Origin of the sequence: Amycolatopsis sp. NPDC049691 (assembly GCF_040675005.1) — a bacterium.
In the GTDB taxonomy this organism is placed as follows: Bacteria; Actinomycetota; Actinomycetes; order Mycobacteriales; family Pseudonocardiaceae; genus Amycolatopsis.
Genome location: NZ_JBFANX010000014.1, coordinates 113,923 through 166,858 on the forward strand (window position 1 = coordinate 113,923; position 52,936 = coordinate 166,858).

64 protein-coding genes and 1 pseudogene (2 of these 65 running past the window's edge) are annotated in these 52,936 nt (G+C 72.8%); 37 read left to right on the forward strand and 28 right to left on the reverse strand.

Annotation, left to right across the window (positions count from 1 at the left end):
* The 5 genes from AB0J40_RS29165 to AB0J40_RS29185 all read left to right on the forward strand — a co-directional run.
* Positions 1-117, forward strand: the 3' end of a protein-coding gene (locus tag AB0J40_RS29165) for a (2Fe-2S)-binding protein (RefSeq protein WP_364458816.1). Its footprint begins 336 nt before the window's first position; 117 of the gene's 453 nt are visible here — the last part of the coding sequence; the start codon falls outside the window, past its left edge; the stop codon is at positions 115-117.
* The gene (locus tag AB0J40_RS29170; RefSeq protein ID WP_364458819.1) at positions 104-1,066 is read left to right on the forward strand and encodes a xanthine dehydrogenase family protein subunit M; all 963 of its coding nucleotides are present in this window, start codon (positions 104-106) and stop codon (positions 1,064-1,066) included. The genes AB0J40_RS29165 and AB0J40_RS29170 overlap by 14 nt, the downstream gene beginning before the upstream one ends.
* On the forward strand, positions 1,063-3,234 hold the full coding sequence (locus AB0J40_RS29175) for a xanthine dehydrogenase family protein molybdopterin-binding subunit (RefSeq protein ID WP_364458822.1): 2,172 nt from the start codon (positions 1,063-1,065) through the stop codon (positions 3,232-3,234). Before AB0J40_RS29170 ends, AB0J40_RS29175 begins: the two co-directional genes overlap by 4 nt.
* Positions 3,235-3,388: 154 nt before the next feature.
* A complete protein-coding gene (locus AB0J40_RS29180; protein WP_364458825.1) occupies positions 3,389-4,819 on the forward strand; it encodes a carboxylesterase family protein in 1,431 nt (476 codons plus the stop codon).
* A gap of 85 nt (positions 4,820-4,904) precedes the next feature.
* Complete coding sequence (locus tag AB0J40_RS29185) at positions 4,905-6,182, forward strand: ATP-binding protein (protein ID WP_364458827.1); 1,278 nt, start codon at positions 4,905-4,907, stop codon at positions 6,180-6,182.
* Here the strand turns inward: AB0J40_RS29185 and AB0J40_RS29190 are convergent.
* Positions 6,179-6,535, reverse strand: coding sequence for a hypothetical protein (locus AB0J40_RS29190; RefSeq protein ID WP_364458830.1), 357 nt, complete (start codon positions 6,533-6,535; stop codon positions 6,179-6,181). The genes AB0J40_RS29185 and AB0J40_RS29190 overlap by 4 nt on opposite strands.
* A gap of 135 nt (positions 6,536-6,670) precedes the next feature.
* Between AB0J40_RS29190 and AB0J40_RS29195 the strand changes: the two genes are divergently transcribed.
* Entirely contained in the window at positions 6,671-7,096 is a 426-nt protein-coding gene (locus AB0J40_RS29195) for a hypothetical protein (protein WP_364458833.1), read from the forward strand.
* Here the strand turns inward: AB0J40_RS29195 and AB0J40_RS29200 are convergent.
* The 5 genes from AB0J40_RS29200 to AB0J40_RS29220 all read right to left on the reverse strand — a co-directional run bounded on the left by AB0J40_RS29200 (position 7,093) and on the right by AB0J40_RS29220 (position 10,799).
* On the reverse strand, positions 7,093-7,770 hold the full coding sequence (locus tag AB0J40_RS29200; RefSeq protein ID WP_364458836.1) for a GNAT family N-acetyltransferase: 678 nt from the start codon (positions 7,768-7,770) through the stop codon (positions 7,093-7,095). The two genes, AB0J40_RS29195 and AB0J40_RS29200, sit on opposite strands and share 4 nt — an antisense overlap.
* A gap of 61 nt (positions 7,771-7,831) precedes the next feature.
* Positions 7,832-8,473: a hypothetical protein gene (locus AB0J40_RS29205; RefSeq protein WP_364458839.1), complete on the reverse strand. Its 642-nt coding sequence runs from the start codon at positions 8,471-8,473 to the stop codon at positions 7,832-7,834.
* Between the two features lie 78 nt (positions 8,474-8,551).
* Positions 8,552-8,962: a VOC family protein gene (locus AB0J40_RS29210; RefSeq protein WP_364458842.1), complete on the reverse strand. Its 411-nt coding sequence runs from the start codon at positions 8,960-8,962 to the stop codon at positions 8,552-8,554.
* 71 nt (positions 8,963-9,033) lie between these two features.
* Entirely contained in the window at positions 9,034-9,591 is a 558-nt protein-coding gene (locus AB0J40_RS29215; RefSeq protein ID WP_364458845.1) for a hypothetical protein, read from the reverse strand.
* Between the two features lie 218 nt (positions 9,592-9,809).
* A complete protein-coding gene (locus AB0J40_RS29220; protein WP_364458847.1) occupies positions 9,810-10,799 on the reverse strand; it encodes an NAD(P)-dependent alcohol dehydrogenase in 990 nt (329 codons plus the stop codon).
* 86 nt (positions 10,800-10,885) lie between these two features.
* On the opposite strand from AB0J40_RS29220, the gene AB0J40_RS29225 reads away from it, so the two are divergent.
* The 5 genes from AB0J40_RS29225 (at position 10,886) to AB0J40_RS29245 (ending at position 15,449) form a co-directional block, all read left to right on the forward strand.
* A complete protein-coding gene (locus AB0J40_RS29225; RefSeq protein WP_364458850.1) occupies positions 10,886-11,206 on the forward strand; it encodes a helix-turn-helix domain-containing protein in 321 nt (106 codons plus the stop codon).
* 70 nt (positions 11,207-11,276) lie between these two features.
* Positions 11,277-11,717, forward strand: coding sequence for a MarR family transcriptional regulator (locus tag AB0J40_RS29230; RefSeq protein WP_364458853.1), 441 nt, complete (start codon positions 11,277-11,279; stop codon positions 11,715-11,717).
* A complete protein-coding gene (locus tag AB0J40_RS29235; RefSeq protein ID WP_364458856.1) occupies positions 11,714-12,517 on the forward strand; it encodes an ATP-binding cassette domain-containing protein in 804 nt (267 codons plus the stop codon). The genes AB0J40_RS29230 and AB0J40_RS29235 overlap by 4 nt, the downstream gene beginning before the upstream one ends.
* On the forward strand, positions 12,477-13,298 hold the full coding sequence (locus AB0J40_RS29240; protein WP_364458859.1) for an ABC transporter permease: 822 nt from the start codon (positions 12,477-12,479) through the stop codon (positions 13,296-13,298). The genes AB0J40_RS29235 and AB0J40_RS29240 overlap by 41 nt, the downstream gene beginning before the upstream one ends.
* Before the next feature lie 36 nt (positions 13,299-13,334).
* Entirely contained in the window at positions 13,335-15,449 is a 2,115-nt protein-coding gene (locus AB0J40_RS29245) for a transglycosylase domain-containing protein (RefSeq protein WP_364458862.1), read from the forward strand.
* Here the strand turns inward: AB0J40_RS29245 and AB0J40_RS29250 are convergent.
* Positions 15,446-15,871 carry a nitroreductase/quinone reductase family protein gene (locus AB0J40_RS29250; protein ID WP_364458865.1) on the reverse strand — a complete coding sequence of 142 codons (426 nt, stop codon included), beginning with the start codon at positions 15,869-15,871 and terminating at the stop codon, positions 15,446-15,448. The genes AB0J40_RS29245 and AB0J40_RS29250 overlap by 4 nt on opposite strands.
* Positions 15,872-15,972: 101 nt before the next feature.
* Here AB0J40_RS29250 and AB0J40_RS29255 point away from each other — a divergent pair, with 101 nt between their 5' ends.
* Positions 15,973-16,386, forward strand: coding sequence for a zinc-ribbon domain-containing protein (locus AB0J40_RS29255; protein WP_364458868.1), 414 nt, complete (start codon positions 15,973-15,975; stop codon positions 16,384-16,386).
* 235 nt (positions 16,387-16,621) lie between these two features.
* Here AB0J40_RS29255 and AB0J40_RS29260 read toward each other — a convergent pair whose 3' ends face one another.
* Positions 16,622-17,233 carry a PhoU domain-containing protein gene (locus AB0J40_RS29260; RefSeq protein WP_364458871.1) on the reverse strand — a complete coding sequence of 204 codons (612 nt, stop codon included), beginning with the start codon at positions 17,231-17,233 and terminating at the stop codon, positions 16,622-16,624.
* Positions 17,234-17,359: 126 nt separating this feature from the next.
* Here AB0J40_RS29260 and AB0J40_RS29265 point away from each other — a divergent pair, with 126 nt between their 5' ends.
* From AB0J40_RS29265 to AB0J40_RS29275, 3 genes are all read left to right on the forward strand, one after another.
* Entirely contained in the window at positions 17,360-17,803 is a 444-nt protein-coding gene (locus tag AB0J40_RS29265) for a single-stranded DNA-binding protein (protein WP_364458874.1), read from the forward strand.
* A gap of 116 nt (positions 17,804-17,919) precedes the next feature.
* Positions 17,920-18,207 (forward strand): hypothetical protein, encoded by a 288-nt coding sequence (locus tag AB0J40_RS29270; RefSeq protein WP_364458877.1) that lies wholly within the window; start codon positions 17,920-17,922, stop codon positions 18,205-18,207.
* A gap of 402 nt (positions 18,208-18,609) precedes the next feature.
* On the forward strand, positions 18,610-19,614 hold the full coding sequence (locus tag AB0J40_RS29275) for a pirin family protein (RefSeq protein WP_364458880.1): 1,005 nt from the start codon (positions 18,610-18,612) through the stop codon (positions 19,612-19,614).
* On the opposite strand, the gene AB0J40_RS29280 is transcribed toward AB0J40_RS29275, so the two are convergent.
* Both AB0J40_RS29280 and AB0J40_RS29285 read right to left on the reverse strand, forming a co-directional pair.
* On the reverse strand, positions 19,588-20,424 hold the full coding sequence (locus tag AB0J40_RS29280) for an alpha/beta hydrolase (protein ID WP_364458883.1): 837 nt from the start codon (positions 20,422-20,424) through the stop codon (positions 19,588-19,590). The genes AB0J40_RS29275 and AB0J40_RS29280 overlap by 27 nt on opposite strands.
* A gap of 49 nt (positions 20,425-20,473) precedes the next feature.
* Positions 20,474-21,148, reverse strand: coding sequence for a GntR family transcriptional regulator (locus tag AB0J40_RS29285; protein WP_364458886.1), 675 nt, complete (start codon positions 21,146-21,148; stop codon positions 20,474-20,476).
* A gap of 41 nt (positions 21,149-21,189) precedes the next feature.
* Here AB0J40_RS29285 and AB0J40_RS29290 point away from each other — a divergent pair, with 41 nt between their 5' ends.
* Entirely contained in the window at positions 21,190-22,821 is a 1,632-nt protein-coding gene (locus tag AB0J40_RS29290) for a thiamine pyrophosphate-dependent enzyme (RefSeq protein WP_364458888.1), read from the forward strand.
* Here AB0J40_RS29290 and AB0J40_RS29295 read toward each other — a convergent pair.
* From AB0J40_RS29295 to AB0J40_RS29305, 3 genes are all read right to left on the reverse strand, one after another.
* Positions 22,818-22,970, reverse strand: coding sequence for a hypothetical protein (locus tag AB0J40_RS29295; protein ID WP_364458890.1), 153 nt, complete (start codon positions 22,968-22,970; stop codon positions 22,818-22,820). The two genes, AB0J40_RS29290 and AB0J40_RS29295, sit on opposite strands and share 4 nt — an antisense overlap.
* Positions 22,934-24,193 carry a pyridoxal-dependent decarboxylase gene (locus tag AB0J40_RS29300; RefSeq protein WP_364458892.1) on the reverse strand — a complete coding sequence of 420 codons (1,260 nt, stop codon included), beginning with the start codon at positions 24,191-24,193 and terminating at the stop codon, positions 22,934-22,936. Before AB0J40_RS29300 ends, AB0J40_RS29295 begins: the two co-directional genes overlap by 37 nt.
* A 63-nt stretch (positions 24,194-24,256) precedes the next feature.
* A complete protein-coding gene (locus AB0J40_RS29305; RefSeq protein ID WP_364458894.1) occupies positions 24,257-25,153 on the reverse strand; it encodes a phosphatase PAP2 family protein in 897 nt (298 codons plus the stop codon).
* A gap of 110 nt (positions 25,154-25,263) precedes the next feature.
* Between AB0J40_RS29305 and AB0J40_RS29310 the strand changes: the two genes are divergently transcribed.
* The 3 genes from AB0J40_RS29310 to AB0J40_RS29320 are packed head-to-tail and all read left to right on the forward strand — an operon-like array spanning position 25,264 to position 27,856.
* Positions 25,264-25,953 (forward strand): response regulator transcription factor, encoded by a 690-nt coding sequence (locus tag AB0J40_RS29310; RefSeq protein WP_364458896.1) that lies wholly within the window; start codon positions 25,264-25,266, stop codon positions 25,951-25,953.
* Positions 25,950-27,371: a HAMP domain-containing sensor histidine kinase gene (locus tag AB0J40_RS29315; protein ID WP_364458898.1), complete on the forward strand. Its 1,422-nt coding sequence runs from the start codon at positions 25,950-25,952 to the stop codon at positions 27,369-27,371. Before AB0J40_RS29310 ends, AB0J40_RS29315 begins: the two co-directional genes overlap by 4 nt.
* On the forward strand, positions 27,368-27,856 hold the full coding sequence (locus tag AB0J40_RS29320) for a hypothetical protein (protein ID WP_364458900.1): 489 nt from the start codon (positions 27,368-27,370) through the stop codon (positions 27,854-27,856). Before AB0J40_RS29315 ends, AB0J40_RS29320 begins: the two co-directional genes overlap by 4 nt.
* 7 nt (positions 27,857-27,863) lie before the next feature.
* Here AB0J40_RS29320 and AB0J40_RS29325 read toward each other — a convergent pair whose 3' ends face one another.
* The 3 genes and pseudogenes from AB0J40_RS29325 to AB0J40_RS29335 all read right to left on the reverse strand — a co-directional run bounded on the left by AB0J40_RS29325 (position 27,864) and on the right by AB0J40_RS29335 (position 29,393).
* Entirely contained in the window at positions 27,864-28,607 is a 744-nt protein-coding gene (locus AB0J40_RS29325; protein WP_364458903.1) for a methyltransferase domain-containing protein, read from the reverse strand.
* Positions 28,541-28,774, reverse strand: a pseudogene (locus AB0J40_RS29330) (methyltransferase domain-containing protein); the annotation flags it as partial. The gene AB0J40_RS29325 and the pseudogene AB0J40_RS29330, both read right to left, overlap by 67 nt.
* A gap of 25 nt (positions 28,775-28,799) precedes the next feature.
* Complete coding sequence (locus AB0J40_RS29335) at positions 28,800-29,393, reverse strand: NAD(P)H-dependent oxidoreductase (RefSeq protein ID WP_364458906.1); 594 nt, start codon at positions 29,391-29,393, stop codon at positions 28,800-28,802.
* Positions 29,394-29,491: 98 nt separating this feature from the next.
* Here AB0J40_RS29335 and soxR point away from each other — a divergent pair, with 98 nt between their 5' ends.
* A complete protein-coding gene (gene soxR / locus AB0J40_RS29340; RefSeq protein WP_364458909.1) occupies positions 29,492-29,971 on the forward strand; it encodes a redox-sensitive transcriptional activator SoxR in 480 nt (159 codons plus the stop codon).
* Here soxR and AB0J40_RS29345 read toward each other — a convergent pair.
* The 3 genes from AB0J40_RS29345 to AB0J40_RS29355 all read right to left on the reverse strand — a co-directional run bounded on the left by AB0J40_RS29345 (position 29,968) and on the right by AB0J40_RS29355 (position 31,819).
* Positions 29,968-30,477 (reverse strand): DUF664 domain-containing protein, encoded by a 510-nt coding sequence (locus tag AB0J40_RS29345; RefSeq protein ID WP_364458912.1) that lies wholly within the window; start codon positions 30,475-30,477, stop codon positions 29,968-29,970. The genes soxR and AB0J40_RS29345 overlap by 4 nt on opposite strands.
* Before the next feature lie 86 nt (positions 30,478-30,563).
* Positions 30,564-31,136 carry a hypothetical protein gene (locus tag AB0J40_RS29350; RefSeq protein ID WP_364458915.1) on the reverse strand — a complete coding sequence of 191 codons (573 nt, stop codon included), beginning with the start codon at positions 31,134-31,136 and terminating at the stop codon, positions 30,564-30,566.
* A 2-nt stretch (positions 31,137-31,138) separates the two neighbouring features.
* Positions 31,139-31,819, reverse strand: coding sequence for a hypothetical protein (locus tag AB0J40_RS29355; protein WP_364458918.1), 681 nt, complete (start codon positions 31,817-31,819; stop codon positions 31,139-31,141).
* A gap of 239 nt (positions 31,820-32,058) precedes the next feature.
* Here AB0J40_RS29355 and AB0J40_RS29360 point away from each other — a divergent pair, with 239 nt between their 5' ends.
* Entirely contained in the window at positions 32,059-32,799 is a 741-nt protein-coding gene (locus tag AB0J40_RS29360) for an SDR family oxidoreductase (protein WP_364458920.1), read from the forward strand.
* 11 nt (positions 32,800-32,810) lie between these two features.
* Positions 32,811-33,707 carry an SDR family oxidoreductase gene (locus AB0J40_RS29365; RefSeq protein ID WP_364458923.1) on the forward strand — a complete coding sequence of 299 codons (897 nt, stop codon included), beginning with the start codon at positions 32,811-32,813 and terminating at the stop codon, positions 33,705-33,707.
* Here AB0J40_RS29365 and AB0J40_RS29370 read toward each other — a convergent pair.
* Complete coding sequence (locus tag AB0J40_RS29370; protein ID WP_364458926.1) at positions 33,679-34,116, reverse strand: DUF6314 family protein; 438 nt, start codon at positions 34,114-34,116, stop codon at positions 33,679-33,681. The genes AB0J40_RS29365 and AB0J40_RS29370 overlap by 29 nt on opposite strands.
* Before the next feature lie 68 nt (positions 34,117-34,184).
* Here AB0J40_RS29370 and recQ point away from each other — a divergent pair, with 68 nt between their 5' ends.
* Positions 34,185-36,020 carry a DNA helicase RecQ gene (gene recQ, locus AB0J40_RS29375; RefSeq protein ID WP_364458928.1) on the forward strand — a complete coding sequence of 612 codons (1,836 nt, stop codon included), beginning with the start codon at positions 34,185-34,187 and terminating at the stop codon, positions 36,018-36,020.
* A 1-nt stretch (position 36,021) separates the two neighbouring features.
* On the opposite strand, the gene AB0J40_RS29380 is transcribed toward recQ, so the two are convergent.
* Complete coding sequence (locus tag AB0J40_RS29380; protein ID WP_364458931.1) at positions 36,022-36,243, reverse strand: antitoxin; 222 nt, start codon at positions 36,241-36,243, stop codon at positions 36,022-36,024.
* 142 nt (positions 36,244-36,385) lie between these two features.
* On the opposite strand from AB0J40_RS29380, the gene add reads away from it, so the two are divergent.
* Complete coding sequence (gene add, locus AB0J40_RS29385) at positions 36,386-37,363, forward strand: adenosine deaminase (RefSeq protein ID WP_364458932.1); 978 nt, start codon at positions 36,386-36,388, stop codon at positions 37,361-37,363.
* Here the strand turns inward: add and AB0J40_RS29390 are convergent.
* Positions 37,341-38,708, reverse strand: coding sequence for a VWA domain-containing protein (locus AB0J40_RS29390; protein ID WP_364458935.1), 1,368 nt, complete (start codon positions 38,706-38,708; stop codon positions 37,341-37,343). The two genes, add and AB0J40_RS29390, sit on opposite strands and share 23 nt — an antisense overlap.
* Entirely contained in the window at positions 38,705-39,586 is an 882-nt protein-coding gene (locus AB0J40_RS29395) for a MoxR family ATPase (protein ID WP_364458937.1), read from the reverse strand. Before AB0J40_RS29395 ends, AB0J40_RS29390 begins: the two co-directional genes overlap by 4 nt.
* Before the next feature lie 63 nt (positions 39,587-39,649).
* Between AB0J40_RS29395 and mgrA the strand changes: the two genes are divergently transcribed.
* From mgrA to AB0J40_RS29415, 4 genes are all read left to right on the forward strand, one after another.
* On the forward strand, positions 39,650-40,678 hold the full coding sequence (mgrA, locus tag AB0J40_RS29400) for an L-glyceraldehyde 3-phosphate reductase (RefSeq protein WP_364458940.1): 1,029 nt from the start codon (positions 39,650-39,652) through the stop codon (positions 40,676-40,678).
* A gap of 84 nt (positions 40,679-40,762) precedes the next feature.
* Positions 40,763-41,428, forward strand: a complete 666-nt coding sequence (locus tag AB0J40_RS29405) for a helix-turn-helix domain-containing protein (protein WP_364458942.1) — start codon at positions 40,763-40,765, stop codon at positions 41,426-41,428.
* Positions 41,429-41,443: 15 nt separating this feature from the next.
* Positions 41,444-42,304 (forward strand): TIGR03564 family F420-dependent LLM class oxidoreductase, encoded by an 861-nt coding sequence (locus AB0J40_RS29410; protein WP_364458944.1) that lies wholly within the window; start codon positions 41,444-41,446, stop codon positions 42,302-42,304.
* Positions 42,301-42,576 carry a cyclic-phosphate processing receiver domain-containing protein gene (locus tag AB0J40_RS29415; RefSeq protein ID WP_364458947.1) on the forward strand — a complete coding sequence of 92 codons (276 nt, stop codon included), beginning with the start codon at positions 42,301-42,303 and terminating at the stop codon, positions 42,574-42,576. The genes AB0J40_RS29410 and AB0J40_RS29415 overlap by 4 nt, the downstream gene beginning before the upstream one ends.
* On the opposite strand, the gene sigC is transcribed toward AB0J40_RS29415, so the two are convergent.
* Positions 42,573-43,124 carry an RNA polymerase sigma factor SigC gene (sigC, locus tag AB0J40_RS29420; protein ID WP_364458950.1) on the reverse strand — a complete coding sequence of 184 codons (552 nt, stop codon included), beginning with the start codon at positions 43,122-43,124 and terminating at the stop codon, positions 42,573-42,575. The two genes, AB0J40_RS29415 and sigC, sit on opposite strands and share 4 nt — an antisense overlap.
* Between sigC and AB0J40_RS29425 the strand changes: the two genes are divergently transcribed.
* Complete coding sequence (locus AB0J40_RS29425) at positions 43,123-43,878, forward strand: hypothetical protein (protein WP_364458952.1); 756 nt, start codon at positions 43,123-43,125, stop codon at positions 43,876-43,878. The two genes, sigC and AB0J40_RS29425, sit on opposite strands and share 2 nt — an antisense overlap.
* Before the next feature lie 31 nt (positions 43,879-43,909).
* Here AB0J40_RS29425 and AB0J40_RS29430 read toward each other — a convergent pair whose 3' ends face one another.
* A complete protein-coding gene (locus tag AB0J40_RS29430; RefSeq protein ID WP_364458955.1) occupies positions 43,910-44,422 on the reverse strand; it encodes a PadR family transcriptional regulator in 513 nt (170 codons plus the stop codon).
* A 92-nt stretch (positions 44,423-44,514) separates the two neighbouring features.
* Here AB0J40_RS29430 and AB0J40_RS29435 point away from each other — a divergent pair, with 92 nt between their 5' ends.
* Both AB0J40_RS29435 and AB0J40_RS29440 read left to right on the forward strand, forming a co-directional pair.
* Positions 44,515-45,069, forward strand: a complete 555-nt coding sequence (locus tag AB0J40_RS29435) for a hypothetical protein (RefSeq protein WP_364458957.1) — start codon at positions 44,515-44,517, stop codon at positions 45,067-45,069.
* A complete protein-coding gene (locus AB0J40_RS29440; protein WP_364458959.1) occupies positions 45,066-46,346 on the forward strand; it encodes a carotenoid oxygenase family protein in 1,281 nt (426 codons plus the stop codon). The genes AB0J40_RS29435 and AB0J40_RS29440 overlap by 4 nt, the downstream gene beginning before the upstream one ends.
* Here AB0J40_RS29440 and AB0J40_RS29445 read toward each other — a convergent pair.
* Positions 46,343-47,083 (reverse strand): DUF427 domain-containing protein, encoded by a 741-nt coding sequence (locus AB0J40_RS29445; RefSeq protein ID WP_364458962.1) that lies wholly within the window; start codon positions 47,081-47,083, stop codon positions 46,343-46,345. The two genes, AB0J40_RS29440 and AB0J40_RS29445, sit on opposite strands and share 4 nt — an antisense overlap.
* 100 nt (positions 47,084-47,183) lie before the next feature.
* On the opposite strand from AB0J40_RS29445, the gene AB0J40_RS29450 reads away from it, so the two are divergent.
* Entirely contained in the window at positions 47,184-48,383 is a 1,200-nt protein-coding gene (locus tag AB0J40_RS29450; RefSeq protein WP_364458965.1) for an ROK family protein, read from the forward strand.
* Here the strand turns inward: AB0J40_RS29450 and AB0J40_RS29455 are convergent.
* The gene (locus tag AB0J40_RS29455; RefSeq protein ID WP_364458968.1) at positions 48,380-48,841 is read right to left on the reverse strand and encodes a pyridoxamine 5'-phosphate oxidase family protein; all 462 of its coding nucleotides are present in this window, start codon (positions 48,839-48,841) and stop codon (positions 48,380-48,382) included. The genes AB0J40_RS29450 and AB0J40_RS29455 overlap by 4 nt on opposite strands.
* On the opposite strand from AB0J40_RS29455, the gene AB0J40_RS29460 reads away from it, so the two are divergent.
* Together AB0J40_RS29460 and AB0J40_RS29465 are read left to right on the forward strand one after the other, a co-directional pair.
* Positions 48,840-49,316: a MarR family transcriptional regulator gene (locus AB0J40_RS29460; RefSeq protein ID WP_364458971.1), complete on the forward strand. Its 477-nt coding sequence runs from the start codon at positions 48,840-48,842 to the stop codon at positions 49,314-49,316. The genes AB0J40_RS29455 and AB0J40_RS29460 overlap by 2 nt on opposite strands.
* Positions 49,317-49,356: 40 nt before the next feature.
* Positions 49,357-49,680 (forward strand): nuclear transport factor 2 family protein, encoded by a 324-nt coding sequence (locus tag AB0J40_RS29465; protein WP_364458973.1) that lies wholly within the window; start codon positions 49,357-49,359, stop codon positions 49,678-49,680.
* On the opposite strand, the gene AB0J40_RS29470 is transcribed toward AB0J40_RS29465, so the two are convergent.
* Complete coding sequence (locus AB0J40_RS29470; protein ID WP_364458976.1) at positions 49,670-50,170, reverse strand: PaaI family thioesterase; 501 nt, start codon at positions 50,168-50,170, stop codon at positions 49,670-49,672. The two genes, AB0J40_RS29465 and AB0J40_RS29470, sit on opposite strands and share 11 nt — an antisense overlap.
* Before the next feature lie 123 nt (positions 50,171-50,293).
* On the opposite strand from AB0J40_RS29470, the gene AB0J40_RS29475 reads away from it, so the two are divergent.
* The 3 genes in view from AB0J40_RS29475 to AB0J40_RS29485 are tightly spaced (at most 9 nt apart) and all read left to right on the forward strand, a layout consistent with a single transcriptional unit that may run on beyond the window.
* Positions 50,294-50,662 (forward strand): metalloregulator ArsR/SmtB family transcription factor, encoded by a 369-nt coding sequence (locus AB0J40_RS29475; RefSeq protein WP_364458979.1) that lies wholly within the window; start codon positions 50,294-50,296, stop codon positions 50,660-50,662.
* A 9-nt stretch (positions 50,663-50,671) separates the two neighbouring features.
* Positions 50,672-51,400 carry a beta-phosphoglucomutase family hydrolase gene (locus AB0J40_RS29480; protein ID WP_364458981.1) on the forward strand — a complete coding sequence of 243 codons (729 nt, stop codon included), beginning with the start codon at positions 50,672-50,674 and terminating at the stop codon, positions 51,398-51,400.
* A protein-coding gene (locus tag AB0J40_RS29485; RefSeq protein ID WP_364458984.1) for a glycosyl hydrolase family 65 protein crosses the window boundary here: on the forward strand, positions 51,400-52,936 show its 5' portion. Its footprint extends 872 nt past the window's final position; 1,537 of the gene's 2,409 nt are visible here — the first part of the coding sequence; its start codon is at positions 51,400-51,402; its stop codon lies off the right edge, out of view. Before AB0J40_RS29480 ends, AB0J40_RS29485 begins: the two co-directional genes overlap by 1 nt.

A 52,936-nucleotide genomic window follows, 5' to 3' on the forward strand; every position in this document is an offset into this window, starting at 1 on the left:
GAGCAGGACGTCGAGGACGTGCGGGAGTTCATGTCCGGCAACCTCTGCCGGTGCTCGGCCTACCCGAACATCGTCAAGGCGGTCGACCAGGCGAGGCGGGCCGATGCGTCCGTTTGAGCTGACCGCGCCCACCACCGTCGAAGCCGCCCTCGCGACGCCGGGCACGTTCCTGGCCGGCGGCACGACCCTCGTCGACCTGATGAAGCTCGACGTCCTCACGCCGCGGCACGTCCTGGACATCAACCAGGTCCCGCTGCGCGGCATCGACACCGGTGACGGCCTGCGCATCGGCGCGCTGGAGCGGATGAGCGCCATCGCCGCGCACCCGCAGGTGTACCCGGCGATCTCGCGCGCCCTGCTGCTGAGCGCTTCGCAGCAGATCCGGAACATGGCCAGCATCGGCGGGAACCTGCTGCAGCGCACCCGCTGCTCGTACTTCCGCGACGTCGCGATGCCGTGCAACAAGCGCGAGCCCGGCAGCGGCTGCTCCGCGATCGAGGGCGCCAACCGGATGCACGCCATCCTCGGCACCAGCGACTCCTGCGTCGCGACGCACCCCAGTGACGTCGCCGTCGCCCTCGTCGCCCTCGACGCGCGCCTGAAGCTGGCCGACGCCGACGGCACCCGCGAAGTGGCCCTGCGCGAGTTCTACCAGACGCCCGGCGAAACCCCGGCGCTGGAGAACGACCTGCGTCCCGGCGAGCTGATCACCGAGGTGGTCGTGCCGCGGCTGGACTGGGCGGCGAACTCCACCTACGTCAAGGTGCGCGACCGGCAGTCCTACGAGTTCGCGCTGTGCTCCGCCGCCGTCGCGCTCGACGTCCGCGACGGCGTCGTCGCCGACGCGCGGGTCGCGGCCGGCGGCGTCGGCACCGTCCCGTGGCACCTGCCCGCCGTCGAGGACGCCCTGCGCGGTGCCCCGGCGACGCAGGCCTCGTTCGAGGCCGCCGCGGCCGTCGCCGCCGACGGCGCCCGGCCGTTGCGGGACAACGCCTTCAAGGTGCCGCTGCTCAAGCGGACCATCGTCCGCGCGCTGCTCGAACTCACCGAAGGGGGCTCCCGATGATCACCCGGCTGGACGCGCCGCTGAAGGTCACCGGCGAAGCCAAGTACGGCGCCGACCACACCTATCCCGGCATGGTCTACGGCTACCTCGTGCTCAGCACGATCGCCCACGGCGAGATCGAGGCCATGGACTTCTCCGCGGCGCGGGAAGCCCCGGGGGTCGTCGCCGTGTACTCGCCGTTCGAATCGCTGACCCTGCACACGCCGCAATCGATGCTCGGCCGGACCTGGGTCCCGTTGCAGGACAAGGAAGTCACCTACTACGGCCAGCCGATCGGTTTCGTGGTCGCGGAGACGTTCGAGCAGGCGCGCGACGCGGCGGCGCTGGTGACCGTCGCCTACCGCGAGCTGCCGGCCAAGACGTCGCTCACGGACGGCCTGGCCACCGCCGAGGACGCGCCGCCGGCCCGGGACGGCGCCCCGCCGCAGCTGGAGGTCCTCGAGGACGGCGTCGAGTCCATCGACGACGCCTTCGCCGCGAGCCCGGTGGTCGTCGAGGCGACCTACACGACCGCGACCCAGAACCACGCCGCGATGGAACCGCACTCCGCGGTGGCGGTGTGGGACGGCGGCGAGCTGACCGTGCACAGCGGGAACCAGGCTTCCAACATGCAGGCATCGGACCTGGCCCAGGCCCTCGACGTGCCGGTCGAAGCCGTGCACGCCGTGAACCCCTTCGTCGGCGGCGCCTTCGGCGGCAAGGGACAGACGTCGGCGCCGGCGTTCCTGGCCGCCGCCGCGGCCCGCGACCTCGGCCGCCCGGTGAAGTCCACGCTCGCCCGCGAGCAGGTCTTCACCGCCACCGCCGGGCGGGCCGCGACGGTCCAGACCATCAAGCTCGGCGCGGAACGCGACGGCTCGCTGGTCGCGCTGAGCCACGACTCGTGGTGCAGCACGGACACCGCGCGGTCGTTCGTCGAACCGACCTCGCACGGCACCTCGCGCGAGTGGTACACGACGCGGAACCTGGCCATCAGCCAGAAGATCGTGCCGCTGAACATCCCGCCGACGACGTTCATGCGCGCCCCCGGCGAGGCCCCCGGCTCGTTCGCGCTGGAGAGCGCGATGGACGAGCTCGCCGAGGCGCTCGGCATGGACCCGGTCGAGCTGCGGATCAAGAACAACTCGATCGCCCCGCCGGGCAAGGACCTGCAGTGGGCGAGCAAGCACCTCGACGAGTGCTTCCGCGTCGGCGCGGCCCGGTTCGGCTGGCAGCACCGCCGTCCGGGCGGGCGCACCGACGGCGACTGGCTCGTCGGCATGGGCGTGGCCACCGCGATGTTCCCGGCCCTGCGGTTCCCGGCCACCGTCGGCATCACCCTCAACGCCGACGACACCGCCGTGGTCGCGACGAGCGGCGCGGACCCGGGCACCGGCCTGCTGACCGTGCTGTCGCTGATCGGCGCCGAATCGCTGGACATCCCGGCGGACCGGATCACGCCGAAGCTCGGCGACTCGGCGCTCCCGCCGGGCGGCCTCTCGGGCGGCTCGACGGCGACGGCGAGCGCGGGCACGGCGATCATGATCGCCGCGACCAAGGCGATCGACGAGCTCGTCGCCCTGGCGGCCGACCCGGGCGGCCCGTTCGAAGGCGCCGAAGTCACCTACGCCGACGGCCGCGTCTTCGCGAACGGGCGGAACATGACGTTCGGTGAGCTGCTGCGGACGCTGGGCCGCGAAAAGCTCGAGGTGACCGGCTCGTCGGCGCCCGGCGAGGAGCTGACGAAGCACTCGTTCAGCTCGTGGGGCGCCCAGTTCGTCGAGGTCCGGGTGCACAAGTGGACGCGCGAAGCCCGCGTGTCGCGGATGCTCGGCGTCTTCGACGCGGGCCGGATCATCAACGACAAGGCGGCCCGCAGCCAGCTGATGGGCGGCATGATCTGGGGCGTCTCGGCGGCGCTGCACGAGGGCCTGGAGATCGAGGCGAACGGCCGGCTCGCCAACGGCGACTTCGCGAGCTACCTGCTCCCGGTCAACGCCGACATCCCGGAGGTCGACGTCCAGTTCGTCGAGTACCCGGACACGCTGCACAACGCGGTCGGCGCGCGCGGGCTCGGCGAGATCGGCACGGTCGGCATGGCCGCGGCGGTCGCCAACGCCGTGCACAACGCCACCGGCATCCGGGTCCGGCACATCCCGATCACCATCGAAGATCTGCTCGAAGACTGACCGGCGGCGCCGGTGCGTTCGGCCACCTGGCCGAACGCACCGGCGCCGTTACCCATCCGCGACAACTCCCGCGACGGTCGCCCATGACGGCGGCCCGTCCCCGGTCCTAGGCTGACGGGCGCTCGTCCGATCATCCTCGAAGGGACCACCCGGCATGACCGACCCCGTCGTCCCCACCACGTCCGGCGCGGTCCGCGGTCAGGTCACCGCCGCCGGCTTCGCGCTGTTCCGCGGCATCCCGTACGCCGCCGCGCCGGAGGGCGACCTGCGCTTCGCCGAACCCGTCCCGGCCCCGCCGTGGGAGGACGTGCGCGACGCGAGAAGACCCGGGCCGACCGCGCCGCAGCGACGGCACGACGTGCCGGGGCTCGACCTGACGCCGCTCACCGGCACCGGCTGGCGGCCCGGCCCCGAATACCTGACGGTCGACGTCTGGACGCCGCGGCTCGGCGCGGCCGGCCTGCCCGTGCTGGTGTTCGTGCACGGCGGCGCGTTCCTCGGCGGCACCGGTTCGGCGCCGGTCTACGACGGCACGTCGTTCAACCACGCCGGCGCGGTGCTCGTGACCGTCCAGTACCGGCTCGGCGTCGACGGCTTCCTCCCGCTGGAGGGCGGCACGACGAACCTCGGGCTGCGCGACCAGCTCGCGGCCCTGCGGTGGGTCCGGGAGAACATCGCCGGGTTCGGCGGCGACCCCGGCAACGTCACCTTCTTCGGCGCGGCGTCGGGTGCGGTGAGCGTCGCCTGCCTGCTCGCTTCCCCGCTCTCGCAAGGGCTCTTCCACCGCGCGATCGTCCAAAGCGGACATCCGGACATGGTGCGCGACGGCGTCCAGGCCCGCCGGCTGGCCCGGGTGATCGCCGACGAGCTCAAGTCCGAACCGACCGCCGAGGCGTTCCGGAAGGTGTCGACCGAGCAGCTGCTCGACGCCCAGGACGCCGTCCTGCGCCCGGGAGGCGCCCCCGACCTTCGCGACGCGCTCGGCTACGACCGCGGGTACGGGCTCAGCCCGTTCCTCCCGGTGGTCGGCGACGACGTCCTGCCGCAGCACCCGGCCAAGGCGATCAAGGCGGGCGCCGGCCGCGACGTCGACCTCGTCGTGGGCAGCTGCAGCGAGGAGATGCGGCTCTACCTGGTGCCCACCGGCGCGCTCGAAGCCGTGACCGACGACCAGGCCGTGGCGTCGCTGGCGGTGTCGCACCCGGACCCGGCCGGCGTGCTCGCGCGGTACGGCCTCGGCTCGGACCGGCCGGCGGGCGAGGTCCTCGTGGCGGCGCTGACCGACCTCGTCTTCCGCGACGGCGTGCGCGATCTCGCGGAGCACCACGGCGGCCGGACCTTCCGGTACGAGTTCGAGTGGGGCTCACCGTTGCACGACGGCGCGCTGGGCGCGTGCCACGGGCTCGAACTGCCCTTCGTGTTCGACGCGCTCGGGCCGCTGTCCGGGCCGCGGGGACTGCTGGGCGAGCACGCACCGCGGGAACTGGCGCACGACCTCAACGGGGCGTGGTACCGCTTCGCCGCCACCGGTTCGCCCGGCTGGCCGGAGTACACGGGCGAAGACACGCTTTTCCACACGTACTGACCCCACCCCGCAAGCGGTTGACGACTCCCCCGCCGCGCTGCCAGGCTCAGATCGCCCGGACGGCCGGACGAAATGGGGACCACCGATGCCCGAGGCGGGCTCCGCCGCACCGCCGCGCGCGCTCGTTCGCACGCTGTTGCGCAGCGGCACACCTCCGGAGCCCGCGGAGCCCCCGGACGAGAACAGCGACCTCGCCGCCGTCGGCGACGCGACGCTCGCCCGTGCCGCGCGCTACTGGGTCGTCGTGCCGCTGGCCTACCGGATCGCGGCGTTCGTCAAGGTGTTCATCGGGTTCGCCGCGGCCAACGGCGAGCTCGGGCTCGGCCCCGTGCTGGCCGCCACCGTGTTCGCCGTCGCGGCCAACACCGCCGCGGTGGCCTGGGTGCTGCGCGCGGGCGGGCTGCGGGCCCGCGTCACCGGCCGCGCACTGGGCCTGGACCTGGCGGTGGGAGTGGCGCTCAACTTCGCCGTCGCCGCGACGGCCCCGGCGCCGGTGCAGCCGTTCGCGGTCGACGTGTCGTGGACGTGGCTGGTCGGCGCCGTCGCCATGTGGGCGGGCACGTCCGGCCTGCCCTCGGCGTTGTGGCTGCTGGTGGCGGCCGCCCCGCTCCGGGCGCTCCTCACGCTGGCCGGTGGCCTGCCGCTGGGCAACCAGCTCGCGGTGACGCGCTCGATCGGCTGCATGGTCGCGCTGGCGGTGGCGATCGTCATCGCCGCGGGCATCCTCATCCTGCTCGGCGCCGGCACCCGGTTCGCCGTCGACATCGGGATCCGGCGCGGGCGCGAGGCCGAGCGCCGCCGCACCCGGCGGCTCATGCACGACAGCGTGCTGCAGACGCTGGAAGCGCTCGCCATCTCGGCTCCCGGGGACGACACACACGCCGTGTCCCGGCTGTCCGAGGTGCGGTCGGTCGCCAAGGCCGAGGCCGCCGAGCTGCGCCGGCAGATCACCGAGCCGGTCCCGACCGGGACGACGCGCGGTTTCGCGGTCGAGCTCGCCGACGTCGCGACCGAGATGGCGCGCGACGGCCTGCGCACCCAGCTCGTCGCCGCGGACTTCGCCGACGACCACAAGCTGTCCCAGGACCGCCGAACCGCGATGTGCGAGGCGGTGCGGGAAGCGTTGCGCAACACGGTCAAGCACTCCGGGACGAAGCAGGTCGTGCTGCGCGTGGAGGAGCGAGACGGCGGGATCGCGGTGGTGGCCCGCGACCAGGGCCAGGGTTTCGACGTCCGCGAGCGGCCGCCGGGCTTCGGCATCACCCAGTCGATCGTGGCCCGCCTGGCCGAGGTCGGCGGGCACGGCACAGTGGACTCCCAGCCCGGCCGCGGCACCCGCGTGACGATGTGGGTGCCGGGCTAGGCCGCGCGCCGGGCCTCGCGCTCGGCGGCCAGGCTCGCGCGGCAGGCCGCGGTCAGCCGGGTGGTGGCGGCGCTGCCGCCGTGGCCGCAGCGCGGGCAGGTCATCGCGACCCGCTGCGTCAGCTCGTCGACGGCGACGCACAGCTCGGTGCGGCAGCCGCGGCACCAGCGGTGCCGGGTGACCGGGCTGACGTGCGCGGGCGAGGCGACGCACTGGTGGATCCACCGGCCGTGCACGTGGCAGGTCAGGCGGTCGTCCGGCGCCAGCAGGCCCATGTCCTCGGCGTCGTCTTCGGTGGCGAGCAGGACCGGCAGGCTGCGGACCCGGGTGGTGGTGCACGTCGTGGCGGTCATCTCGGTCCCCTTTCTCCACCTGTTCGTCGAACCGGAGCCGGCGGATTCGACATCCGGACGCGATTGGCCGGATCCCGGCGGTTTGTGGCATTCCAGCCACTCCCGGGGCCCGCGGGGAGCCAGTAGCTTCGGCGCGTGTCGAAATTCCTGCTCTCGGTCCACGTCCTGGCGGCGGTCCTCGCCGTCGGCCCGGTCGCCGTCGCGGCCAGCATGTTCCCCGCCGCCGTCCGGAAGGGCGACGTCAAGGTCGCGACCATGCTGCACCGGATTTGCCGCGTGTACGCCTACGCCGCCATCGCGGTGCCCGTCTTCGGCTTCGGCGTCGCGGGCACGATGCACGTCATGGGCGACCCGTGGCTGCTGACGTCGATCGGGCTGACCGCCGTCGCCGCCGCGGTCCTGGCGCTGCTGGTACTGCCGAGGCAGAAGCGGTTCCTGGCCGCGGAGTCCACTTCGGACAAGCTCGGCAGGCTCGCGATGGTCACCGGGGTGTTCAACCTGCTCTGGGCGGCGGTGACGGTGCTGATGATCGTGCGGCCGGGCTCCTCGACCGGCGCCTAGCCCGGTACGCGCACCGCGACGAAGTCCGGCCGGCGCCGCAGGGCGAACCCGAGGGAGAGGTAGAGCCGGATCGCCGGGGTGTTGCTCGCGGCGGCGTGCATCATCGGCGTCTCGCCGCGCTCGCGGATGCCCGCCGCCACGGCGAGCACGAGCCGCGTCGCGAGGCCCTGCCCGCGGTACGCCGGGTCGGTGCAGACCGCGCTGATCTCGGTGTGGCCGGGCGGGTGCAGCCGCTCCCCCGCCATCGCCACCAGCGCGCCCCCGCGCCGGATCCCCAGGTAGGTGCCGAGCTCGATGGTCCGCTTCCGGAACGGGCCCGGCTTCGTGCGCTCGACGAGGTCGAGCATCTCCGGCACGTCCGCGAGGCCCAGCCGCACGGCCTCCGGGTCCGGCGCGGCCGCCACGCCCTCGTCGACCAGCTGGACGCCGGGCAGCGCGTCGAGCACTTCCCAGCCCGCCGGCGGCCGCGCCGCGGCGGCGGCGAGCACGACGACCGCGCCCGGCCCGCCGAGCTCGGCGACGTCCCGCCAGTCCTGCTCGTCCGGGTCGTCGGGCAGGCCGAGGAAGGGAGCGACGTCCTCGGGGTAGCGCAGCACACGCCCGCGCCGTTCGGCGAAGCGGGCGTGCGGGCCGTTCAGTGACGTCCACGTCGGGTTGTCCAGCGGAGAAGCCATGGCTCCAGCATGCGCAGAACCGCCGGCCGTCCGGCGGTGCTCCCACATCCTGAGCAAGCGCTCAGCCGACCGTCGTCAGCTCCTCGTCCGAGAGCACGCCGGACCCGGCCGACACGACCAGCCTGCCGCCACCCACCTGGTAGGTGTAGTCGCCGTTCTTCGCGACGAAACCGTCGCCCGAAGCCTGCGCCGGCAGCGTGATGTGCGTGTCGTCCGAGGCCGCCTGCCCGCGCGCCTGGCCGTCGTAGAAGATCCGGCCGTCGGGCACCCGGCAGATCGTGATCAGCGACTTCGGCGTCTGCGCGACCAGCAGCGCGGTGCCCTGCCCACCCGGCAGGTAGCGGGCCGCGTCGCCCGGGCACGGCTTCTCGGCCGGTGTCGCGGAGCTCGTTGTCGCGGAGGTCGTCGTCGCCGGCGGCGGGGTCAGGGCGTTCGCGGTCGTGACCACGGTCTTGGTCGTCGGCACGACGGGCGTGGTGTACGACGGGAACGGCCCGGACGCGTCCGGCGCCGGCTTGGCGCGCCCGGTGAACAGCAGGACCCCGGCCACCGCGACGCCGGCGACGAGCATCAGGGTCAGCAGCACCCACAGCGCCCGCGCGCGGGCCCGGCCCGGTGCCAGGCTCGCGCACGTGCCGCACCGGCCGGCGGCGGGGTCGTTGACCGCGCCGCACTGCGCGCACGTCCAGGGGGAACCCGCCATCGGGCCTCCTTCGCCCCGGCGCGGAAGCACGCCGGCACCCTCATCGTCACCGACGCGGGCGCGGGCTGCAACGCCCTGTCACGCCTGGTGGACGACGTTCACCAGCCACGGGATGCCGAACCGGTCGACGCAGGAACCGAATTCGTCGCCCCACATCTGCTTTTCGAACGGAACCGTCACGGTCCCGCCTTCGCTCAGCTTGTTCCAGTAGCCGCGCAGGATGTCGGCGTCGTCGCCGCTGAGGCTGACGGTGATGTTGGTGCCCGGGTTGTACTCCATGCCCGCCGGGGTGTCGGCCGCCATGAGCGTGTAGCCCTGGTCGGTCTCCAGCTGGGCGTGCATGATCTTGTCCGCGTCCGCTCCTTCGGGTGACCCGAATTCCCCGAACGTGTTCACCTTCAGGGTGCCACCGAAGACGCTTTTGTAGAACTCCATGGCCTGCCGCGCTTCGGCGCGGAAGCTCAGGTAGGGGTTGAGCACGGAAGCCACTGCGATCTCCTTCTGCTCGAACGAGAGCAGCATCCTCGCAGAAGCCGGTGACCTCGACAAACGCGGGAATTTCAGACGACGAACCGGCGGTGGGCGTGCGGTTCCAACGGCAGTGCGCCGTGCAGCGCGGCGCGGGCGCGCAGCTCCAGCGCGCGATCCAGCGGCGCGGCCCCGGCCGCCGCCGCGGCGTGGAACGTGCCGCGGTCGAACAGGTACACGAGCGCGAGCTTGCGGTCGCGGCGGCCGGTCTGCTCGGCGAACTCGACCGTCGCCGAGCGCAGGCAGCCGCCGTAGCCCGCCCGGGCCAGCCGGTCGGCGACGTCGACGAGGTCGGCGGTCAGCACGCGCAGGTCGCGGTTGCGGCGCCAGCACCGGACCGTCGAGCGGCCGTGGAGATCCTGCGTCACCAGCGGGTGCACGGGCAGGCGGGCCGACGTCGCGGCGATCAGCTCCGCCTCGGTGCGGGCCAGTGCGTCCCCGTCCACCTTGAAGCCGACGGTGCCGCCGCCGGTGGGCGCCAGCCCGAGCGCGGCGCGCATCCGCGGGGCGGCCGCGGCGAGGGTGTAGAGGGACTGCAGGTGCGGGCGGGAGGTCCAGCACCGGACGAGCTTGCTGCCCAGCAGAGTCATGTGTCCTGTCTCCGGTTGCGGAAGACCGCCGGGCCGGGCGCACTGGCAATGTCCACTGTGGACGTCAGGCGCGGGGACGCGGGGTCGGAAAGGACAGCATGCGCTCGTGCCCCCCGGTTCCCGGGGAGAACCACGCGATCACGCGGCGAACGGCAGCACTTCGCCGCCGAACGGTCACTCCGGGTCAGGTTCAGCCGATCAGCGGTATCCCTTTCACCTCACGCGGTGGTGATCACGACCTTGCCGAAGTTCTCGCGGCTGCGGAACCGCTCGACGGCCGCCGGGGCGTCGTCGAACGCGAACACGCTGTCGACCACCGGCTCGATCGGGCGAGCCGCGAGCTGCCGCACGAGGTCCTCCGTGTCCTCCCGGCTGCCGACCCAGATCTTCCGCACGGTCGCGCCGCTGCGGAACAGGTCCATGAACTCGACCGGCGGCCCCTCGGCGCCGACGAACCCGACGAGCGCGATCTCGGCGTGGTGCGTCCCGGCGGCGACGAGCGACTGCGCGAACGTGCCGGGCCCGCCGACCTCGACGATCCGGTCCGCGCCCCGGCCGCCGGTGGCGTCGAGGACGGCCTTGCCCCACTCGGGGGTCGCCCGGTAGTCGAGCACGGTGTCCGCGCCGAGCGCCGACAGCTTCGCCGCCTTCTCCGGGCTCGACGTCGTCGCGACCACCCGCGCGCCCAGCGCCTTGGCCAGCTGCAGGGCGAACAGCGACACCCCGCCCGTGCCGAGGGTGAGGACGACGTCTCCCGGGCGCACCCCGGCGAGCGATGTCCACGCCGTGACGGCGGCGCACGGCAGCGTCGCGCCCTGCTCGTAGGTGAGCGAATCCGGCAGCGCGACGAGCGCGTGCTCGGAGACGGCGCGGTACTCGGTGAGCCAGCCGTCCTGGGCGTTCCCGTAGCCGGCCAGCGTCGCCGGCAGCCTGCCGGCGATCCAGTTCGAGTGGAAGGCGTTGACCACCCGGTCGCCGGCCGCGAAGCGCGTGACACCTTCGCCGACCGCGGCGACCTCGCCGGCGGCGTCGGAGAGCGGGATGAGGCCGCCGGGCCCGTTGGTGAAGTGGGCGCCGTCGAGGATGAGCAGGTCGCGGTAGTTGAGCGACGTCGCCCGGACGCGGACGAGCACCTCGCCGCGCTGCGGTTCGGGGACGGGCTCTTCGCGCCGGACGAGCTCGCCGGAGCCGGGACGGTAGACGTGCACCGCTGACCTCCCTCATGTTAACCAAATGGCTAACATCGACCATGGCACAGCTGCCCGCGCTGGGGCAACCGAGGGATACTCGGACCATGGCCAGCCGCACCGCGACCCCCCTGGAGCACCCGGCCCTCGATGACGTCTCGTTCGCCACGGCGCTGGAAGCCCTGCGCGACCCGCACCGGCTGGCCATGGTCGCCGCCCTCGCCGGGGAACCCGGCCAGTCGTGCGGCGCGATCATGCCGCCGGTCAGCAAGCCGGCGGCGTCACGGCACTTCAAGATCCTGCGCGCGGCCGGATTGCTGAAGCAGTGGGACAGCGGCACGCAGCGGCTCAACGCGTTGCGCCGCGAGGAGTTCGACGCCCGCTTCCCCGGCCTGCTCGACCTGGCACTGGCCGAAGCCGCCCGCTGATCCGGGATCTTCCGCACCAACCGGACATTTAGCATTGCTAATAGTTCTGAGTCAGAGCTACCTTGGCGGCATGACCGAACTCGCCGACCGGCTCCTGGGCGCCGTCCAGGGGATCCGCCGCGTGGTGCGCCGCCGGGTGCGCGCGGACGTCCCGGGTTTCCCGCTGCCCGGCGCGCAGGTCGAAGTCCTGCGCGTGGTGGCCGACCAGCCCGGCATCGGCGTCGCCGCGGCCGCGCGCGAGCTGCACCTGGCCGCCAACTCCGTCAGCACGCTGGTCAACCAGCTCGTCGAGGCCGGCCTGCTGCGGCGCGAACCCGACCCCGCCGACCGGCGCGCCACCCGGCTCGAGATCACCGGTGCGGCGCGCGAGCGGATGGCCACCTGGCGGCGCGCCCGCACCGGGCTCGTCGCCGACGCGCTCGCCGGGCTGTCCGAAGAGGACACCGCGGCGATCGAACAGGCGTTGCCGGCACTGGAAAAACTCATGGGCATCCTGAAGGAGCAGCCATGACCGAACCCGCGGTGCGGTGCACCGGCCTGAGCCACTCGTTCGGCACGACCCGCGCGGTGGACGGCGTCGACCTGGAGATAGTGCCCGGCGAGGTGTTCGGGTTGCTCGGCCCGAACGGCGCCGGCAAGACCACGACGCTCCGGATGATCACCACGCTGCTGCCCACCGCGCCGGACCACATCACCGTCTTCGGCATCGACGTGGCACGCCGCCGGATGGCCGTCCGGCGGCTGATCGGCTACGTCCCGCAGCAGCTGTCCGCCGACGGCGCGCTGACCGGACGCGAGAACGTCGCGCTGTTCGCGCGGCTCTTCGACGTGCCCCGCGCGCGGCGCGACGGCGAGGTGCGGCGCGCCCTGGACCTCGTCGGGCTGGCCGACGACGCCGACCGCGTCGCCAAGGGCTACTCCGGCGGCATGATCCGCCGGCTCGAACTCGCCCAGGCCCTGGTCAGCTCGCCGAAGCTGCTGATTCTCGACGAGCCGACGATCGGGCTCGACCCCGTCGCCCGCTCCGCGGTGTGGGAGCGGATCACGCAGATCCGCACCGACACCGGCATGACCGTGCTCGTCACCACGCACTACATGGACGAGGCCGAGCAGTACTGCGACCGCGTCGCGCTCATGCACGCCGGCCGGATCCGGGCGCTGGGCACCCCCGCCGACCTCGAAACCGACCTCGGCCCCGGGTCCACATTGGACGACGTGTTCCGCGCGGTCACCGGCGACCGCCTCGAAACCGACGAAGGAGGGATCCGCAGTGTCCGTTCCGCTCGCCGCACCGCCCGCCGTCTCGGCTGACCCCGGCCCGCTGCGCCAGGCGCGCATCCTCGCCGCCCGCGTCGGCGCGATGTGCCTGGTGGAGCTGCAGAAGCTGCGCCGCGACCAGACCGAGCTGCTCACCCGGGCGATCCAGCCCGCGCTGTGGCTGCTGATCTTCGGCGAGACGTTCACGCGGCTGCGCGCGATCCCGACCGGCTCGACGCCCTACCTCGACTACCTCGCGCCGGGCATCCTCGCCCAGTCCGCGCTGTTCATCTCGATCTTCTACGGCATCCAGATCATCTGGGAACGCGACGCGGGCGTGCTCGCCAAGCTCCTGGTGACGCCGACCCCGCGGGCCGCGCTCGTCGCCGGGAAGGCGTTCGCCGCCGGGGTCCGCGCGCTCGTGCAGGCGCTGATGGTGCTGGTGCTGGCCGCGATCCTCGGCGTCGGGCTGACCGTGAACCCGTTGAAGCTGCTCGCCATGGCGGTCGTGCTCGTGCTCGGGTCGGCGTTCTTCTGCTGCCTGTCCATCGTGATCGCCGGGATCGTGCTGTCGCGCGAACGGCTGATGGGTATCGGGCAGGCGATCACGATGCCGCTGTTCTTCGGCTCGAACGCGCTGTACCCGGTGGACCTGATGCCGTCGTGGCTCAAGGTGCTCAGCCACGTCAACCCGCTGAGCTACCAGGTCGACGCGCTGCGCGGGCTGCTGATCGGCACGCCCGCCCACCTCGGGCTCGACTTCGGCGTGCTGGCCGCGGCGACGGCCGCCGGGGTGGCGGTCGCTTCGGCCCTGCTCGGCCGGTTGGCCCGGTGAGGCACATGTCTCACCGAACGGAAGCTTCATTCCCCGATGGCTAATCTCGGTTCCGTGAATGGTCGTCCTGGCGTGTTCTCTTTGGTCGGATTGTGCGTTCTCGCCGGAATTCTCGTGGCGGGCACGATGGCGCCCGTCGCGCTCGGCGCCGGCTTGCTGTCGAATCAGGTCAGCGATTCCGTGGACGCCATTTCGGCGCAGCTCGCCGCGGCCGACCCGCCGCTGACCACGACGGTGACCGACCGCGACGGCACCCCGATCGCGACGCTCTACGCCCAGTACCGGCTGCCGGTCACCGCGGCCGGGATCGCGACGACGATGAAGGCCGCGATCATCGCGGTCGAGGACCGCCGGTTCTACACCGAAGGCGGCGTCGACCTGCAGGGGATGCTCCGCGCGGCGGTCAACGACAGCACCGGCGGCGCGCTGCAGGGCGCGTCGACGATCACGCAGCAGTACGTCAAGAACTACCTCGTGAACGTCGTCGACCGCACCGACCCGGTGGCCCAGGCGGCCGACCGCGAAGATTCGGTCGCACGCAAGCTGCGGGAAGCCAAAATGGCCGTCCAGCTCAACGACACCATGAGCAAGGACGACATTCTCGCCGATTACCTGAACGTCGTGGAATTCAGCGGAACCGTGTACGGGGTCGGTTCCGCGGCGAAAGCCTACTTCGGGACGACAGCGGACAAACTGACCGTTCCGCAGGCGGCGCTGCTCGCCGGAATGGTGAACAACCCGAGCATCTACAACCCGTACACACACGCGGACAAGGCGCTGCAGCGGCGCAACCTCGTCATCGACGACATGGTCACCAACGGGTCGATCCCCGCCTCCTACGCCGCGACGGCCAAAGCGGCGCCGCTCGGCGTGCTGCCGAACGGGCCGGTGACACCGCCTTCGACGTGCATGGGCGCGGCCCCGGACGCGGGGTTCTTCTGCGCCTACGCAGAAAGCTACCTCGTGCACGCCGGGTTCACCGCGGACCAGCTGGCCACCGGCGGCTACACGATCAAGACGACGCTCGACCCCCGCGTCTCGCAGGTGACGAAGGACGCCGTCGACGCGAACGTGCCGACCACCCAGGACGGCGTCGCGAACACCTTCGCCGTCGTGCAGCCGGGTTCGGCGGGCCACCAGGTGCTCGCCATGGTCGCCAACCGGAACTACGGCACCGATCCCGCGCGGGGCGAGACGTCGACGGACATCGTCGCGGACGCGAGCAACGAGTTCGGCGCCGGCTCGTCGTTCAAGATCTTCACCTCGGCCGCGGCGCTCGTCACCGGCAAGGCGGGCCTGGAGACGCCGCTGCCGAACCCGGACAGCCAGTGCTTCCCGGTGCCGGACTCGCATTCGGCGTGCTACACGGTGCACAACGATGGCCACTACGCGGACCCGATCAGCCTCGCCGACGGCCTGGCGACGTCGCCGAACGTCGCGTTCGTCGGGCTGGAGAGCCAGGTCGGGATGCCCGCAGTGCTCGACATGGCCTACAAGCTGGGGCTGCGGAACACCCTCGCGACCAACGACGCCGGGGCCGCGCCGAACCCGGCGTCGGGCAACCCGCAGTACAGCGAGCCGCAGTCGCAGTACTTCCGGAACCTCCTGTCGTTCACCCTGGGCAACAGCCCGGTGAGCCCGCTGGAGATGGCGAACGTGTCGGCGACGCTGATGAGCGGCGGCGTCTGGTGCCCGCCGAACCCGATCCTGTCGGTGACCGACCGGAACGGCAACGCCGTGCCGGTCGCGCAGCAGGCGTGTGAGCAGGTCATCCCGACCGGCGTCGCGAACACCCTCGAAGCGGGCCTGAGCAAGGACACGACGAGCGGCACGTCGGCCGAAGCGGCCCGCGCGGCCGGCTGGACCCGGCCCGACATCGGCAAGACGGGCACGACGCAGCAGAGCGAGTCGGTGGCGTTCGTCGGCGGCGTCGACGGCTACGCGGTGTCGTCCATGGTCTTCGCCGACGGGCCGCACCCCCGCGAGATCTGCCCGGGCACCCCGGTGCACCTGGGCAACTGCGGCCACGGCGCGTTCGGCGGCACGGTCGCCGCGCCGCCGTACTTCCACGCGATGAGCCAGCTGCTGGCGGGGGTGCCGGACCAGCCGATCCCGGGGCCGGACCCGGCGTACCTGACCGCGCGGAACTAGCGCGGTTCGAGGAAGACGAGCGGGATCTCGCGCTCGGTCTTGGTCTGGTACTGCGCGTAGTTCTTGAACCGCCCGGCGATCTCCGGCCACAGCCGCGCACGCTCGTCGGCGTCGGCGACCCGGGCCTTCATCGGCCGCTTCGGCGCGCCCTTGAGCGACACTTCGACGTCGGGGTTGTCGCGCAGGTTGAGGAACCACGCGGGGTGGGTGTCGTCCCCGCCGCGCGAAGCGACGACGACCAGCGTGTCGCCGTCCTGGTGCGGCGAGGTCAGCAGCACCGACCGCGGCTGCCCGCTCTTGCGGCCGATCGTGGTCAGCTCCAGCACCGGCATGCCGGCCTGCCAGCCGGCCCGGCCGCCGGTGAGCTTGATCAGGCCGCGGTGCACGGCGTTCATGGTCTTCAGGGCGAAGTCGCTCGGCATGATCACAATCTAGTCCCCGAGTTCGCCGAAACCGCCACGCGGCGGCGTACCGGTGTGCGAGGCTGCCCCGCGAACGGAAGACCTGGGAGAAAGAAGTACCGATGCTGATCTGGGGCTGGCGAACGCGGATCTACGTGCTGGCGATGACGACCTTCCTGTGCGGCCGGTGCGGCAACCCCGCCTCGCACGCGGTGCGCAAGGCGGTCACGAAGTTCACTCTGTTCTTCATCCCGCTCTTCCCGATCAGCGTGAAGTACTCGGCGCAGTGCACGTTCTGCGGGATCGAGAACCGGATCCCGAAGGAGGACGCCGTTCGCCTGCAGGCGCAGGAGGAGGGTCAGCAGGGCCAGCAGGGTGGGCAGCCGGGTTACCCGCAGCAGCCGCCTTCGCAGGGGTTCCCGCAGCAGGGGTTCCAGTCGCCGCACCCTTCGCAGCCGCAGGGGTTCCCGCAGCCGCAGCACCCGTCGCAGCAGCAGTACCCGCAGCAGGGGCAGTTCCCCCAGCAGGGCAGCTGACTCAGCAGAGCCGGTTCCCCCGGCGAGGCAATTGGTCTCGCCGAGGGCCTGCTCGCCGGGCAACCCGCGAGTCGGCAACCCATGCGCGTCGCCGGCCCGCACTCAGCCCGCCGACAGCCGGCCCCGGGCGCGTCACCCATTCGCGCCCAGTCCGCCCATACCCGCCACCCGGGCGCGTCACTGACCGGCGCACCCGCCTATGCCCGGCCGCCGCGGACGCGTCCTTTTCGGACATTCAAGCAGTAATCGCAACAAACCTCGCGGCCCGGCGCGCAATCAAGGCCGCAGTCCCGGCGAACCGCGCCTGGGCCGCGGCGAGCAACACCACGTCGACCGCGGCGGCCGCCCCGTGCGGCCAGGCGATCCCGCCCGTCTCCGTGCGCAGTTCCCGCTCCACGGCGCCGGCCAGCGCGACCGCGTCGGCCACCCCGGAGCCGTCCTCGCCGGCGAGCTGCCCCCGAAGCGCCCGTGCCGCGGCCACGGCATACTCGCCCAACCGCCCCAGCGCCGGCCGCAGCTCCACCGGCACCCGCCACCGCGGCTCCGCGACCTCCCCCGCAAGACCACCCATCCGAGTGAGATCCGCGGCGATGTGAACGGCCGCGACAACCGCCTTCACGTCCTCCTCCCGCGGCGCGTGCAGGACCAGCAGCGCACCCGCCTGCTCCTCGCAAGCGGCCCCGAGCGCGGCGGCCGCGGCGACGTCTTCCCGCACCCGTCCGCCCAGCGTGCGGTCACTTTCCAGGGCGCACCGCGTCGCCTCTTCGAACGCGATCGCGACCAGCGCGCAGAGGTCCGCCAGCCGCTGGGCGAGCGTGCCCAGCTCCTTCTGAAACGCCGTCGGCATGGCGGCAGGAAACCAGCACGGACGGGCGCCGGCACCTCGTCGCCCGGCCTGGAACTGTCGGACCCCCGTGCTCTCCTCATCGGCGAAAGCGGTGCACCCCGCACCCGGAGGAGAAGGAGGAGCCCGATGGCAGGCGAAACGCTGGTGACCGTGGTCGGCAACCTGACGTCCGACCCCGAGCTGCGGTTCACGCCGTCCGGCGCCGCGGTCGCGAACTTCACGGTCGCGTCGACGCCGCGCACGTTCGACCGCGAGACCGGCGGCTGGCGCGACGGCGAAGCGATGTTCCTGCGCTGCAACGTGTGGCGGCAGTCCGCGGAGAACGTCGCGGAATCGCTGCGGCGCGGAGCCAGGGTGATCGTGCACGGACGGCTGAGACAGCGGTCGTTCGACACGAAGGAGGGCGAGAAGCGCACGGTGACCGAGCTGGACGTCGACGAGGTCGGCCCCGCCCTGCGGTACGCCACGGCCAAGGTGACGAGGCTGAGCCGGGCCGCGAGCGGCGAGGCGACCAGTTCGTGGACCCCGGAGCCGGTGCCGGTGGCCGCCGGGGTGGACCCTCCGTTCTGAGTCGACCCGGGCTCGACCGCGGCCGGTGAGGATGGCCGGAAGCCTTCTGTCGAAATCCCGGCAGCTGGTTCGACGCATGAGCAGACGAGGTCGAACCACGAGCGGGAGGGACCGAGATGAACGAGCAAACCGGAACACCGGCCGTGCGCCCCCTGGTGAACCACCGGATGCTGGCGATGCTGCGAGCGGTGGCGGCAGGCCGAGGCCGGATGTCGTGCAGCAGCGAGCCGGACTTGTTCATCGACGGAGTCTCCTGCGGCGACCAGTTCGCGGCCCACGCGCTGGCCCACCTGGGCCTGCTCCACACGGCCCGCCCCGGCCTGCCGGGCGAGCTGGTCCCGGCAGTCCTGACATCGGACGGCCAGGCGGTAGTCGCAGCACGCCAGCAGCACCACGCCGCCTGAAGAGGCGACGCGAAGCTTGACAACTCAACAAAGCAAAGCGGCCGCGACGGCTGGTCCGCCGGGCGGTCTCGGCCCGCCGCCGCCCGGCGGGGGTTCGCCCGGGGACAGCGACGGGGGCGCGGCGGCGCCGAGCCAGCGGCGCCGCCCGCCGGTTCCACCGCGGCCGGCCGCTGTCCGGCGACCCGGGCCAGCCGATGCAGCCGCCACCCGGCATATATCGGCCCCGCGCCGGCCCGGTTGCCTCGGCTGGCCCGGCTGGCCCGGCTGGCCGACGCAAGCGCAAACCCCGCCGCACACCAGCGCCACCACCGGCTCCACCCCAACCCGCGACCGGCCCACCCGCCACCACTCCCTCCGCCCGGCACCCGAGCCCCACCGAGCGACGCGACTACCGTGGCGGACATGAGCAACACCGAGGCCGCCCCCGCCGAGGTCGCCTGTGGCGACCACCCCACGGCCGCCGATCCCGAGCACCCCGCCGTCGACATCCTCACCCCGCGCGAGGTGCCCCTCGGCGGCCCGCGCGCGATGCGGGTCCGGCGGACGCTCCCCCAGCGGTCGCGGTCGCTGATCGGCGCCTGGTGCTTCGCCGACCACTACGGCCCGACCGAGGTCACCGGCGCGATGGACGTCGCCCCGCACCCGCACACCGGCCTGCAGACCGTCAGCTGGCTGTTCGCCGGCGAGATCGAGCACCGCGACAGCCTCGGCACGCACGCCATGGTCCGCCCCGGCGAGCTCAACCTGATGACCGGCGGGCACGGCATCTGCCACTCGGAGGTCTCGACCCCGGCGGCGAAGACGCTGCACGGCGTCCAGCTCTGGGTCGCGCTGCCCGAACGCCACCGCCACACGGCCCGCGCGTTCGACCACTACGTGCCCTCGGTGAACCGGATCGAAGGCGCGGAAATCCGGGTGTTCCTCGGCTCGCTGGCCGGGCGCACCTCCCCGATCCCGACCTACACCCCGCTGCTGGGCGCGGAAATCGTGCTGGGCCCGGACGCCCACATGTCCCTCGGCGTCGACCCCCGCTTCGAGCACGGCGTCCTGGTCGACACGGGCGACGTCGTCGTCGCGGGCACCAAGGTCCGCGCGGCGGAGCTGGGTTACGTCGGCACCGGCGTGCGCTCGCTGACGTTGAGCAACCGCGGCACGGCACCGGCCCGGTTCCTCCTGCTCGGCGGCACCCCGTTCGACGAAGAGATCTTGATGTGGTGGAACTTCGTCGGCCGGACCCACGAGGAGATCGCGGCCTTCCGCGAGGCGTGGGAGGCGGAGTCCGACCAGTTCGGCAGCGTCACCGGCTACACGGGCACGCCGCAGCGGCTCCCGGCACCCGCGCTGCCGGCGGTCCGCATCAAGCCGCGCCGGAACCCGGCGTCACCCCAGGAAACCCGCGAGAGCTGACCCGAACCCGGCGGGGTCGTCCAGCCAGGGGTAGTGCGCGGCGCCGGGCAGGACGACGACCCGGCCGTCCGGGAAGAGCCCGGCGAACTCACCGGCGACGGCCGGGCTGGCGATCCAGTCCAGGTCGCCGGCGAGCACGAGCACCGGAGCGTCGACGGCCCCGAGCGCGGCCCGCGTGACCTCGGGTTCGAAGGCACCGTCGGAGTTGTAGCCGCGGGCGGCGGCACCGTTGCGCTGACCCGGCTCGGTGGCTTGGTGGCGGCGGGCGGCGTCGTCCCAGCGGCCGTAGTACATCGGCGCGACGGCCGCCCAGTCGGCACTGGTCGCCCGCCGCGCGGCGATGGCGTCGTAGGCCGCGGCGGCGGCCTCGAACCAGGGCGCGCCGGCCCGCCGGGCCATGATCCGCCGCCGGTCGTCGACGGACAGCTGCAACCCGACGGCCCGCGGGCTCGGCGCGACGAGCGCGAGCCGCCGCAGCCGGCCGGGATAGCGAGCGGCGTAGAGGACGGCGAGGCTGGCCCCGGCCGAGTGCCCGAGCAGGTCGAGGCGGTCGAGGCCGAGGTGCTTGCGCAGCGCCTCGACGTCTTCGACCTGCCGATCACACCGGTAGGTGCCGGGGTCGGCGGGTGCCTCGGAGTCCCCGGTTCCCCGCAGATCGAGCACGGCGAGCCGAGCGCCGAGCCCGCCGAGGTCCCCGAGGTACGCCCCGGCGCGCATGGGGCCGCCCGGCAGGCAGACCACGGGCTCGCCACCGGAGCCGAGAAGGCGAAAGGAGAGCGCGGTCCCGTCGGGCGCGGAGAAGATCGGCATCCCCGACCCTGACACTCCGAAGGCGGCTCGGGCAACCTTCGGGCGAAGGTCACCGCTCCCGCGCGAGATAGGCGTCCAGGGTCGCCAGCCGGTGGGCCCGCGCGCACTGCTCGACCTCCGCCGGCGCACCGCCACCCTCGATCAGCGCCAGCAACCGCTCGTGCTCCTCGACCGACGCCGGCGCCCGGCCCGGGACCGACCCGAACGTGCTGTCCCGCACCGCCGCGAGCCGCGTCCAGCAGCGCTGCACCAGATCCACCAGGTTGGGGTTCGGGCAAGCGCTGAACAGCACCTCGTGGAACTCCGCGTTCAGCGCGGTGAACGTCAGCGGGTCGAACTCGGCCAGGCTCCGGCGCATCCGCTCGTTCAGCGCACGGGCGCGCGCCAGGTCCGCCGGCGTGAGCAGCGGTGCGGCGAGGCCGGTCGCGGCGCCCTCGACGATCGCCACCGTCTGCATCGCGTGCCGGTACTCCGTGGGGTCGATGGCGACCACCCGGGCGCCGACGTTCCGCTCGAACTCGATCAGCTCCTCGGCCTCCAGCCGGCGCAGGGCCTCGCGGACCGGCACCGCGCTGACCTCGAGCTCGCGGCCGATCTGGTCGAGCACCAGCCGGTACCCGGGCCCGTACCGGCCGTCGAGGATCCTGGCCTTGATCGTCTCGTAGGCCAGCTGGGACTTCGTGACAGGTCTTCCCGAGGACGCGCTGATCATGTAGGAAACCATATATGGTCCCGCCGACGGATGACGCCCAGGAGGCCGCGCCGATGCCGAGTACCCCGCCCGCCCCCACCGCGGCCGACCTGATCGTCGACGGCCTGCGGGCCCACGGCGTCGACACCGTCTTCGGCTTGCCCGGCGTGCAGACCTACGACCTGTTCGACAGCCTGGCGCGGGCCGGCGAGGACATCCGGGTGATCGGCGCCCGGCACGAGCAGACCGTGGCCTACATGGCGTTCGGCTACGCGCAGGCGACCGGCCGCCCCGGCGTCTACACGGTCGTGCCCGGCCCCGGCGTCCTGAACTCCTCGGCCGCGCTGTTGTCCGCGCACGGCGCCGGCGCCCCCGTCGTGTGCCTGACCGGCGAAATTCCCCGCGCGTACCTCGGCCGCGGGCTCGGGCACCTGCACGAAATGCCCGACCAGCTGGCCACGCTGCGGACGATGACCAAGTGGTCGGCGCTGGTCGAGCACCCGGCGGGGATCCCGGACGCGCTGGCGACCGCCTTCCGCGAAGCCACGGGCGGGCGGCCGAGGCCGGTTTCGCTGGCGGTGCCGTGGGACGTGCTGGGCCTGCGCGCCCCTGCCGAACCCGTCGGTCCGCGGCCGCTCCCGCGTCCGGTCGTCGACCCGGTCGCCGTGGAGCGGGCCGCGGAACTCCTGGCCGGCGCGCGGAACCCGATGATCATGGTGGGCGGCGGCGCGCGGCACGCGGCTGCCGAGGTCCGGGCGCTGGCCGAACGGCTGCAGGCGCCGGTGGTGCCGTTCCGCGGCGGGCGCGGCATCGTCGGCGACGACCACCCGCTGGGCTTCACCTGCGTGTCCGGCTTCGAGCGGTGGGCGGAGACCGACGTCGTGATCGGCATCGGCTCGCGGATGGAGCTGTCCTGGTTCCGCTGGCCCGGCAAGCCCGCCGGTCTGAAGACGATCCTGCTCGACATCGACCCCCGGCAGGCGACGCGGCTCGAAGCGGACGTCGCGATCGTCGCCGACGCCGCCGATTCGGCCGCCGCGCTGACCGCGGCCGCCGGTCCACAGAGGACGGACCGGACCGCGGAGTTCGCCGCGGTGAAGTCGGCCGTGGCCGAACGGTTCGCGGACGTCGGCCCGGAGCTGGAGTACCTGCGGGCGATCCGGGACGTGCTGCCGCGCGACGGCTTCTTCGTCGAGGAGATCTGCCAGGTCGGCTTCGCGTCCTACTTCGGGTTCGAGGTCTACTCGCCGCGCACCTTCGTCACGTGCGGCCACCAGGGCACGCTCGGCTTCGGCTACCCGACGGCGCTCGGCGTGCAGGCGGCGTTCCCGGGCCGGCCGGTGGTGTCGGTGGCCGGGGACGGCGGGTTCATGTTCGCCGCCCAGGAACTGGCCACGGCTGTCCAATATGGACTTAACGTGGTGGCGGTCGTGTTCGACAACGGCTACTACGGCAACGTCCACCTCGACCAGGAACGGCTGTTCGAGGGCCGCGCGTTGGGCGGGCGGCTGCGCAACCCGGACTTCGCCCGGCTGGCCGAGACGTTCGGCGCGCTCGGCCTGACCGCCCGCACCCCGGACGACCTGCGCGGCGCGCTGGACAAGGCGTTCGCCGCGGGCCGGCCGGCCCTGGTGCACGTGCCGTGCGAGCTGGGTGCCGGCGCCTCGCCCTGGAAGTACCTGATGCCGAAGTCGGACCGCAGCTAGCCGGCGGCCACGCGCTCGAGCGCGGCGAAGACGCGGTCGACGTCGGCCGCGGTCGTCCGCCAGTTGCTGAAGGCGGCGCGCAGGGCGGGGCGGCCGTCGTACACCGTCGGGGTCAGGAAGGTGGTGCCGTCCTCGGCGATGGCCCGCACGAGGGCGTCGATGTCGCGTTCGACAGCCGGGGCGAAGCAGACGACGTTGAGCCGCACGGGGGCGAGCAGCCGCCAGTTCGGCGAACCGTCGAGCCGCGCGCCGAGGTCGCGGGCGAGCGACACGCAGCGCTCGACGATCTCGCGGTGCCCGTCCCGCCCGTAGGCCACGAGCGAGAACCAGGCCGGGAGGGCGCGCAGCCGGCGGGAGTTCTCCGGGTGAGGTGCAGGAAGTCCGGCGTCTCGCCGATCTCGCCGAGGTAGGCGGCCTTGTTGCCGAACACGCGCAGCTGCAGGTCGCGGCGGCGGGTGAACTGGACGGCGGAGTCGTAGGGCACGTTGAGCCACTTGTGCAGGTCGACGACCACCGAGTCGGCTTGGTCGAGGCCGGCGGTCAGCGCCGCGTGCTCCGGCACGAGGGCGGCGAACCCGCCGAACGCGGCGTCGACGTGCAGCCAGAAGTCGTACCGCTGCTTCAGGGCGGCGATCGCGCGCAGGTCGTCGAAGTCGACGGTGTTCACGGTGCCCGCGTTCGCGACGACGACGGCCGGCCCGTCGAGCGTCTCGAGCACCTCCGCCAGCTTGCCGACGTCGACGGCTTCGCGGCCCGGCAGCACCGGCACCTTCCGCAGCGCCGACCGGCCCATCCCGAGGAACGACAGGGCCTTCAGGACACTCGAGTGCGCCGAGCCGGACAGCACGGTGACCGGGCCGAGCGCGGCGGCGCCGTCTTCGGACACCGGCACCCCGGCGCGTTCGCCGAGCCATTCGCGGGCGATGGCGAGCCCGGTGACGGTGGACATCGTGGCACCGGTGACGAACGCGCCGGAGAACTCCGCGCCGAGCCCGAACAGCTCGGCCAGCCAGCCGACGGTCTCACGCTCGAGGTCCGCCGCCGTGGAATCCAGGCCGCTGGCGGGGTTCTGGTCGTAGGTGGTGGTGAGCCAGTCCCCGGCGAGCGCCGCCGGGGTCGTCCCGCCGGTGACGAACCCGAGGTAGCGCGGCCCGGCGCTGCCCGCGAAGCCGGCTTCCCAGCGCTGCGAAAACTCCTCCAGCGCGCCCCGGGCCCCGGCGCCTTCGAGGGGCAGCGACGCCCGGGCGACGTCCCGGGGCGGCACGGCGGCCGGGCGCTCGGGCAGCCCGGCGAGCGCCTCGCCGGCGAGCTTCCGCGCGGCGTCGAGCAGGTCGGGCAGGGAGTTCAGGTCTTCGGCGAGCCGTGGATGCACGTCCCCGACGCTAAGCGCCGAATACCCCGCTGTCGCGGGCCAATCCGCCGAAACTGGCCCGGCTCAGCGGCGCAGGAGCCGCCGGACGCGGGCCTCGGCCGGGTCGAACGCCACCCGCCGCAACGGCCCCACCAACAGCACCACCACCGCCATCGCCGACAGCCCGGCGAGCACCATCGCGGCCACGAACTGGGCGGCACCGGACGTCGCCGTCCCGAGCACCAGGTAGCCCACCAGCACCAGGGCGACCGGTGCGAGCAACCCGCACAGCACCGGCAGGGGCGGCACCCGGTCACCGTCGGGGCGGCGGGCGGACACCACCGCCGCCCCGGCGCAGGTGACCGCGGCGACCAGGAGGCAGCCGCCGACGGTGTCGCTCAACCGGTGCCAGCCCAGCGCGACCGTCGCGGCCGCGACCCAGGCGACGCCGAGGCCGCCGAGCACCAGCGCCTGCGGGCGGTAGCGGCGCGGCAGGACGATCGCGAGCGCCACGAGCACGGCCATCGCCGCGCTGACGTGCCCGCTCGGGAAGCTGTTGTGGCTCGCGACGCCGAAGCGGTCGCCCGTGCTCGGCCGGTCCAGGACGTACAGCTTGAGCAGCTGGGCCACCACGAGCGGCGCGGTGAGCAGCACCAGCGCCGTCACGCCGAGCGCCAACCGGCGCCGCACCAGGGCGATCACCACCAGCAGCACGGCCACGCCGCCGAGCAGGACCACCTGGTCGGACTGGCGCAGCGGGGCCGCCCAGTCCACGGTGTTGCCCGCGGACTGGGCACTGCGGACGACGCCGTTCTCGACGCTGCGGCCGGCTTCGGTGCGGACGAAGAGCACATAGGCCGCGACGAAGGCGAAGGCGAACCCGGCCGCGCTCGCCGCGAGCACGGCGGTGCGGGACACGGCGCTCGTCACGAGCGCGTGGCGGACGGGAACGGGGCGCGTCTCGGAGATAGTCACTGCCATGTCCCCGAGTGTGGTGACGGCATTTCGGGATCCCGTCAGCGCGATGTCATGGTTTTGCTACAAGATCCGCCCGGGTCGCCACGACGTGCGCTTTTCCGAATAATGGCGCCGTGGCCGAGGTACTGGTGGTAGAAGACGACGCGGCGGTGCGGGAAGGGCTGCAGCTGGCCCTGCGCCGGCAGGGACACGTGGTGCACACGGCCGAATCGGGCGAGCTCGGCATCGAGGTGCTCGTGCGGCACCGGCCCGACATCGTCGTGCTCGACCTGATGCTGCCCGGCATGGACGGGTTCGAGACCTGCCGCCGGATGCGGGCGTCCGGGCCGATCCCGATCATCATGCTCACCGCGCGCAGCGACGACTTCGACGTCGTCGCCGGGCTCGAAGCGGGCGCGGACGACTACGTGGCCAAACCGGTCGAGCCGCGGGTGCTGGACGCGCGGATCCGGGCGGTGCTGCGGCGGGCCGTCGCCGAGCGGCCGGGCGAGCCGCCGGAACCGGAGGAACGCCACGGCGACCTGGTGATCGACCGGGCCGGGCTCGAGGTGAGCAAGCGCGGCGCCCCCGTGTCGCTCACCCCGACCGAGCTGAAGCTGCTGCTGGAGCTTTCGCGCACACCCGGGCAGGTGTACAGCCGCCAGCAGATCCTCTCCGCCGTCTGGGACCACGACTACCTGGGGGACTCGCGGCTCGTCGACGCGTGCGTGCAGCGGCTGCGCGCGAAGATCGAAGACGTCCCGGCGAAGCCGGAGTACGTGCAGACGGTCCGGGGGTTCGGCTACCGGTTCGGCCGGTCGTGATCCGGCAGGTCCGCTCGTGGCTCGCCGGGCTGCGGCCCCGGCTGGTCGCCGCGTTCGCGGTCATCATGATCCTCGGCGCCACCGCCGCGGCCGGCGCCAGCTACGTCTCCGCGCGCAACGCCATCCTCGAGGGCATCCAGGACCAGACGATGCTGAAGCTGCGCGACCAGATCGTCGCGTACCTGCCGACCATCACGCTGCCGCCGACCCAGGCCACGCTCGACGCGTTCGCGGCCGCGCTGAAGCCCAGCGGTGCGCTGGTCGTGTACCGCAACCTGCACTCGTCGTCGGGCATGACGCCGCAGGACGTGCCCGGGTCCCTGCGCGAGGCCGTGGCGAACAGCACGAACATCCAGTTCCAGCGGGTGGTCACCCAGGGGTTCCCGATGTTCTTCGTCGGGATCCCGGTGCAGACCGGGTCGGGCCGGACGAGCGGGCTCGAGGTCTACGCGGGGACGCCGCTGGGCCAGCAGCAGGCGGCGATCGACGAACTGTCCCGGACGGCGTGGCAGACGTCCGCGCTGACCCTCCCGTTCGCGGTGGCGGTGGCGCTGCTGGCGGCACGGCAGGTGCTGCGGCCGGTGCGCGCGCTCAACACCGCGGCGAACCAGCTCGGCCGCGGCCGGCTCGACGTGCGGCTGCGCGTCAAGGGTTCCGACGAGCTGGCGCAGCTGGTCACGACCTTCAACCACACCGCAGCCGAGCTGGAGCGCACGGTCGGAACGCTGCGGGCGATGGAGGCCGACGCGCGGCGGTTCGTCGCCGACGTCTCGCACGAGCTGCGGACGCCGCTGGCGGCGATGAACGCGGTCACCGACGTCCTCGACGAGGACGCGGGCCAGCTGCCGGAGGACACCGCCGTGGCCGCGCGGCTGGTCTCGGCGGAGACGAAACGGCTGACGCGGCTCGTGCAGGACCTCATCGAGATCTCCCGGTTCGACGCCGGCCGGGCCGAGCTGCGCCGGGAGGAGGTGGACGTCGCCGCCGCGGTCACCGACAGCCTCACCGCGCGCGGCTGGGAACCCGGATCGGAGAGTTCCGGCCTCGTCGCCGACCTGCCGGCGGGCATCACGGCCGCGCTCGACCGGCGGCGGCTGGACATCGTGGTGGCGAACCTCGTCGGCAACGCGCTGCGGCACGGCGCGCCGCCGGTCGAGGTGGTGCTGCGGGCCGAGGGTGGTCACGTCGTGCTGACCGTCACCGACCACGGGCCGGGCATCCCCGAAGAGGCGCTCCCCCGGGTCTTCGACCGCTTCGCCAAGGCGGACACGTCCCGGGCGCGGTCCGAGGGCAGCGGGCTCGGGCTGTCCATCGCGCGCGAGAACGCGCGGCTGCACGGCGGCGACATCGTCGCGGCCAACACCGGCACCGGCGCCCGGTTCGAGCTGCGCCTGCCCCGCGAAGGGGAGGCGCGGTGAAGAAGCTCCTCGCCCTGGCCGTGGTTCTGCTGGCGAGCGCGTGCGGCGTCCAGCCGACCGGGGTCGTCGCGGCCGGGCCGGCGCCGACGCTGCGCAACCCGGGCAGCCCGGGGCGCGACGCCGAGGTGATCCTCTACTTCGTCCTCGACGGCCGGGCGGCCCCGGTGACGCGCCCGATCGGCACGGACGTGGGTGTCGAAGCGGCGCTGTCGATGCTGCTGGACGGACCTTCCGAGGCCGAGCGGGCCGACGGGTACGTGTCGGCCCTGCCGCGCCGGGCCGGAGCGATCTCGCTGGTCCCCGGTCCGCCGGCGACGATCACCGTCCCGTTCCCGCTGAAGCCCGTCGGCGCCGTCGGGGTCAACCAGCTGGTCTGCACGGCGTTCGCGGCGCTGGCGGCCGACGGCCGGTACTCGATCGAGGGCACGATCGCCGTGTCCGGGCCCGATGTCCAGCTGCCGTACCAGGCGTGCCAGGCGTCCTGACCACTGTCTACTGTGGACTCTTCGTCGCCGAGGCGACGAAGATCGGAACGGCCAGGAAGAACCGCCCGGCGCCGGCCCGCGCCGACTGCTCGCTCAGCCAGGCGTCGAGCTGCGCGTCGGTCGCGATGCCGGCAGCCCGGGCCGCGGCGGCGAGACCGTCGAGCAGGGGCCGGAAGCCGCCGTCGGTGTCGACGACCGTCCTGACTTCGACGGCGACCTCGGTGAACCCGGCGTCGACGAGAAGGGTCCGGTACTGCCGGGCCGCGCGGGGGCCGGCGATGGTGTCGGCGCGGGCGTGGACGATCGCGCGGGTCAGGGCCGGCCGGTCCGAGTCGAGGACGAGTGTGTCCCAGTCCTGCCCGCACAACACGATCCGGCCCCCGGACGCCAGCACCCGCCGAGCCTCCGCGACGGCCGCCGCCGGGTCGGCGAGTTCGTGCAGCACCTTGTCGGCGCGGTAGCCGCGGAACCCGCCGTCGGCGAACGGCAGCCGGAGCACGCCGGCCTCGACGAACCCGGGCGGCGCGAAGAACCCGCGTGCCTGGGCCGCGCGGAAAGGCGGCGCGGCATCGGCCGCGACCGGACCTCCGCCACCATGCGCCCGAGCCGCGAGGCCCTGCGCCGGTCTGGGGGCCGGCGCCGCTGTCTCATCAGCCGCCGAGCCGCCGAGCCGCCGGCACTCCGCGCCCGGGCCGCCGCCAGCATGCGCGGGTCGCGGTCCGCCCCCACCGCGTGCACACCGCGGGCGCACAGCTCCGCGACCGCCCGCCCCCTGCCGCAGCCGACGTCCAGCACCCGGTCGCCCGGAGCGCAGCGCAACAACTCGTATGTCGCTTCGCGTAGCTCGGCCGCGCCCGGCAACTCGTCCGCCCGGTCGAGGCGAGCCAGCAGGTCCGGCTCCGGTGTCATGCCCGCCATCGTCGGCCTTCAAGTGCACGTGAAGTCAAGCTCCGGGGTACGGCCGGACCGCGCGGGCCTCCTTCAGCGAGCGCGCCCACCAGCCCAGCTGGTCGAGCATCGCCTTCGCCGCGATCGCGGCGGCGTCGTCCGTCGGGGTGCCGTCCGGGCCGAAGCGCGTGTGGGCACCGTGGAAGCTGACCGTCTCGCGGATCGTGACCGCGTGGAGCTCGGCGAAGACCGCCCGCAGGTGCTCGACCGCGCGCAGGCCGCCCGACATCCCGCCGTACGAGACGAACGCGACCGGTTTGGCGGCCCATTCGCCGCGGTGCCAGTCGATCGCGTTCTTCAGCGAGGCCGGGTAGCTGTGGTTGTACTCCGGGGTGACCACGACGAACGCGTCGGCCGCGTCGAGCCGCGGCGTCACCTTCGCCACCTCGGCGACCACCGCGGGCGGGGGCGTCGCGCCGAACGCGGGCAGCACCATCGGCAGGTCGGGCTCGGCGAGGTCGACCACGTCGACCGCGAACCCGCCGTGCTCACCGGCGACGCCGGCCAGCCAGTCCGCGACCACCGGGCCGAACCGTCCTTCCCGGACACTTCCCACGATCACCGCGACCCGCACGGGAGCTTCGGACACACTTCCTCCTTGGCACAGCGGCGTTGTTGCCGTCCGGGCCAGGATCAGACTTCAAGCTCGCTTGAAGTCAAGCGCGCGCCTGTGGTTGGCTGGGAAGCATGGTGAACGCCACAGCCCGGCCCCTGCCCGACCTGAGCGTCGGCGAACTCTCGCGCCGCAGCGGGGTGCCCGCGTCGGCCCTGCGGTTCTACGAGGACGAAGGTCTCATCCGCAGCCGGCGCACCGCGGGCAACCAGCGCCGCTACTGCCGCGACGCGCTGCGGCGGGTGACCTTCATCCGGATGTCCCAGCGGGTCGGCATGCCGCTGTCGGCGATCCGGGAGGTGCTCGCGCTCCTGCCCGACGACCGCACGCCGACCCGGGCCGACTGGGCGCGGATCTCGAAGTGCTGGCAGGAGGACCTCACCGCGCGGATCCGCCAGATGGAACAGCTGCGCGACCAGCTCACCGACTGCATCGGCTGCGGGTGCATGTCGCTGGCCAAGTGCCGGCTCGCCAACCCGGGCGACCGGCTCGGCGCCGACGGGCCCGGCCCGCAGCGCCTGGCCGACCACCGGGGCGACGGCTACGAGGACTAGCGGCGGTCCAGCACGCCGCGGACGAACATCGCCTGCCCGGCGTGCTGGATGTCGTCGTCGAGGACGCTGATCAGCCGCACGCCCAGGGACACCGGCGGGTCCCACGCCTCGTCGACGATCCGGTCGAGCGCCTGGTCGTCGAGGTTCTCCACGAACCGGACGGTCTGCTCGTGCACCGCGTCGTAGTAGCCGGTGAGCAGGCCGGGATCGTCGACCCGGACCGCTTCGACGTCGGCCGGGCGGTGCCCGTAGCCGGTGTCGCCCGCGGGGAACGGGAGGCCGAACCGCGAAAGCCAGTCCTGGCCGGTCCACACCTGCTCGACCCCGGCCACGTCCGCGACGTGGTCGTCCTGGACCCGGGTCAGGTGCCACACCAGCCAGGCGATCGAGTTGGCCTCGTCGTCGAGCCGGGTCCGGAGCTGCTCGGCGGTGAGTCCTTTCACCGCCGCGTGCACCGTCCCCCGGACCCGGCCGAACCCGTCGACGAGCAGATCGGCCACATTCATCGGCTGCCTCCCGTTGCTGAACCCGTTCACCGGCGTGCTACCCGATCATGCCCGCCGGCAAACGGGTCCGGCCACCGCGGCGGCCCTCAGTGCGGCAGCAGCTGGTCGAAGAACGAGCGGTAGCGGCGCAGCGCGATCCGCAGCTCTTCGGTGGCCGGTTCGCCCTGCTGCCACTGGGCTTCCAGCTCGCTCTTGTGCTCGGCGAACGTCGTGGCCAGCGCGCTGATCACGGCAGCGACGAGCTCGTCGGCCTGCCGCACGGCCTGCTTCGGGTCGTCGACGAAGCCGGTCTGCACGTTCTGCCAGCGGTCGCGGAACCCGGTGACCTTGTCCTCGTCGATCAGCGGCGGCGTCTCCACGTCGCCGCCCGACTGCGCGGGACCGGTGTCCGCGGTGGAGCCGGCGGTGTCCGGACCGGCCGAGGCCGAGGCCAGGTCGGCGGTGCTCAGGTTCTGGTCCTCGCCGGTGCCACGGTCCAGGTCGTCGGTGCCACGGTCGGTGCCGGTGCCGCGGTCGGTGTCGGTGCCCGGCTCGCGGAACTCGGTCCGCTCCTGGTCGGGGACCTCCGCGGTGCCGTCACGGGCGTCGTCGCGGGACACGTCGTCACGGGCGTAGTCGTCGTCGTGGTCGGTGCCGTGCCGCGTCAGGTGTTCGGTCATGGTCAGCGTCCTCCGTTCCACTCGGTCCGCGGCTGCGCGGACGCCTGGTGCTCTTCCTTGGCGGTGTCGCGACGGTCGGCGCCGTCGTGGTCGTGACCGTTCCGGCGGTCGTGGTGGTCGTGCCCGCGGTCGTGGTCACGGTCGCGCTCGTCGTCGGCACCGTCGGTCAGCAGGTCCTCGAAGACGGTCCGGTAGCGGACCATCGCGTCGCGCAGGTCCTCAGTGGACGCTCCGTCACGCTTCTGCTGCGTGGTGTGCGCGGCGCGGTAGTGCTCCAGCGTCTTGGCGTGCCGCACGGAAAGGTCGGTCACCTGCTGCTCGTAACCCTCGGTCGGGTACCCGCGCTCGGCCATCAGCGCCACGAGGAGCCGGTCGGCTTCGCTGACCGCGGCGGACGGCTGGTCGACGAACTTTTCCTGCACCTGCGCCCAGTCCCGGGCGTAGCGCTCGCGCGCCGACGCCGAGAGCGGCCGGATGTCGAGCTCCTTGTGCCGGCGCTCCCGCTCGGCGAGTTCCCGTTGCGCCGCACGGGGGTTGTCGCTTTCCTTGACGACCCGCTCGTACTCCGGGCCGAACCGCTGTTGCAGCCGCTTCCGCTGCATCTCCTGTGTCACAAGCCAAATCACGGCGCCGAGCACCGCGACGGCCACGACGACGATCACGACGATCAGCCATGTGGGCATTGCGCAAACTCCTTCACGGATGTCGCCCCCGATGCGACCGGTGTGCCCGCAACCGGAGAGCCGAAAACCGCGTTTCTCCGCGATTCGGCCGACCGGCCGCGCGGATACCGCCGGATGCCGATGCTCCCACCAGCGATGTAACGACGATAACATCCAACGACTAGCGTTGTTACCACCGGAGTGCTATCGTCGATAACAGCAAGACGGAAGCAGTGTTACCGACAGGAAGAAGGCATCCGATGAGCACCACCGGAACCCGGGTCGCGATCGTCACCGGCGGCTCGCGCGGCATCGGCCGCCAGGTCGCCGAGCGCCTAGCCGCCGATGGCATGGCCGTCGTCGTCAACTACGCCGGCAACGAGAAGGAAGCGAAGGCCGCGGTCGACGCCATCACCGAGCGCGGTGGCCAGGCGATCGCCGTCCGCGCCGACGTCGCCGAACCCACCCAGGTCGCGGAGCTGTTCGACACCGCGGAGGCCACCTACGGCGGAGTGGACGTCGTCGCCCACCTGGCCGGCGTGATGAACGCGCCGACGCCGATCGCCGACACCGACTTCGAGGTCCTCGACCGGGTGCACCGCACCAACATCCGCGGCACGTTCGCGGTGGCCCAGCAGGCCGCGCGGCGGGTGCGCGAGGGCGGCGCGATCATCACGACGTCGACCTCGGTCCTCGGCCTGAACCTGCCCGGCTACGGCATCTACAACGCGACCAAGGGCGCGGTCGAGGCGATCACCATGATCCTGGCGCGCGAGCTGCGCGGCCGCGACATCACCGTCAACACGGTCGCGCCCGGCCCGACGGCGACCGCGCTGTTCCTCGACGGCAAGGACGAGGAGACGATCGCCCGGATGGCCAAGCAGCCGCCGCTCGAGCGGCTCGGCCGGCCCGAGGACATCGCCGAGGTCGTCGCGTTCCTCGCCGGTCCGGCCCGCTGGGTCAACGGCCAGGTGCTGCGCGCCAACGGCGGCATCGTCTGAGGAGGACAACCGTGATCATCGTCGTCACCGGCGCCTCCAGCGGGATCGGCGCCCTCTCCGCCCGGGCGCTGGCCCGCGCCGGGCACACCGTCTACGCGGGCATGCGCGCCACCACCGGCCGCAACGCGCCCCAGGTCGACGCGGCCGCCGCGTACGCGCGGGAACACGACGTCGACCTGCGCAGCGTCGAACTCGACGTCGCCGGCCAGGAGTCGGTGGACGCCGCCATCGCCCGGATCGTCGCCGAGCAGGGCCGGCTGGACGTCGTCGTGCACAACGCCGGGCACATGGTGCTCGGCCCGGCCGAGGCCTTCACGCCGGAGCAGCTCGCGCAGCTCTACGACACCAACGCGATCGGCACCCAGCGCGTCAACCGCGCGGCCCTCCCCCACCTGCGCGCGCAGGGCGACGGGCTGCTGGTGTGGGTGTCGAGCAGCAGCGTCCGCGGCGGCACCCCGCCCTACCTCGCGCCGTACTTCGCGGCGAAGGCGGCGATGGACAGCCTCGCGGTCTCCTACGCCGCCGAGGTGGCCCGCTTCGGCATCGACACCACGATCATCGTGCCGGGTGCGTTCACCGCGGGCACCAACCACTTCCCGAACTCCGGGAAGCCGGCCGACGAGGCCGTCGCGAAGGCCTACGAGAAGCACTACGCGGGCCTGACGGACCAGGTCGCGGCGAAGCTGGCCGAGATCACCCCGGCGGACGCGGACGTCTCGGTCGTCGCGGACGAGCTGGCGCGCGTGGTCGACCTGCCCAAGGGGCGGCGGCCGTTCCGGGTGCACGTCGACCCGGCCGACGACGGCGGGTGGCTGGTCGCCGAGGTCGGCGACCGCATCCGGAGCGAGTTCCTGCGCCGGATCGACCTGGGCGACCTGCTCAGCCCGGCGGCCGGCGGAACCGGGTGACGATCACGTGGTCCTTCGCCGGGCCGCGGACCGCCCACTCCTGCCGCCAGCGGCGCGCGTCGAGCACGCGGTAGCTCCCGCGGTAGAAGTCGTCGCGGCAGGGGTGGTCCGCGTCCCAGTGCCCGGCGCGCAGGTCGACGGCGTGGAAGAACCCGCCGTGGTCGAAGTGCACGTCGGCGCGGCCGGGCGCGGTGGGCCGGTAGTGCAGCTCCCGGGTGACCGGTCCGGTGTACCCGCCGAGCCGCAGCTCGCCTGCTTCGCGGTAGACGAGGACGCCGTCCTCCTCGGTGAAGGTGGCGGTGCCGGTGACGTCGCCCGCCGGATCGCCGTCGGCGGTGCGGATCTCACGGTCGAACCGCCACGCACCGGCGAAATGCGCGGCGAGATCGGGAACCGGCCAGTACTCCACGGACCCAGTCTGCCACCCCGCGGCGGGCCGGGCCGGAACTGTCGGACCCCCGCTCTATAGTCGGCCGGGTGGCAGACACCGAGCTCGCGACCGTGTCCGACGCGCTGGAGACCCTCCGGCGCGTGTTCGGCTACGACAGCTTCCGCGGCGACCAGGCGGCGATCGTCGAGCACGTGGTCGCCGGCGGCGACGCGCTCGTGCTGATGCCCACCGGTGGCGGGAAGTCGTTGTGCTACCAGATTCCCGCGCTGGTGCGGCCCGGTGTCGGCGTGGTCGTCTCGCCCCTGATCGCGCTGATGCAGGACCAGGTCGACGCGCTGCGCAACGCCGGGGTCCGCGCCGGGTTCCTCAACTCCACGCAGGACTACGCGGCGCGCCAGGAAGTCGAGTCGGCGTTCCTGTCCGGCGAGCTCGACCTGCTCTACCTGGCGCCGGAACGGCTGTCGATGGAGTCCACCGCGCGGCTGTTCGACCGCGGGAAGATCGCCCTGTTCGCGATCGACGAAGCGCACTGCGTCTCCCAGTGGGGCCACGACTTCCGGCCCGAGTACCTGGCGCTGTCCTCGCTGCACGAACGCTGGCCGGACGTGCCGCGGATCGCGCTGACCGCGACGGCGACCGAGGCCACGCACCAGGAGATCTCCGCCCGGCTGAAGCTCGACGAAGCCCGCCACTTCGTCGCCAGCTTCGACCGGCCGAACATCCAGTACCGGATCGTCGGCAAGAACTCGCCGCAGCGGCAGCTCCTGGAGCTGCTGCAGGCCGAGCACAAGGGTGACGCGGGGATCGTCTACTGCCTGTCGCGCAACTCGGTCGAGAAGACCGCGGAATTCCTGGTGCAGAACGGGATCCCGGCGGTGCCGTACCACGCGGGCCTCGACGCGCGCACCCGCGCGAAGCACCAGTCGCGGTTCCTGCGCGAGGACGGCCTGGTCGTGGTCGCCACGATCGCGTTCGGCATGGGCATCGACAAACCGGACGTCCGGTTCGTCGCGCACCTCGACCTGCCGAAGTCCGTCGAGGGCTACTACCAGGAGACCGGGCGCGCGGGCCGGGACGGGCTGCCGTCCACCGCGTGGCTCGCGTACGGGCTGCAGGACGTCGTGCAGCAGCGCAAGATGATCGACACGTCCGAGGGCGACGAGGCGCACCGGCGGCGGCAGGCCGCGCACCTGAACGCGATGCTGGCGCTGTGCGAGACGGTCGAATGCCGGCGCGTGCAGATCCTCAACTACTTCGGCCAGAAGGCCGAGCCCTGCGGCAACTGCGACACGTGCCTGAGCCCGCCGGAGAAGTGGGACGGCACGATCCCGGCGCAGAAGCTGCTGTCGACGATCGTGCGGCTGCGCAACGAGCGGCGCCAGAAGTTCGGCGCGGGCCAGGTGATCGACATCCTGCTCGGCAAGTCGACGCCGAAGGTCACGCAGTTCCAGCACGACACGCTCAAGACGTTCGGCATCGGCACCGAGCTGCGCGAGCCCGAGTGGCGCGCGGTCGTCCGGCAGCTGCTGGCCCAGGGCCTGCTGGCCGTCGAAGGCGACTACGGCTCGCTGGTGCTCACCGAAGCCAGCGCCGAGGTGCTGTCCGGCGGCCGCGAAGTGATGCTGCGCCGCGAGCCCGAGCGCGCCGCGGCGGCCCGGGTCCGCAGCGCGCGGAAGGCCGCCCCCGCGGCGGACATGCCGGCGGAGGCGGCCCCGCTGTTCGAGCGCCTGCGTGCCTGGCGGGCCGGCGTCGCGAAGGAGCAGGGCGTGCCCGCGTACGTGGTTTTCCACGACGCGACCCTGCGTCAGATCGCGACGCAGCGGCCGTCGTCACTGGCCGAGCTGGGCACGGTCAGCGGCGTCGGCGAGAACAAGCTCGCCAAGTACGGCGAAGGCGTCCTCGAGGTCCTGACGGCGGAGTGACCTACCGGGCGGCCGGACCCGGGCGGCCGTCCGGGCCGGTCACCGAGTTGACCTTGCGGACCGCGCCGGCGATCTGCTGGTGGTACTTTCCCTTGGTCTTGTCGTCGACGAACTTCGCGGCCTTGCCGACGACCTGGTTCACCTTTTCGGGGTTCTTCTTCGCGTAGGCACGGGCCGCGCCCGCGGCCCCGGCCAGCATGGTCAGTTTGCGCATCAACGGCACGGTGGTCCTCCCTGATCGGGTTTCCGGTCGTCCTGACAACGCGGACGAACCACCCGGAGGTTCCCCGTGTGACGACGGCCAAACCGCCGCACCCCCGAAAATCACGCGCCCGGGACCCCCGACGCGGCCTACGCTCGCGATCATGCGCGACCTCGCGGCCCTGCCGAAGGCCCACCTGCACGTCCACCTGGAGAGCACGATCCGCCCGGACACGCTCCGCGAACTCGGCGAGGCCAACGGCGTCGCCGTCCCCGCCGAGCCGCCGGTGTTCGACGGCTTCCGCGCCTTCGCCGACTACAACGCGCTCATCCGTTCGTGCCTCCGGCGTCCCGAAGACTTCGAACGCATCGCCCGCGAGTACTGCGAAGACGAAGCCGCCCAAGGCACGCGCTACGCCGAGCTCACGTTCACCGCGGCCTCGCACGGGGAACGCCTCGGCGACCTCGCGATGCCGCTGGAGTCCGTCCTCAAAGGACTGAACGCGAGCACCGCCGGCCTCGACTGGCGGCTGCTGCTGGACCATTCCCGACGTCGTCCGGTCGACCGCGCCGAGCGCACCCTCGACCTCGCGCTGAAGTACGACGAAGTGTTCGCGATCGGGATGGCGGGCGAGGAGAACCACTCCCTCCGTCCCTTCGCGACGGTCTTCGAGAAGGCCCGCGCGGCAGGCCTCCACCTGCTGCACCACACCGGCGAGGACGCCGGCCCGGACAGCATCCGCGAAGCCCTCGAAGTCGGCCGCACCGAACGGCTCGGCCACGGCATCCGCGTCCTCGACGACCCCGCGCTCGTCACCGAGGTCCGCGAACGGGGGCTCGCGCTGGAGGTCTGCCCGTCGTCGAACGTGACGCTCGGGCTGGTCCCGTCCCTGCCGGAGCACCCGCTCCCCCGGCTGGTCGAGGCCGGGCTGACGGTCACGCTCAACACCGACGTCCCGTCGGTCACCGGCGCGAACCTGGCCGCGGAGTACGCGCGCGTCCGCGACGCCTTCGGTTACGACGACACGGCGATGGCCGGCTTCGCCCGGGCGAGCGTCACGGCGTCCTTCGCGCCCGAAGCGACGAAGGAGCGGATGCTGCGCGACATCGACGCGTGGCTCACACCGGCAGCAGGCGGGTGACCAGCGCGCCCAGCTGGTGCACCGTGCGGCACTCGTGCATCTCGACGACCTCGGCGTACTCCAGCGCCGCCGAGTCGCCGGTCGACCACAGCGACCGCCGCTCGGGATTCAGCCAGTAGACGTGCCGGGCGCGGGCCTTGATCTCGCGGACGGCGTCGAGGTTGGGGTCGCCGCCGTTGGTGCGGGCGTCGCCGAGGATCAGCACCGACGTCCGCGGGCCGACCGCGTCGAGCCAGTTCGCGGTGAACTGGCGCAGGGAGCCGCCGTAGTCGCTGTGGCCGTCCCAGCGCACCAGCGCCGCTTCGGACAGCATGCGCGCGCCGAGGTGCTCCGGGTCGGCCGCGCCGGTGGTGACCAGGTGGGTGACCTCGTCGGCGCTGTCGACGAACGCGAACACCCGGATCTTGCTGAACTGGTCGCGCAGCGCCTGCACCAGCAGCATCGTGAAGTTCGCGAACCCGGCCACCGAGCCGGACAGGTCGCACAGCAGCACGATCTCCGGCCGGCCGGGCCGCCGGTGGCGGTAGGCGGGGCGCACCGGGACCCCGCCGGTCGACAGCGACCGCCGCAGCGTGCGGCGCAGGTCGATCTGCCCGCGCGTCATCCGGCGGCGGCGCGCCGCCAAGCGCGTCGCCAGCTTGCGGGACAGCGGCTGGATCGTGCGCCGCAGCTCGGCGAGCTGGGTGCGGCTGGCGATGAGGAAGTCGACGCGGTCGGGCGCGGGCGCGATGGCGTGCTTGGCGACGCGTTCGCGGCCGCGGACCTCGGCCGCGCGGCGGCGCGCCTCGGTACGCACCTGGCCGCGGAAGCCTTCGACGCGGCGGCGGATCTCGTCGCGGTCGAGCCGGTCGGTGAACTCTCCGGGCGCGCCGCCCCCGCGCACCGCGGCCAGCACCCGCGCGATGAGCGTCTGCGGCTGGAGCCGCTCCAGCGTCTGGTGGGCCGAAAAGCCGCCACCGGGCCCGGACGCCGAGCCGTACTGGCCCAGCATGTCGACGGCCAGCCCGGCGAGCTGGGCCAGGGCCTGCTGGTCGCCGTCGGCCAGTGCCGTCGCCAGTTCCGCGCGCAGCTCCTCCAGGGTCGTCGGCCGGTCTTCGCGGGCCCGCTCCGGCGCGCCGATCCCGGCCGGGAAGTACAGGTCGAACGCGGCGTCGAACACCGCGCGCTGCCCGCCGCGGCGCACCAGGGCCGCGGCCAGGCCCTCCCGGACGAGCGAACGGTCGTCCATGCCGAGGACCTCCAGCGCGGCCGCGGCGTCGACCGTCTCGGCGGGGCCGGCCGGGATGCCCTGGGCCCGCAGTGCCCGGACGAACGACGCGAGCCGCTCCGGCACGCCGCCGGTCACGACGCGTCCAGGACCTGTTCGAGCTTCAGGCCGGCGCCGGCCTTCGCGATGTCGTCCTGGTGCTTGAGGACGACGCCGAGGCTCTCCCGCACGACGTGCTCGTCCAGGGTCGAGGCGCCCAGCGCGAGCAGCGTGCGGGCCCAGTCGATGGTCTCGGCGACCGAGGGCAGCTTGCGCAGGTCCATCGCGCGCAGGGCCGCGATCACCCGGACGACGGAGTCGGCGAGCGCGGCGTCGATGCCCGGAACCTTCAACCGGACGATGTCGCGCTCGAGCTCTTCGTCCGGGAAGTCGATGTGCAGGAACAGGCACCGGCGGCGCAGCGCCTCGGACAGCTCGCGCGTCGCGTTGGACGTCAGCACGGCGAACGGCGCGCGCGTGGCGGTGATCGTGCCCAGCTCCGGCACGGTCACCTGGAAGTCGCCGAGCACCTCCAGCAGCAGGCCCTCGACCTCCATGTCGGCCTTGTCGGTCTCGTCGATGAGCAGCACGGTCGGCTCGTCCGACGAGATCGCCGTCAGCAGCGGGCGGCGCAGCAGGAACTCCTCGCCGAAGATGTCGGTGCGGGCCTGCTCCCACGTCTCGTCGCGGCCGGCGGTGATCCGCAGCAGCTGCTTCGCGTGGTTCCACTCGTACAGCGCGCGGGCCTCGTCGATGCCTTCGTAGCACTGCAGGCGCACCAGCCGTGCGCCGCCGACCTGCGCGACGGCCTTGGCGAGCTCGGTCTTGCCGACGCCGGCGGGGCCCTCGACCAGCAACGGCTTGCCGAGCCGGTCGGCGAGGAACACCGTGGTCGCCACGGCCGTCGACGCCAGGTAACCGGCTTCGGCCAGCTTGGCCGACACGTCGTCGACGGAGGTGAAGAATCCGGTGCCCACCACGTGCCTCCTAAGCGGTCGCTCACCAGGAGCGTACCCGACCTTCGGGCTAGCATCGGCCGCGTGACCTACGTTGCGGCTTCCGGCCGATACGAAACGATCCCCTACCGGCGCTGCGGACGTTCCGGGCTCAAGCTGCCCGCGATCTCGCTCGGGCTGTGGCACAACTTCGGCCACGACCGGCCGCTGCAGACCCAGCGCGACATCACGCGCCGCGCGTTCGACCTCGGCATCACGCACTTCGACCTGGCCAACAACTACGGCCCGCCGTACGGCTCGGCGGAGGAGAACTTCGGGCGGCTGCTGGCCACCGACTTCCGGCCGTACCGCGACGAGCTGGTGATCTCGACCAAGGCCGGCTACGACATGTGGCCCGGCCCGTACGGCGAGTGGGGCTCCCGCAAGTACCTGCTGTCCTCACTGGACCAGTCGCTGGCCCGGATGGGCCTGGACCACGTCGACATCTTCTACTCGCACCGGTTCGACCCCGAGACGCCGCTGGAGGAGACGGTCGGGGCGCTCGACTCCGCCGTCCGCGCCGGGAAAGCGCTCTACGTCGGGATTTCTTCGTACAGCTCGGAGCGGACCGCCGAGGCCGCGCGGCTGCTGCGCGAGCTCGGCACGCCGCTGCTGATCCACCAGCCGTCGTACTCGATGCTGAACCGCTGGATCGAAGAGGACGGGCTCCTCGACACCCTCGAAGAGGCGGGCGCCGGCTGCATCGCGTTCTCGCCGCTCGCGCAGGGGCTGCTGACCGACAAGTACCTGAAGGGCGTCCCCGCGGATTCGCGGGCGGCGCAGGGCAAGTCGCTCGACCCGGGCACCCTGGACGAGAACCGCCTGAACCGCGTCCGCGCGCTCAACGACATCGCGGCCCGGCGCGGCCAGTCGCTGGCGCAGCTGGCGCTCGCGTGGGCGTTGCGCGACAGCCGCGTGACGTCGGTGCTGATCGGTGCCAGCAGCGTCACGCAGCTGGAGGACAACGTCGGCGCGCTCGGCAACCTCGACTTCTCCTCCGAGGAGCTGACCGAGATCGACGGGCACGCGACCGACGCGGACATCAACCTCTGGAAGCAGTCCTCGGACGGCTGACCCCGACGGCGGGACGCGGCGTGCGTCCCGCCGTTTTCGGTTCGACGTTTGACCAGATTTCGAAATTGGTCATATGATGGCCGGGTGCCTCCAGCCGAAGACCGCGCCGAGCGGGCCGAGCGGATCCTCGACGCGGCCGCCGAGCTGCTGCTGCGGGCCGGCTACCGGCGGACGACGATCGAAGACGTCGCCGAGCGCGCGGGGGTCGGCAAGGGAACCGTCTACCTGCACTGGAAGAACCGCGAGGAGCTGTTCCTCGCCGTCCTGCTCCGGGAGTCCGTGCGCAGCATCGAAGACCTCGTCCGGGCGGTCGACGCCGACCCGCTCGCCGCGCGGCTGTCGCGGCTGACCGAGGTCCAGTACGCGAACGTGCTGGGGCGGCCGCTGCTGCGGGCGGGGTACGCCGATGATGCCGACACGCTCGGGAAGCTCCTGCCGAAACTGCACGCCAAGCTCGACCCGCGGCACGACGAGGCGTTCGTCGAGTACCTCGAACTGCTGGCGGCCAACGACCTCCTGCGCACCGACCGGCCGGCCCGGGAACTCGCCGTCGCCTACCGGGCGGTGCTGCACGGGTTCCTCGTCGAGACTCCCCCGCCGGCCCCCGCGCTGCTCGCCGACACCGTCGCGCACGCCTTCGAGCCGGTCGCCGTCTCGACGATGCGGCTGCGGGCCGTCGCGCCGCGGGTGGTCGCGCTGTTCACCGAATCCGTCGCGCTCGACCGGAAGCAGCTCGAGCGCGCGTACTGAAACTGGGAGGACACCATGCGCACCGGCATCCTGATCGACGAACTGGGGGTCGGCTTCGACGACATGCGCGCGCAGGCACGCGAAGCCGCGAAGCTCGGTTACAGCACGGTTTGGCTGGCGCAGCGCGGCGGCTGGGACGCGCTCACGGCGTTGCCCGCACTCGGCGTGCCCGGCGTCGAGCTGGGAACGTGCGTCGTGCCGACGTACCCGCGCCACCCGATCACGATGGCCGCGCAGGCGCTGACGGTCCAGGCCGCGACCGGCGCGCCGGTCCACCTCGGCGTCGGGCTGAGCCACAAGTACGTCGTCGAGCAGGAGTTCGGCTACTCCTACGACCGCCCGCTGCGGCACCTGCGCGAGTACCTCGAAGCGCTGAACCCGCTGCTGCGCGGGGAAAAGGCGGACGTCCACGGCGAATCCCTGACGGCCGCGGGCGGGCTGAAGACGCCCGGGGCGTCCCGGCCGGCGGTCCTGGTCGGCTCGGTGAGCCCGGGCTCGACGCGGCTGGCGGGCGAGCTGGCCGACGGCGTGATCACGACGTGGGCCGGCCCCCGGGCGATCGGCGAGTTCGTGGCGCCGACCCTCGCTGGCGGCCGGGTGGTGGCCGGCCGGCTGATCTGCGTGACGTCCGAAGTGGACGAACGCCGGTCGTGGGTGGAGGAGACCTACGGCGCGGCGGCGCGGGTGCCGGCGTATCGGTCCATTTTGGACCGCGACGGGCACGCACGCGTGTCGGACAGCGTCATCGCGGGCGACGAGGAAACCGTGCGGCGCCAGGTGAAGTCGCTCGAGGACGCCGGCGCGACCGAGCTGCTGGTGATCCCGTTCGGGTCGACGGCGGAGCAGGCCCGCACCCGCGAACTGCTCGCGGCGTGACCCGCCTCTGGGTGGACGACCTGCGGCCGGCCCCGCCGGGCTGGACCTGGGCGAAGACTAGCGCGGCGGCGATCGACCTGCTCGCCGCCGGCGAGTTCACGGCGCTCTCCCTCGACCACGACCTGGGCGGCGACGACACGACCCGCCCGGTCGTGCTGTGGTTGTGCGAAAACGACCGCTGGCCGCCGGAAGTGCGCGTCCACACGGCCAACCCGGTCGGCCGGGAATGGCTGGTCGGGATGGCGCGCCGCTACGGTCCGGGCGTCCGCTAACCGGCGCCCCGGGCGCGCCGGGCCTGGATCAGGTCGTCGCGCGCGCGGGCGACGCGGGAGCGGACCGTGCCGACCGGGCAGCCGCAGACGTCCGCCGCCTCGGCGTAGGACAGGCCGAGCACCTGAGTCAGCACGAGGACTTCGCGCCGCTCCGGTTCCAGGCCGTCGAGCAGCAGGCCCAGCTCGACGAGCTCCTCGAAGCCGGCCGCCGGGTCGCGCGTGCGCTCGGCGGCCGCTTCCCAGTCGGTGTCGGCGATCTTCGGGCGGGCGCCCGCGGCCCGGATCTGGTCGACGACCACCCGGCGCGCGATGGACAGCAGCCACGTCCGCGACGACGAACGTCCGGCGAAGCGGCGAAGGCTGCCGAAGGCGCGAAGGTACGTCTCTTGGGTCAGGTCGTCGGCCGCGGCGGCGTCGGTGAGGTGGGCGAGGAAGCGCCAGACATCGGCCTGCGTCGCGCGGACCCACTCTTCGAGGGCGCGCCGGTCGCCGCGGCCCGCGGCCATGGCCAGGCTGGTGACGCGTTCGTCGTCTTCACCGCGGGTCATGGTCCGGAACCTAGCAGTAACCGGGAACCGCCGGGACCCGCCGTCCGACTACTGGGAGGTGAAGTGCGAGGAGTGCCGCGAAGGGCTTTCGGCCCGGTTGGACGGCGAGGACGAGCCGGTCGGCGTCGACCGGCACCTGGAGGGCTGCGCGGCGTGCCGCGAGTGGTTCGCGGCCGCGGCCGGGCTGCGGCGCGCGATGGTGCTGCGCCCGGCGCCGCCGGTCCCGGACCTCACGGCGGCGATCCTCGAGCGCACGCCGGCGCCGTCGGGCGAAGGCTGGGGCCCGCGGATCGCGCTGGCCGTGGTGGCGATCGGGCAGCTCGGCCTGGCGTTCGCGCAGCTGCTGGGCACCGACGGCGGGCACGGCCTCGCCCACCTCGGCCACGAGAGCGGCGCGTGGAACCTGGCGATCGGGATCGGCCTGCTGACGGCGGTGGCGCGGCCCCGGACGGCGGGCGGGCAGCTGCCGGTGCTGGCCGGGTTCGTCGGGGTCCTGCTGGTGCTGTCGGCCGGCGACCTGGCGGCGGGCCAGGTGACGCTCGCCCGGCTCGCGACGCACGTCCTGGTTGTGCTCGGCCTGGCGCTGCTCTGGACGGTGCACCGCGGTCACCGCGACCACGGCGGCGCACCACTACCGGCGGCGACGGCCGACGACGGCGGCTCGACGGTCTCCGGGTCCACTGTGGACGCCCCGGCCGGACGGCCGCGGCCGCGCCCCTTCCGCCGCCAGGCCCACGGCCGGCACGCTGCCTGAGAGAACCGCCGAATAGGGCGTTATACGCCGGTCATCCGATCTGCTTGACCGCCCACTCCGCCCACTCGCGCTGCATCGCCGAAAAGCGCTTGCCCCACTCCAGGACGAGCCGGCCGTAGACGGACTGGTTGTCGTCGCCCCAGTCGACCGTGTCTTCCAGTTCCGCCAGCCGCTTCTCGCGCTCCGTCGCCGTCTCGCCCATCGCCGCGACGTAGCCGCGGGCCTGCTCCGGGGAGACCGAGCCGAGGAAGTAGACCCGCAGCAGCCCCGCACTGCGCGGGGGGCCGCCCGGGTCGACCTCGACCAGCCAGTGGCGCAGCTCCGCCAGCCCGCCGTCGGTGATTTCGTACTCCTTGCGCCCGCGGGGGCCTTCGGCGTGGACGCGGATCATGCCCGCCGTCTCCAGCTTGCCGAGCTCGCCGTAGAGCTGGCTCTGCGTCGCCGGCCAGACGTTGGCCATCGCGCGCTCGAAGCGTTTCAGCAGGTCATAGCCGCTTCCCGGCTCGTCGGCCAGCATGCCGAGCACCGCGTGTCGAAGGCTCATGCGCCCATCATGACATTCCACTCTTGACATGTCGACTCAGGAGCTTCTAACTTCGACATGTCACAACTGGAATGTCGAGACGGGGACTCGCCGTGAACTACTTGAAAAGCCTCCTGCCGTGGATCGCGTTCGCCGTGGTCGCGACGCAGTTCGACTGGCGCTGGTCCGGGCTCACCGGCCTGGTGATCTCCACCGCGCTCCTCCTGCCGGCCCGCCGCCGGGGCCGCAAGGCCGACACCCTGATCCTCGAGTGGAGCGGCTTCGCCTTCTTCGCGCTGCTCACCGCCGTCGCGTTCGCCTTCCCGGCGTCGCCGCTGAAGACCTACACCGGCGCGCTCACCGACGCGTGGCTGGCGCTGACCGCCTGGGGCTCGCTGGCCATCCGGCAGCCGTTCACCCTCGGCATCGCCCGCACGACGACCCCCGAAAGCCTCTGGGACAACCCGATCTTCAAGCGGGTCAACGTGGTCATCACGCTCGTCTGGGCGATCAGCTTCACCGTCGGCGGCCTCGCCGGCATCACGCTGCTGAACTACGCGCCGCACGCGACGGTGGCGTTGATCGCGCTCAAGGTCGTCTGCTTCGCGGTCCCCGTCGCCTTCACCGTCCGCTACCCGCGCATCGTCCGGGCCCGGGCCGCCGCGTGACGACCTCCGCGTTCCACCTCACCGGCGCCTACGCGCCCGTCCACGACGAGCTGACCGCGTTCGACCTCCCGGTGACCGGCGCCCTGCCGCCCGAGCTGACCGGCTGGTACCTGCGCAACGGCCCCAACCCCCGGACGGACAGCCGGCACTGGTTCACCGGCGACGGCATGGTCCACGGCGTCCGCCTCGAAGCGGGCCGCGCCGCCTGGTACCGCAACCGCTGGGTGCGCACCGACAGCTTCGCGAACCCGGATCTCCGCCTGTACAACGAGGACGGCACGCGGAACCTGCACGCGAGTGTCGCGAACACGCACGTCGTCAACCACGCCGGCCGCACGCTCGCGCTCGTCGAATCCTCGCTGCCGTACGAGATCACGACGGACCTCGAGACCGTCGGCGTCCACGACTTCGGCGGCGAGCTGGCCGACTCGATGACCGCGCACCCGAAGATCTGCCCGCAGACCGGGGAACTGCACTTCTTCGGCTACGGCAGCATCACCGCGCCGCACGTGAGCTACTACCGCGCCGACGCGGCCGGGAAGCTCGTCGTCAAGCAGCCGATCGACGTGCCGGGCCTGACGATGATGCACGACTTCGCGCTCACGAACAGCCACGCCGTCTTCTACGACCTGCCCGTCGTCTTCGACCGGGCGTCGGTCGGGCAGGGCATGCCCTACGCGTGGAATCCGGGCTACGGCGCCCGCCTCGGGGTACTGCGCCGCGACCGGCCCGAAGCGGGCGTGCGCTGGCTGGAGATCGAGCCCTGCTACGTCTTCCACACGCTCAACGCGTTCGACACCCCGGACGGCCGGATCGTCGTGCACGTCCTCCGCTACGACCACCAGTGGTGGGCGGGCCACGAGGACCCGCCGGCGTACCTGACGCGCTGGACGATCGACCTCGTCGCGGGCACGGTGACCGAAGACCGGCTCGACGACCGGCCGGGCGAGTTCCCCCGCATCGACGACCGGCTCGCCGGGTCCGACGCGCGGTTCGGGCACGTCACCGGCCGGCACCTCCTGCGCCGCTACGACCTCCACGCCGGCACGTCGGCCGAGCACGCCTTCGGCGACGGACGAGTCCCCGGCGAAGCGGTGTTCGTCCCGGCGGAGCACGGCGAAGGCTGGCTGCTGACCTACGTCCACGACGCGGCCGAGGACCGCAGCGACCTCGTCGTGCTCGACGCGGGGAACGTCGCCGCGGCGCCCGTCGCCACCGTCCACCTCCCGCAGCGCGTGCCCGCGGGCTTCCACGGGAACTGGCTGCCGGACGCTTAGGCGAACTTCGTCTTCGGCCGCTCCTGCCGGACGCCGTCGACGTAGACGTCTACCTTCTCGTCGAGGAACGCCACCAGGCCGGCCACGCGGGTGCTCTCGGGCAGCGGCGTCGGGTAGCTCCACGCGAGATCGGCGTGCCCGTTCACGTCGAAGTGCTCCGCGGCGCCCTTGTACGGGCAGTGCGTCACGGTGTCGATCTTCTCCAGCAGGTCCATCCGGACGTCCACGCGGGGCAGGTAGTACCGGGTCGGCAGGCCGGTCTCGAACAGCAGGTGCGGCCGCACGGTGTCGGCGACGGTGACGCCGTCGACCTCGATCCGCACGTGGCGCGAGCTCGGCAGGACGTCGACGCGCACGCCGGGGTCGCGCGGGTGCGTGAAGATCTGTTCGTCCTCTTCGAACCAGTCGAACGCGCCGAACTCGAAGCGGACGTGGTCGCGCAGCTGTTCGATCGGCGAATCCGGGTACTCCAGCGCGCCGTCCACCGCCTCGGCCCGGCCGGCCTTTATCGTCGACAGAACACCTTCTCCGCGGCTGGGCGAGTGCGACGTCCGGCCGGAGGGGGCGAGAACGCCGCTCACGACGTCCGCGCGCGGGAAGTAGTACGTGGGGTAGTACGGGACTTCCCACACCAGAAGGGGGTGCACCGTGTCCGCGACGACCTGGCCGCCGAGGAACACCCGCACCCGCTTCGCGCCTTGTGCCACGCGGACCCGGCCGCGTACCGGAGTGCTCATGCCCCGGTCAACGGGTCCCGAAGCGGGCGTATTCCGGCGAAACCGGGGCTCGGACGGCTAGCGTGGCAGGAAGCACGAAGACGACAGGAGGCGGGCACGGGTGGCCGGCGTAGATGCTCCAACGGTCGGGACCCCCGCCGGGATGCGCAAGATCAACCAGCGGGCGGTGCTCGACCTGCTGCGCCGCAGCGGCGCGGCGACCCGGCCGCAGGTGGCGAAGGAAACCGGGCTGTCGAAGCCGACGGTGAGCCAGGCCCTGCTGGCGCTCGAAGCCGCCGGGCTGGCGCGCCCGACCGGGCAGACGTCGACCGGTACCGGCCGCTCGGCCGTGCTGTACGAGGCCGACCCCACCGCGGGGTACGTGCTGGGCGTCGACATCGGGCGCGAGCACATCCGCGTCGCGGTGTCCGACCTGGGCCGCACGATCGTCGCCCGCCGGGACGAGCGCAACACCGCCCGCTCCGGCGCGGCGCTGGTGACGGCGGTCGGCAAGATCGCGGCTTCGGCGATCGCCGAGGCGCGGCTGTCGGCGGCCGACATCGTTGTCCGCGTGGTCGGCTCCCCCGGCGTCGCCGATCCGGAGAAGCGCTGCTTCCGGCACGCGCCGAACCTGCCGGGCTGGGGCCGGGCGGGCCTGATCGACGACCTCGAGGCCGCGCTGGGGCCGGACCTGATGGTGGAGAACGACGCGAACCTGACGGCCGTCGGCGAGGGCGAGAGCGGCGCCGCGCGCGGGGCGTCGGTGTTCGGCTGCATCACGATCGGCACGGGCGTCGGCATGGGCATGATGGTCGACGGCCGGGTGTTCCGCGGCGCGACGGGCGCGGCGGGCGAGATCGGCTACCTCCCGTACGGCCGCACGCGGTCGTCGGAGGAGGACGGCGCGCCGCCGGCCCGCGGCCACCTGGAAGAGGCGACGGCGGCGCAGTCGGTGGTCCGCGGCGCCCGCGAACTCGGCCTGGGCACGGCGAAATCGGCCCGCGAGGTGTTCCGGCTGGCCCGCGAGGGCGACGAACTGGCGAAGCAGGCACTGGAGGCGGAGGCGGACAGGCTGGCGTACACGGTCGCCTCGGTGGCGGCGGTGATCGACCCGGAGCTGATCGTCCTGGGCGGTGGGATGGGGACCGCGGCGGACCTGCTGCTGGAGCCGCTGGACCGGGCGCTGCGGGCGTTCACGCCGTTGGTGCCGAAGGTGGTCCAGGGCGAACTGGGCGAGGACGCGGTGCTGGCGGGGGCGATCAGCGTGGGGCTGCGGGCGGCCGAAGGGCTGGTCTTCGACCGCCGCGTGGGCGCGGCCTAAGCCGCGCGCCAGGCTTCGCCGCCGGTCGAGATGCGCCACGGGGTCAGCTTCAGCACCGTGATCTTCGGGTCGCGGTGGTCCTCGCCGCCCAGGATCTTCGGGTCGTAGCCCAGGGGTTCCGGGGCCGACGCGAACAGCTCCCACAAGTACTTCCGCGCCGGCTCGTCGTCGGCGAACTCCGCGCGGCACTCCGCCACCGCCACCTCGTGCTTCGGGTCCCAGTACGAGCACGACACGTACGGCGACGCCGCCAGGTGCGCCACCTTCAGCGGCGTCGGGCGGGTGAACAGCCACCCGGTCAGCCCGTCCGCGCCGCGCTCCCAGATCGGGTGGACCACCCGTGAGCGCGGCCGGCCCCGGCCGTCGACGGTCACCAGCGTGCACCAGACGATCCGGTGCGCCACGCGCACGAACGCTTCGGCCAGCCCGGCCGGCACTCTGCTAGATTCCACAACCATGGTTGTGCATCCTAGCACCCTCGACCTCTCCCTCACCGCGCTCTTCGCGGGCTGGGCGATGACCGACGAGGTCCAGCGGCGCCTCGCCGAAAACCGCTTCGGCGACCTCAGGTTCAACGACGGCGTCGTCATCCAGCACGTCCTGGCCGCGCCGCTGTCCATCACCGCGCTCGCCGAACGCATGGGCGTGACCCAGCAAGCGGCATCGAAGGCCGTCGCCGATCTCGAACGCCGGGGGCTGCTGAGCCGCGAGCCCGCCCCGGAGGACGCGCGCACCAGGCTGCTGCACCTGACCGAATACGCGCGCAACGCGGTCGAAGCCACGCGAGCGCTCAGGAAGGAACTTCAGGACGAACTGGAAGCGGAGTTCGGCGAAGCCCGGGTCGAGGACGCCCGCGCCCTGCTGGCGGCGATCATCGGCCGCTTCGGTGGCGACGACGCGATCCGCGCCCGGCGCGTCCGGCCGCCCCGCTGATTACCCCCGGCGTAATCGACGGCCGCGCGAGAATCGGACCATGAGCGAAACGAACCGCATGATCGTCGTCGACTGCTTCGAGAACCTGTTCGTGCACAAGGACTTCGACGCCGCGAAAGCCGCGCTCCACCCCGATTTCGTCACCCACAGCCCGGGCCTGCCCAACGGCCGCGACGCCTTCGCCGACGCCGTCAAGAACTCACCACTGGCCGATGCGACCGCGGAAATCCGGCACGTGGTGGCCGAGAACGACTTCGTCGTGGTGCACCTGCACGTGGCGGGCGCCGCCGTCGTCGACATCCTGCGCGTCGAGGACGGCCTCCTCGTCGAGCACTGGGACGTCAAGCAGCCCCTCAGCGCGTGATGACGCAGGTCCCCGACGCCGTGGCCAGCAGCCTGCCCTCGGCGTCGCGGATCTCCCCTTCGGCGAACGCGATCCGCGAACCCTCCTTCACCACGCGGCCGGTCGCGCGGATCTCGCCGCGGCCCGCGTGGATCGCGCGCAGGTAGCTCACTTTCAGCTCCACCGACGAGTAGCCGACGCCGGCCGGCAGCGTCGTGTGCACCGCGCAGCCGACCACCGAGTCCAGCATCGTGGCCGCGACACCGCCGTGGACCATTCCGATCGGGTTGTACAGCGACTCGTCCGGCTCGGCGACCGCGACGACCTCGCCGTGGCCGATGTGCTCCCAGCGCAGCCCGAAGTGCGCGGCGATCGGCGGGCCGGGGACGCGTCCCTCGGCGACGGCCGTCAGGTAGTCGAAGCCGGACATCGTGGCGCCGAGCCGGGCCGTCGCCAGGGGGTCCTGCCACGTGATGGTCTTCGAACGGACCTGCGCTTCGACGTCGGTCATCCCGGCTCCTCGACTATGACAACTGTCTTAACCGCAGCTTCGCCCGCGCGTCCGCCGCCGTCAAGCGGCGCGTGACCCAGGCCACCGGTGGTCCGGCCGCCGGGCGGGTGGAATCATCCGGGGGTGAGCACCGACCGCAAGCTGATCGACCCGGAACGCGTCGCGGCCGCGGTCGACGGGCTGGGCGACCGCGCCGTCATCGACGAGTGGGCCCAGCGCTTCTCCGTCGTCGCCGACCCGTCCCGGCTGGCGCTGCTCGTCTCGATCCACTACGCCCGCGAAATCAGCGTCACCGACCTCGCCGCGGTCACCGGGATGACCGACACCGCGGTTTCGCAGGCGCTGCGGCTGCTGCGCGCGCACGGACTGGTCACCACGCAGCGCACCGGACGCGTCGTGCGCTACCGGCTCGCCGACGCGACCGTGCACGAACTCATCCATCGGGTGCGCCCGCACCCCCAGGAGTCCTCGCCCGATCCGGGTGACCGGTAGCGTGCTCGCATGACGGGATTGCCCGAGACCATCACCGCCTGCCTGTTCGATCTCGACGGAGTGCTTACCGGTACGGCCGTACTCCACAGCGAAGCCTGGAAACGGACTTTCGACGAGTTCCTGCGCGCCCGCGACGGCGAAGACTTCCGCGAGTTCACCGCACAGGACTACGCGACCTATGTGGACGGCCGGCCGCGCGCCGACGGCGTCCGAGAATTCCTGCGCTCACGCGGGATCGAGCTGCCCGAGGGCACGCCCGACGACCCGGTGGACGCCCCGACCGTCAACGGCGTCGGCAACCGCAAGAACGAGCTGGTCCTGAAGATCATCGACGAGCGGGGCGTCAACCCCTACCCCGGCTCCGTGCGCTACCTCGAGGCGGTCAAGGCGGCCGGCCTGCGCATCGCGGTGGTGACGTCGTCCGCGAACGGCGCGAAGGTCCTCGACGGCGCCGACCTGAGCAAGTACGTCGAAGCCCGCGTCGACGGGCTCGTCATCCGCGAGCGCCACCTCAAGGGCAAGCCCGCGCCGGACTCGTTCCTGGCCGGCGCCGCGGCGCTCGGCGTCGAACCCGCGCACGCGGCCGTGTTCGAAGACGCCCAGTCCGGCGTCCAGGCCGGCAAGGCCGGCGGCTTCGGGTACGTCGTGGGCGTGAACCGGGCCGACCAGGCCGCCGAGCTGAAGGCGCACGGGGCCGACATCGTCGTCGACGACCTCGCCGACCTGCTGGAGGATTGATGACCGAAGAAGAACCCCGCGGCTACGAATGCTCGCCGTGGGAGCTGCGCTGGCGCGGCATGGACGTCGACGCGCTGCAGCGCACCGAATCCGCGTTCGCGGTGTCGAACGGGCACATCGGGCTGCGCGGCACGCTCGAGGAGGCCGAGCCGCGCGGGCTGCCCGGCACCTACCTCAACGGCTTCTACGAGCAGCACGAACTCCCCTACGCCGAGGCCGGCTACGGCTACCCCGAAGAGGGCCAGACCGTCGTCAACGTGACCGACGGCAAGATCATCCGGCTGCTCGTCGAGGACGAGCCGCTCGACATGCGCTACGGCGCGGCCACCGCGCACGACCGCGTGCTCGACTTCCGCAAGGGCACGCTGAGCCGGACCACCGAGTGGTCGTCGCCGACCGGGCGGCGGGTCCGCGTGCGCACCGAGCGGCTGGTGTCGTTCACCCAGCGCGCGATCGCCGCGATCCGCTACGAGGTCGAGCCGCTCGACGAGGACCTGCAGCTGGTCGTCCAGTCCGACCTGCTGGCCAACGAGCCGATCGAGTCCGACACCAGCGACCCGCGGGTGGCCGCCGCGCTGAACTCGCCGCTGGTCGGCGAGTTCCACCGCGCGTCGGACTACAACGCCGTGCTGGTGCACCAGACCCGCCGCTCCGGGCTGCGGATGGCCGCGGCGATGGACCACAAGATCGAGGTGGACGACGGCATCCGCGCCCGCATCCACTCCGAGGAGGACCTCGCGCGGCTCACCGTCGCGGTCGACGTGCCGAAGGGCGGCCGGCTGCGCATCACGAAGTTCCTCGCCTACGGCTGGTCCGCGCAGCGCTCGGTGCCCGCCCTGCGCTCGCAGGTCGAGGCCGCGCTCGCGGGCGCGCGCCAGACCGGCTGGAAGGGCCTGGTCACCGAGCAGCGCCAGTTCCTCGACGACTTCTGGGCGACCTCGGACATCGAGATCGAGGGCGATCCCGAGCTGCAGCAAGCGGTCCGCTTCGCGCTGTTCCACCTCCTGCAGGCCGGAGCCCGCGGCGAGAGCCGCGCGATCGCCGGCAAGGGGCTGACCGGCCCGGGCTACGACGGGCACGCCTTCTGGGACACCGAGTCGTTCGTCCTGCCGGTGCTGACCTACACGATGCCGGACGCGGCGCGCGACGCCCTGCGCTGGCGTCATTCCACAATGGACAAAGCACGGGAACGCGCGCACCAGCTGGGGTTGCGCGGCGCGGCGTTCCCGTGGCGGTCGATCAACGGCGCCGAGTGCTCGGCGTACTGGCCCGCGGGCACGGCCGCGTTCCACGTCAGCGCGGACATCGCCGACGCCGTCCTGCGCTACCTCAACGCCACCGGCGACGAGGAGTTCGAACGCGACTACGGCACCGAGCTGCTGCTGGAAACCGCGCGGCTGTGGGCGTCACTGGGGCACCACGACCGGCACGGCGACTTCCGCATCGACGGCGTCACCGGGCCCGACGAGTACTCCGCCGTGGCGGACAACAACGTCTACACGAACCTGATGGCGCGCCGGAACCTGCTGGCCGCCG

What these genes read in the sequence shown, in the direction of transcription:
- AB0J40_RS29180 (WP_364458825.1), top strand. Translation starts at nt 3,389, where the DNA reads ATGACCGACCCCGTCGTCCCCACCACGTCCGGCGCGGTCCGCGGTCAG.
- AB0J40_RS29465 (WP_364458973.1), top strand. Translation starts at nt 49,357, where the DNA reads ATGAGCGAAACGAACCGCATGATCGTCGTCGACTGCTTCGAGAACCTG.
- AB0J40_RS29305 (WP_364458894.1), bottom strand. Translation starts at nt 25,153, where the DNA reads ATGGCAGTGACTATCTCCGAGACGCGCCCCGTTCCCGTCCGCCACGCG.
- AB0J40_RS29445 (WP_364458962.1), bottom strand. Translation starts at nt 47,083, where the DNA reads ATGAGCACTCCGGTACGCGGCCGGGTCCGCGTGGCACAAGGCGCGAAG.
- AB0J40_RS29185 (WP_364458827.1), top strand. Translation starts at nt 4,905, where the DNA reads ATGCCCGAGGCGGGCTCCGCCGCACCGCCGCGCGCGCTCGTTCGCACG.
- AB0J40_RS29205 (WP_364458839.1), bottom strand. Translation starts at nt 8,473, where the DNA reads ATGGCGGGTTCCCCCTGGACGTGCGCGCAGTGCGGCGCGGTCAACGAC.
- AB0J40_RS29175 (WP_364458822.1), top strand. Translation starts at nt 1,063, where the DNA reads ATGATCACCCGGCTGGACGCGCCGCTGAAGGTCACCGGCGAAGCCAAG.
- AB0J40_RS29425 (WP_364458952.1), top strand. Translation starts at nt 43,123, where the DNA reads ATGGTCCGGAACCTAGCAGTAACCGGGAACCGCCGGGACCCGCCGTCC.
- AB0J40_RS29225 (WP_364458850.1), top strand. Translation starts at nt 10,886, where the DNA reads ATGGCCAGCCGCACCGCGACCCCCCTGGAGCACCCGGCCCTCGATGAC.
- add (WP_364458932.1), top strand. Translation starts at nt 36,386, where the DNA reads ATGCGCGACCTCGCGGCCCTGCCGAAGGCCCACCTGCACGTCCACCTG.
- AB0J40_RS29355 (WP_364458918.1), bottom strand. Translation starts at nt 31,819, where the DNA reads ATGCCCACATGGCTGATCGTCGTGATCGTCGTCGTGGCCGTCGCGGTG.
- AB0J40_RS29460 (WP_364458971.1), top strand. Translation starts at nt 48,840, where the DNA reads ATGGTTGTGCATCCTAGCACCCTCGACCTCTCCCTCACCGCGCTCTTC.
- soxR (WP_364458909.1), top strand. Translation starts at nt 29,492, where the DNA reads ATGGTGAACGCCACAGCCCGGCCCCTGCCCGACCTGAGCGTCGGCGAA.
- AB0J40_RS29270 (WP_364458877.1), top strand. Translation starts at nt 17,920, where the DNA reads ATGAACGAGCAAACCGGAACACCGGCCGTGCGCCCCCTGGTGAACCAC.
- AB0J40_RS29215 (WP_364458845.1), bottom strand. Translation starts at nt 9,591, where the DNA reads ATGACTCTGCTGGGCAGCAAGCTCGTCCGGTGCTGGACCTCCCGCCCG.
- AB0J40_RS29200 (WP_364458836.1), bottom strand. Translation starts at nt 7,770, where the DNA reads ATGGCTTCTCCGCTGGACAACCCGACGTGGACGTCACTGAACGGCCCG.
- AB0J40_RS29430 (WP_364458955.1), bottom strand. Translation starts at nt 44,422, where the DNA reads ATGAGCCTTCGACACGCGGTGCTCGGCATGCTGGCCGACGAGCCGGGA.
- AB0J40_RS29345 (WP_364458912.1), bottom strand. Translation starts at nt 30,477, where the DNA reads ATGAATGTGGCCGATCTGCTCGTCGACGGGTTCGGCCGGGTCCGGGGG.
- sigC (WP_364458950.1), bottom strand. Translation starts at nt 43,124, where the DNA reads ATGACCCGCGGTGAAGACGACGAACGCGTCACCAGCCTGGCCATGGCC.
- AB0J40_RS29230 (WP_364458853.1), top strand. Translation starts at nt 11,277, where the DNA reads ATGACCGAACTCGCCGACCGGCTCCTGGGCGCCGTCCAGGGGATCCGC.
- AB0J40_RS29235 (WP_364458856.1), top strand. Translation starts at nt 11,714, where the DNA reads ATGACCGAACCCGCGGTGCGGTGCACCGGCCTGAGCCACTCGTTCGGC.
- AB0J40_RS29260 (WP_364458871.1), bottom strand. Translation starts at nt 17,233, where the DNA reads ATGCCGACGGCGTTTCAGAAGGAGCTGGGCACGCTCGCCCAGCGGCTG.
- AB0J40_RS29350 (WP_364458915.1), bottom strand. Translation starts at nt 31,136, where the DNA reads ATGACCGAACACCTGACGCGGCACGGCACCGACCACGACGACGACTAC.
- AB0J40_RS29250 (WP_364458865.1), bottom strand. Translation starts at nt 15,871, where the DNA reads ATGCCGAGCGACTTCGCCCTGAAGACCATGAACGCCGTGCACCGCGGC.
- AB0J40_RS29470 (WP_364458976.1), bottom strand. Translation starts at nt 50,170, where the DNA reads ATGACCGACGTCGAAGCGCAGGTCCGTTCGAAGACCATCACGTGGCAG.
- AB0J40_RS29190 (WP_364458830.1), bottom strand. Translation starts at nt 6,535, where the DNA reads ATGACCGCCACGACGTGCACCACCACCCGGGTCCGCAGCCTGCCGGTC.
- AB0J40_RS29280 (WP_364458883.1), bottom strand. Translation starts at nt 20,424, where the DNA reads ATGCCGATCTTCTCCGCGCCCGACGGGACCGCGCTCTCCTTTCGCCTT.
- AB0J40_RS29255 (WP_364458868.1), top strand. Translation starts at nt 15,973, where the DNA reads ATGCTGATCTGGGGCTGGCGAACGCGGATCTACGTGCTGGCGATGACG.
- AB0J40_RS29285 (WP_364458886.1), bottom strand. Translation starts at nt 21,148, where the DNA reads ATGGTTTCCTACATGATCAGCGCGTCCTCGGGAAGACCTGTCACGAAG.
- AB0J40_RS29245 (WP_364458862.1), top strand. Translation starts at nt 13,335, where the DNA reads ATGGCTAATCTCGGTTCCGTGAATGGTCGTCCTGGCGTGTTCTCTTTG.
- AB0J40_RS29170 (WP_364458819.1), top strand. Translation starts at nt 104, where the DNA reads ATGCGTCCGTTTGAGCTGACCGCGCCCACCACCGTCGAAGCCGCCCTC.
- AB0J40_RS29410 (WP_364458944.1), top strand. Translation starts at nt 41,444, where the DNA reads ATGCGCACCGGCATCCTGATCGACGAACTGGGGGTCGGCTTCGACGAC.
- AB0J40_RS29480 (WP_364458981.1), top strand. Translation starts at nt 50,672, where the DNA reads ATGACGGGATTGCCCGAGACCATCACCGCCTGCCTGTTCGATCTCGAC.
- AB0J40_RS29360 (WP_364458920.1), top strand. Translation starts at nt 32,059, where the DNA reads ATGAGCACCACCGGAACCCGGGTCGCGATCGTCACCGGCGGCTCGCGC.
- AB0J40_RS29265 (WP_364458874.1), top strand. Translation starts at nt 17,360, where the DNA reads ATGGCAGGCGAAACGCTGGTGACCGTGGTCGGCAACCTGACGTCCGAC.
- AB0J40_RS29455 (WP_364458968.1), bottom strand. Translation starts at nt 48,841, where the DNA reads ATGGTTGTGGAATCTAGCAGAGTGCCGGCCGGGCTGGCCGAAGCGTTC.
- AB0J40_RS29275 (WP_364458880.1), top strand. Translation starts at nt 18,610, where the DNA reads ATGAGCAACACCGAGGCCGCCCCCGCCGAGGTCGCCTGTGGCGACCAC.
- AB0J40_RS29290 (WP_364458888.1), top strand. Translation starts at nt 21,190, where the DNA reads ATGCCGAGTACCCCGCCCGCCCCCACCGCGGCCGACCTGATCGTCGAC.